The sequence below is a fragment of the Bradyrhizobium sp. WSM2793 genome (assembly GCF_000379585.1).
GTDB lineage: Bacteria > Pseudomonadota > Alphaproteobacteria > Rhizobiales > Xanthobacteraceae > Bradyrhizobium.
This window is the reverse complement of record NZ_KB902773.1, coordinates 1-56,512: the sequence shown is the minus strand read 5'-3', so window position 1 is coordinate 56,512 and position 56,512 is coordinate 1. Positions and strand designations below refer to the sequence as shown.

Annotated in this window: 51 protein-coding genes and 7 pseudogenes (1 of these 58 cut by a window edge); 34 read left to right on the top strand and 24 right to left on the bottom strand. The window is 60.4% G+C overall.

Annotation, left to right across the window (positions count from 1 at the left end; translation table 11 throughout):
- The 4 genes in view from A3AS_RS0108440 to A3AS_RS0108425 are tightly spaced (at most 38 nt apart) and all read right to left on the bottom strand, a layout consistent with a single transcriptional unit that may run on beyond the window.
- Window positions 1–301 carry the start of an ABC transporter ATP-binding protein gene (locus A3AS_RS0108440; RefSeq protein ID WP_018317160.1) on the bottom strand. 1,460 nt of this gene lie to the left of the window's left edge, so 301 of the gene's 1,761 nt are visible here — the first part of the coding sequence; it begins with the start codon at window positions 299–301; its stop codon lies beyond the left edge, outside the window.
- Entirely contained in the window at window positions 280–1,128 is an 849-nt protein-coding gene (locus tag A3AS_RS0108435) for an ABC transporter permease (RefSeq protein WP_018317159.1), read from the bottom strand. The genes A3AS_RS0108440 and A3AS_RS0108435 overlap by 22 nt, the downstream gene beginning before the upstream one ends.
- Window positions 1,125–2,135 carry an ABC transporter permease gene (locus A3AS_RS0108430; protein ID WP_018317158.1) on the bottom strand — a complete coding sequence of 337 codons (1,011 nt, stop codon included), beginning with the start codon at window positions 2,133–2,135 and terminating at the stop codon, window positions 1,125–1,127. Before A3AS_RS0108430 ends, A3AS_RS0108435 begins: the two co-directional genes overlap by 4 nt.
- 38 nt (window positions 2,136–2,173) lie before the next feature.
- Window positions 2,174–3,823, bottom strand: coding sequence for an ABC transporter substrate-binding protein (locus A3AS_RS0108425; RefSeq protein WP_018317157.1), 1,650 nt, complete (start codon window positions 3,821–3,823; stop codon window positions 2,174–2,176).
- A 1,627-nt stretch (window positions 3,824–5,450) separates the two neighbouring features.
- On the opposite strand from A3AS_RS0108425, the pseudogene A3AS_RS49970 reads away from it, so the two are divergent.
- Window positions 5,451–6,750: pseudogene (locus A3AS_RS49970) on the top strand (tyrosine-type recombinase/integrase).
- 848 nt (window positions 6,751–7,598) lie between these two features.
- On the opposite strand, the gene A3AS_RS0108405 reads toward A3AS_RS49970, so the two are convergent.
- The 3 genes and pseudogenes from A3AS_RS0108405 to A3AS_RS48915 form a co-directional block, all read right to left on the bottom strand.
- Complete coding sequence (locus A3AS_RS0108405; protein ID WP_018317153.1) at window positions 7,599–9,011, bottom strand: hypothetical protein; 1,413 nt, start codon at window positions 9,009–9,011, stop codon at window positions 7,599–7,601.
- A 225-nt stretch (window positions 9,012–9,236) separates the two neighbouring features.
- Window positions 9,237–9,559, bottom strand: a pseudogene (locus A3AS_RS44870) (putative PEP-binding protein); the annotation flags it as partial.
- Between the two features lie 111 nt (window positions 9,560–9,670).
- Window positions 9,671–10,087 carry a four-helix bundle copper-binding protein gene (locus A3AS_RS48915; RefSeq protein ID WP_018317150.1) on the bottom strand — a complete coding sequence of 139 codons (417 nt, stop codon included), beginning with the start codon at window positions 10,085–10,087 and terminating at the stop codon, window positions 9,671–9,673.
- A gap of 932 nt (window positions 10,088–11,019) precedes the next feature.
- On the opposite strand from A3AS_RS48915, the gene A3AS_RS0108380 reads away from it, so the two are divergent.
- The 14 genes and pseudogenes from A3AS_RS0108380 (at window position 11,020) to A3AS_RS0108315 (ending at window position 25,150) form a co-directional block, all read left to right on the top strand.
- Window positions 11,020–12,372: a TolC family protein gene (locus tag A3AS_RS0108380; protein ID WP_245283163.1), complete on the top strand. Its 1,353-nt coding sequence runs from the start codon at window positions 11,020–11,022 to the stop codon at window positions 12,370–12,372.
- Entirely contained in the window at window positions 12,363–13,598 is a 1,236-nt protein-coding gene (locus tag A3AS_RS0108375; protein WP_157644234.1) for an efflux RND transporter periplasmic adaptor subunit, read from the top strand. The genes A3AS_RS0108380 and A3AS_RS0108375 overlap by 10 nt, the downstream gene beginning before the upstream one ends.
- A 28-nt stretch (window positions 13,599–13,626) precedes the next feature.
- Window positions 13,627–16,806: an efflux RND transporter permease subunit gene (locus A3AS_RS0108370; protein WP_018317146.1), complete on the top strand. Its 3,180-nt coding sequence runs from the start codon at window positions 13,627–13,629 to the stop codon at window positions 16,804–16,806.
- A 120-nt stretch (window positions 16,807–16,926) separates the two neighbouring features.
- On the top strand, window positions 16,927–18,345 hold the full coding sequence (atpD, locus tag A3AS_RS0108365) for a F0F1 ATP synthase subunit beta (RefSeq protein ID WP_049814822.1): 1,419 nt from the start codon (window positions 16,927–16,929) through the stop codon (window positions 18,343–18,345).
- Window positions 18,342–18,764 carry a F0F1 ATP synthase subunit epsilon gene (locus A3AS_RS0108360; protein WP_026201794.1) on the top strand — a complete coding sequence of 141 codons (423 nt, stop codon included), beginning with the start codon at window positions 18,342–18,344 and terminating at the stop codon, window positions 18,762–18,764. Before atpD ends, A3AS_RS0108360 begins: the two co-directional genes overlap by 4 nt.
- Complete coding sequence (locus A3AS_RS0108355) at window positions 18,761–19,075, top strand: AtpZ/AtpI family protein (RefSeq protein ID WP_018317143.1); 315 nt, start codon at window positions 18,761–18,763, stop codon at window positions 19,073–19,075. Before A3AS_RS0108360 ends, A3AS_RS0108355 begins: the two co-directional genes overlap by 4 nt.
- Window positions 19,072–19,374, top strand: a complete 303-nt coding sequence (locus A3AS_RS0108350) for an ATP synthase subunit I (protein ID WP_018317142.1) — start codon at window positions 19,072–19,074, stop codon at window positions 19,372–19,374. Before A3AS_RS0108355 ends, A3AS_RS0108350 begins: the two co-directional genes overlap by 4 nt.
- On the top strand, window positions 19,371–20,069 hold the full coding sequence (locus A3AS_RS0108345) for a F0F1 ATP synthase subunit A (RefSeq protein ID WP_018317141.1): 699 nt from the start codon (window positions 19,371–19,373) through the stop codon (window positions 20,067–20,069). Before A3AS_RS0108350 ends, A3AS_RS0108345 begins: the two co-directional genes overlap by 4 nt.
- Complete coding sequence (locus A3AS_RS0108340; RefSeq protein ID WP_018317140.1) at window positions 20,066–20,311, top strand: F0F1 ATP synthase subunit C; 246 nt, start codon at window positions 20,066–20,068, stop codon at window positions 20,309–20,311. The genes A3AS_RS0108345 and A3AS_RS0108340 overlap by 4 nt, the downstream gene beginning before the upstream one ends.
- Window positions 20,312–20,315: 4 nt before the next feature.
- Entirely contained in the window at window positions 20,316–21,062 is a 747-nt protein-coding gene (locus A3AS_RS0108335; RefSeq protein ID WP_018317139.1) for an ATP synthase F0 subunit B, read from the top strand.
- Entirely contained in the window at window positions 21,043–22,599 is a 1,557-nt protein-coding gene (locus A3AS_RS0108330) for a F0F1 ATP synthase subunit alpha (protein ID WP_018317138.1), read from the top strand. The genes A3AS_RS0108335 and A3AS_RS0108330 overlap by 20 nt, the downstream gene beginning before the upstream one ends.
- A complete protein-coding gene (locus A3AS_RS0108325; RefSeq protein WP_018317137.1) occupies window positions 22,596–23,462 on the top strand; it encodes a F0F1 ATP synthase subunit gamma in 867 nt (288 codons plus the stop codon). The genes A3AS_RS0108330 and A3AS_RS0108325 overlap by 4 nt, the downstream gene beginning before the upstream one ends.
- 26 nt (window positions 23,463–23,488) lie before the next feature.
- Window positions 23,489–23,971 (top strand): DUF411 domain-containing protein, encoded by a 483-nt coding sequence (locus A3AS_RS0108320; RefSeq protein ID WP_157644233.1) that lies wholly within the window; start codon window positions 23,489–23,491, stop codon window positions 23,969–23,971.
- A gap of 42 nt (window positions 23,972–24,013) precedes the next feature.
- Window positions 24,014–25,150, top strand: a pseudogene (locus A3AS_RS0108315) (OpgC domain-containing protein).
- A gap of 140 nt (window positions 25,151–25,290) precedes the next feature.
- Here the strand turns inward: A3AS_RS0108315 and A3AS_RS0108310 are convergent.
- From A3AS_RS0108310 to A3AS_RS0108280, 7 genes are all read right to left on the bottom strand, one after another.
- Window positions 25,291–25,545 (bottom strand): hypothetical protein, encoded by a 255-nt coding sequence (locus A3AS_RS0108310; protein WP_018317135.1) that lies wholly within the window; start codon window positions 25,543–25,545, stop codon window positions 25,291–25,293.
- 205 nt (window positions 25,546–25,750) lie between these two features.
- Window positions 25,751–26,653: a copper homeostasis membrane protein CopD gene (gene copD, locus A3AS_RS0108305; RefSeq protein ID WP_018317134.1), complete on the bottom strand. Its 903-nt coding sequence runs from the start codon at window positions 26,651–26,653 to the stop codon at window positions 25,751–25,753.
- 2 nt (window positions 26,654–26,655) lie between these two features.
- Window positions 26,656–27,030, bottom strand: a complete 375-nt coding sequence (gene copC, locus A3AS_RS0108300; protein ID WP_018317133.1) for a copper homeostasis periplasmic binding protein CopC — start codon at window positions 27,028–27,030, stop codon at window positions 26,656–26,658.
- 39 nt (window positions 27,031–27,069) lie between these two features.
- Window positions 27,070–27,357: a hypothetical protein gene (locus A3AS_RS47085; protein ID WP_157644232.1), complete on the bottom strand. Its 288-nt coding sequence runs from the start codon at window positions 27,355–27,357 to the stop codon at window positions 27,070–27,072.
- A 185-nt stretch (window positions 27,358–27,542) separates the two neighbouring features.
- Window positions 27,543–28,451, bottom strand: coding sequence for a ribose-phosphate pyrophosphokinase (locus A3AS_RS0108290; RefSeq protein ID WP_018317131.1), 909 nt, complete (start codon window positions 28,449–28,451; stop codon window positions 27,543–27,545).
- The gene (locus A3AS_RS0108285) at window positions 28,448–29,983 is read right to left on the bottom strand and encodes a thymidine phosphorylase family protein (protein WP_018317130.1); all 1,536 of its coding nucleotides are present in this window, start codon (window positions 29,981–29,983) and stop codon (window positions 28,448–28,450) included. The genes A3AS_RS0108290 and A3AS_RS0108285 overlap by 4 nt, the downstream gene beginning before the upstream one ends.
- Window positions 29,980–31,344: an MBL fold metallo-hydrolase RNA specificity domain-containing protein gene (locus A3AS_RS0108280; protein WP_018317129.1), complete on the bottom strand. Its 1,365-nt coding sequence runs from the start codon at window positions 31,342–31,344 to the stop codon at window positions 29,980–29,982. The genes A3AS_RS0108285 and A3AS_RS0108280 overlap by 4 nt, the downstream gene beginning before the upstream one ends.
- A 382-nt stretch (window positions 31,345–31,726) precedes the next feature.
- Between A3AS_RS0108280 and A3AS_RS0108275 the strand changes: the two genes are divergently transcribed.
- From A3AS_RS0108275 to A3AS_RS0108230, 9 genes are all read left to right on the top strand, one after another.
- Window positions 31,727–33,436, top strand: coding sequence for a DUF3141 domain-containing protein (locus A3AS_RS0108275; protein WP_018317128.1), 1,710 nt, complete (start codon window positions 31,727–31,729; stop codon window positions 33,434–33,436).
- Entirely contained in the window at window positions 33,433–35,970 is a 2,538-nt protein-coding gene (locus A3AS_RS0108270; protein ID WP_018317127.1) for a heavy metal translocating P-type ATPase, read from the top strand. The genes A3AS_RS0108275 and A3AS_RS0108270 overlap by 4 nt, the downstream gene beginning before the upstream one ends.
- The gene (locus A3AS_RS0108265; protein ID WP_026201790.1) at window positions 35,967–36,344 is read left to right on the top strand and encodes a cupredoxin domain-containing protein; all 378 of its coding nucleotides are present in this window, start codon (window positions 35,967–35,969) and stop codon (window positions 36,342–36,344) included. Before A3AS_RS0108270 ends, A3AS_RS0108265 begins: the two co-directional genes overlap by 4 nt.
- A gap of 110 nt (window positions 36,345–36,454) precedes the next feature.
- A complete protein-coding gene (locus A3AS_RS0108260; RefSeq protein WP_018317125.1) occupies window positions 36,455–36,712 on the top strand; it encodes a DUF2933 domain-containing protein in 258 nt (85 codons plus the stop codon).
- The gene (locus A3AS_RS0108255) at window positions 36,709–37,383 is read left to right on the top strand and encodes an isoprenylcysteine carboxylmethyltransferase family protein (protein WP_018317124.1); all 675 of its coding nucleotides are present in this window, start codon (window positions 36,709–36,711) and stop codon (window positions 37,381–37,383) included. Before A3AS_RS0108260 ends, A3AS_RS0108255 begins: the two co-directional genes overlap by 4 nt.
- Window positions 37,376–37,852, top strand: coding sequence for a hypothetical protein (locus tag A3AS_RS0108250; RefSeq protein WP_018317123.1), 477 nt, complete (start codon window positions 37,376–37,378; stop codon window positions 37,850–37,852). Before A3AS_RS0108255 ends, A3AS_RS0108250 begins: the two co-directional genes overlap by 8 nt.
- Before the next feature lie 109 nt (window positions 37,853–37,961).
- Window positions 37,962–38,849, top strand: a complete 888-nt coding sequence (locus A3AS_RS0108245) for a formate/nitrite transporter family protein (protein ID WP_018317122.1) — start codon at window positions 37,962–37,964, stop codon at window positions 38,847–38,849.
- Window positions 38,846–40,036, top strand: a complete 1,191-nt coding sequence (locus tag A3AS_RS0108240; protein WP_018317121.1) for a methionine adenosyltransferase — start codon at window positions 38,846–38,848, stop codon at window positions 40,034–40,036. Before A3AS_RS0108245 ends, A3AS_RS0108240 begins: the two co-directional genes overlap by 4 nt.
- Before the next feature lie 1,053 nt (window positions 40,037–41,089).
- Complete coding sequence (locus A3AS_RS0108230) at window positions 41,090–42,421, top strand: integrase arm-type DNA-binding domain-containing protein (protein WP_018317119.1); 1,332 nt, start codon at window positions 41,090–41,092, stop codon at window positions 42,419–42,421.
- 847 nt (window positions 42,422–43,268) lie between these two features.
- Here A3AS_RS0108230 and A3AS_RS0108225 read toward each other — a convergent pair.
- Together A3AS_RS0108225 and A3AS_RS0108220 are read right to left on the bottom strand one after the other, a co-directional pair.
- Window positions 43,269–44,216 (bottom strand): ParB/RepB/Spo0J family partition protein, encoded by a 948-nt coding sequence (locus A3AS_RS0108225; protein ID WP_018317118.1) that lies wholly within the window; start codon window positions 44,214–44,216, stop codon window positions 43,269–43,271.
- A 4-nt stretch (window positions 44,217–44,220) separates the two neighbouring features.
- On the bottom strand, window positions 44,221–45,444 hold the full coding sequence (locus A3AS_RS0108220; RefSeq protein ID WP_018317117.1) for a DUF2130 domain-containing protein: 1,224 nt from the start codon (window positions 45,442–45,444) through the stop codon (window positions 44,221–44,223).
- Window positions 45,445–45,550: 106 nt separating this feature from the next.
- On the opposite strand from A3AS_RS0108220, the gene A3AS_RS0108215 reads away from it, so the two are divergent.
- Genes A3AS_RS0108215 through A3AS_RS44860 form a run of 5 tightly spaced genes read left to right on the top strand, consistent with a single transcriptional unit; the run spans window position 45,551 to window position 48,822 of the window.
- A complete protein-coding gene (locus A3AS_RS0108215; RefSeq protein ID WP_018317116.1) occupies window positions 45,551–46,081 on the top strand; it encodes a hypothetical protein in 531 nt (176 codons plus the stop codon).
- A gap of 4 nt (window positions 46,082–46,085) precedes the next feature.
- Complete coding sequence (locus A3AS_RS43310) at window positions 46,086–46,586, top strand: hypothetical protein (protein WP_018317115.1); 501 nt, start codon at window positions 46,086–46,088, stop codon at window positions 46,584–46,586.
- On the top strand, window positions 46,576–47,073 hold the full coding sequence (locus tag A3AS_RS0108205) for a hypothetical protein (RefSeq protein ID WP_018317114.1): 498 nt from the start codon (window positions 46,576–46,578) through the stop codon (window positions 47,071–47,073). Before A3AS_RS43310 ends, A3AS_RS0108205 begins: the two co-directional genes overlap by 11 nt.
- Window positions 47,016–48,476 carry a hypothetical protein gene (locus tag A3AS_RS0108200; RefSeq protein ID WP_157644230.1) on the top strand — a complete coding sequence of 487 codons (1,461 nt, stop codon included), beginning with the start codon at window positions 47,016–47,018 and terminating at the stop codon, window positions 48,474–48,476. Before A3AS_RS0108205 ends, A3AS_RS0108200 begins: the two co-directional genes overlap by 58 nt.
- 28 nt (window positions 48,477–48,504) lie before the next feature.
- On the top strand, window positions 48,505–48,822 hold the full coding sequence (locus tag A3AS_RS44860; RefSeq protein WP_084674804.1) for a hypothetical protein: 318 nt from the start codon (window positions 48,505–48,507) through the stop codon (window positions 48,820–48,822).
- A gap of 92 nt (window positions 48,823–48,914) precedes the next feature.
- On the opposite strand, the gene A3AS_RS49965 is transcribed toward A3AS_RS44860, so the two are convergent.
- Together A3AS_RS49965 and A3AS_RS49960 are read right to left on the bottom strand one after the other, a co-directional pair.
- On the bottom strand, window positions 48,915–49,235 hold the full coding sequence (locus A3AS_RS49965; protein ID WP_371260665.1) for a DNA methyltransferase: 321 nt from the start codon (window positions 49,233–49,235) through the stop codon (window positions 48,915–48,917).
- Window positions 49,236–49,410: 175 nt separating this feature from the next.
- Window positions 49,411–49,665 (bottom strand): annotated as a pseudogene (locus tag A3AS_RS49960) (hypothetical protein); the annotation flags it as partial.
- Here A3AS_RS49960 and A3AS_RS0108185 point away from each other — a divergent pair.
- Window positions 49,619–50,200, top strand: coding sequence for a PD-(D/E)XK nuclease family protein (locus A3AS_RS0108185; RefSeq protein ID WP_256375079.1), 582 nt, complete (start codon window positions 49,619–49,621; stop codon window positions 50,198–50,200). The pseudogene A3AS_RS49960 and the gene A3AS_RS0108185 overlap by 47 nt on opposite strands.
- Window positions 50,201–50,237: 37 nt before the next feature.
- Here the strand turns inward: A3AS_RS0108185 and A3AS_RS0108180 are convergent, their stop codons facing one another.
- From A3AS_RS0108180 to A3AS_RS0108170, 3 genes and pseudogenes are all read right to left on the bottom strand, one after another.
- Window positions 50,238–50,975, bottom strand: a complete 738-nt coding sequence (locus A3AS_RS0108180) for an SOS response-associated peptidase (protein WP_018317110.1) — start codon at window positions 50,973–50,975, stop codon at window positions 50,238–50,240.
- A gap of 3 nt (window positions 50,976–50,978) precedes the next feature.
- A pseudogene (locus A3AS_RS0108175) lies at window positions 50,979–51,427 on the bottom strand (hypothetical protein).
- A gap of 46 nt (window positions 51,428–51,473) precedes the next feature.
- Window positions 51,474–51,869 (bottom strand): hypothetical protein, encoded by a 396-nt coding sequence (locus tag A3AS_RS0108170; protein ID WP_018317109.1) that lies wholly within the window; start codon window positions 51,867–51,869, stop codon window positions 51,474–51,476.
- Window positions 51,870–52,009: 140 nt separating this feature from the next.
- On the opposite strand from A3AS_RS0108170, the pseudogene A3AS_RS0108165 reads away from it, so the two are divergent.
- The 3 genes and pseudogenes from A3AS_RS0108165 to A3AS_RS0108155 all read left to right on the top strand — a co-directional run bounded on the left by A3AS_RS0108165 (window position 52,010) and on the right by A3AS_RS0108155 (window position 54,114).
- Window positions 52,010–52,862 (top strand): annotated as a pseudogene (locus tag A3AS_RS0108165) (Ku protein).
- Window positions 52,863–53,150: 288 nt separating this feature from the next.
- Window positions 53,151–53,653: pseudogene (locus tag A3AS_RS0108160) on the top strand (NUDIX domain-containing protein).
- A complete protein-coding gene (locus A3AS_RS0108155; RefSeq protein ID WP_018317108.1) occupies window positions 53,650–54,114 on the top strand; it encodes a metallophosphoesterase family protein in 465 nt (154 codons plus the stop codon). Before A3AS_RS0108160 ends, A3AS_RS0108155 begins: the two are co-directional and overlap by 4 nt.
- Before the next feature lie 75 nt (window positions 54,115–54,189).
- Here the strand turns inward: A3AS_RS0108155 and ligD are convergent, their stop codons facing one another.
- The gene (ligD, locus tag A3AS_RS0108150) at window positions 54,190–55,137 is read right to left on the bottom strand and encodes a non-homologous end-joining DNA ligase (RefSeq protein WP_018317107.1); all 948 of its coding nucleotides are present in this window, start codon (window positions 55,135–55,137) and stop codon (window positions 54,190–54,192) included.
- 237 nt (window positions 55,138–55,374) lie between these two features.
- Between ligD and A3AS_RS0108145 the strand changes: the two genes are divergently transcribed.
- Window positions 55,375–55,563: a DUF3606 domain-containing protein gene (locus A3AS_RS0108145; protein WP_026201787.1), complete on the top strand. Its 189-nt coding sequence runs from the start codon at window positions 55,375–55,377 to the stop codon at window positions 55,561–55,563.
- Window positions 55,564–55,587: 24 nt separating this feature from the next.
- Here the strand turns inward: A3AS_RS0108145 and A3AS_RS44845 are convergent, their stop codons facing one another.
- Complete coding sequence (locus A3AS_RS44845; RefSeq protein WP_020508641.1) at window positions 55,588–55,866, bottom strand: hypothetical protein; 279 nt, start codon at window positions 55,864–55,866, stop codon at window positions 55,588–55,590.
- Window positions 55,867–56,284: 418 nt separating this feature from the next.
- Window positions 56,285–56,512, bottom strand: a 228-nt coding sequence (locus A3AS_RS48775; RefSeq protein ID WP_210163478.1) for a hypothetical protein, incomplete at its 5' end; no start/stop codon positions are given.

Genomic DNA, 56,512 nt, shown 5'->3' with positions numbered 1-56,512 from the left:
GCTCGGAAATCCCCAGCACCTCCTGGCCGTCGAACGCGACGCGGCCGGTGGCCCGTCCGCCGCTGGGAAGCAGCCGCAACACCGCGCGGGCGATCGTCGATTTGCCAGAGCCGGACTCCCCGATGAGAGCGAGGCTGTCGCCGCGACCGAGTTCAAACCCGACATCCGTCACGACCTCGTGCGGCCCGTAGGAGACCGAGAGGCCATCGACCCGGAGCAATGGCAGCGGGCGCAGCGGCACTGGCGCGGTGCGCTCGGCGCGCGTGAATGTGTCGGCGGTCAGTCTGTCTTGCGCAGCCATCGGCTGATCCTGTTCACGGAGAGGACGGTCGCGATCGTGACAAAGGCCGGCGCGTAGACCAGCCACGGCCATTTGAGGTAGTCCTTGCCGATCGAGATCAGCAGGCCCCAGTCGGAGGCAGGCGGAGGATCGCCGTAGCCGAGGAAGGCGAGGCTCGCGATCACCAGGATCGACAGGCCGAACTGCAGCACGGCGAGCGGCAGCACCGAGCGCGATGCGTTCGGCAGCACGTGCCGCAGCAGAATGTGCCAGCGCGAGCCGCCCATCAGGAACGCCGCCTCGACGAAAACCGCCTGCCGGGTCTTGATCACTTCCGAACGCATCACCCGCGCGAACACGGCCACCGCCGAGACGCCGGTGGCGATCGCGGCGTTGGTGGTATCAAAACCGATCGCGGTGACGACGATGACCGCCAGCAGGAAGTTCGGGATTGCCAGCAGCACGTCGACCAGGCGGGCGAGCACGATGTCCACCCAGCCGCCGAGAAAGCCCGCCAGGAGCCCTATGAGCCCGCCTGCTACGGCGGCAATGACGACGGCGATGAGCGCGCTCGTCACCGAGGACGCCGTGCCGTAGACGACGCGGGTATAGAGGTCGCGGCCGAGGTGGTCAGTGCCGAACCAGTGCGCGGCGTTCGGGCTGAGCAGCTTATCAGCGGGGACGCCGACGACAGGGCTATGATTCGTGAACAAGCCCGGCGCCAGCGACCATGCGATCACGAGCGCGATGACCACGAAAGAAAGGGCGACGGTCGGCGGCACCCGAAGCGCTGCCAGCCGGCCGATCGACGTGTCACGCGAAGCAGAGGAAAAGGAGGCGAGGGTCACGATGTCACCGCCGCGGATGTGGCAGTCGCGGCATCGTCGGCGGTGGTCGGGCGCACCCTGGGACCGCCGATCAGCTTCACGCGCGGGTCGAGCAGCGGATAGACCAGGTCGGCGATCAGGTTGACGAGCACGAACACGACTGCGGCGAGCGAGACGACCGCCTGCAGCACAGGCAGGTCCTGCGTGCTCACCGAACGCTGCACCAGGCTGCCGACGCCGGTGCGTCCGAACACCGTCTCGGTGATGAGCGAGCCGCCCAGCAGCTCGCCGATGGCGAGCGCGATGACGGTGACGACCGGCAGCGAAGAGGGCTTGAGCAAATGCCTGGCAAACAGGCGCGCTTGTCCCAGTCCACGGCTGCGCGCAACGGCGGCGTATTCCTGCTCGGATTCCTTGTCGAGGTTCGCGATCAGCACCTCGGTGATCCGCGCCGAGACGGGCACTCCGAGCGCGATCGCGGCGAAAAAGGTTGCCCAGAAGCTGTCAGGCGCAATCACGCGAAACAGTCCCAGCTGGAAACCGAAGATATGGATCAGCACCAGACCAATCACGAAATTTGGCACCGACAGGAACAATGACGGGAAACCGCGCAGCAAGCCCTGGCCGAAGCGCTTCGGAACGAACTGCGTGCCATAGGCAATCGTCAGCGCCAGCAGCAGCGCGATGGCGAACGCCGCGGATGCAAGGATCAACGTCGACGGGAGAACTTCAGCGATCAGGGTCGTCACCGGCCGGCTCGACCGCATCGACAAGCCGAGGTCGCCTGCCACGAAGTTGGACAAGGACGTCCAGAGCTGGACTGGAATCGGCTTGTCCAACCCCTGGGCGGCGATGATCTGCCTGATCTGGTCTTCACTGAACCCGTTCTGCGGGTCGCGTAGCACGTTGGTGACGGGATCGCCTGGCAAGATGCTGACGACGACGAAGGTTAAGACGTAGGCCAGCAGAATGACCACCGCGGCCTGAGCGAAACGCTTCGCGGCATAGGACAGATAGCCGCCGTTCATGCCGGTCTGCTCCTCATATTGCTCCGTTGCACGGCGCCTTACTCGCCGATCGTCGCCGTGTAATAACTGGCGTAGGCGATGCCGTTGTAGACCTCTCCCTTGAGCTTCGGAGACTGCACGTAGATCCGCTGCACGATCTGCGTGCGCGGGATGAAGTAGCCCTGCTCGAGAACGTAGGTCTGCAACTCGTCGAGCAGCGGATTGCGAATGGCGAGAGAAGCCGCACTGGCGATCTTGTCGCGCAGCTCGTTGAGCTTCTTGTCGCTATCCCCGAGATTGAACCAGTTCTCGCCGTTGTTCGCGTCGGTGAGAATACTGGCAACCGTGCCCGCGTCGATGAAGCTGCGCGTCACCTCGTAGGCTGGCACGGCCGCACCGCCGAACCGGACCTTCTCGCCGAATGTCACGACGTCGTAGGCCCGGATGGTGACCTTCCAACCCAGCTTTCCGAGTTGCTGGGCGATGAGCTCGTCGACCGACTTCGCCGTCGCGAGGTAGGGATTGGAGTGAAGCGTGAGGGACAGCTGTTTTCCGTCCTTGATGCGGATGCCATTGGTCCCTTTGGTCCAGCCCGCTTCGTCGAGAAGCTTCTCAGCCTTGGCGGGGTTGTAGGCCAGGAGGTCGCTGTGGTCGGTCGCGCCGGGCACGTTGCTCTGGATGAAAGACGTCGCCAGCTTCCAGTCGGGCGTATAGACGGTGTCGATGATCTCCTTCCGGTTGATGCCCGCCTGGAGCGCCTGGCGTACCTTTACGTCATTGTACGGCTCCAGCTTGGTGTTGATCGCGAGGCCGTTGACGAAGCCGAGATAGCGCGGCGTCGCGATCGTGAACCCGGCCTCCTTGAGAGACTTCAATTCCTGCGGGGAGGGGCTGTAGGCAACATCGGCCTGTCCCGACTGGACAGCTGCGACCCGCAGCGACGGCTCCGACACGAGCTTGTAGGTGATCGAATTGAGATAGCCTGGGCCGGTGTGGCCGACGGCGGCGGGACCCCAATTGTAGTCCTTGCGCTTGACCAGCTTGACGAAATCGCCCTCCTTCCAGGAGGCGACCACGTACGGTCCGCTGCCGGATGTCTTGGAGAGGTCGGCCTGCTGGGCTGCAGGCTGCGCGATCGTCTTTGGTGAGATGAGGATCGAACCGTGATAGCCGAGCGTCGGGATAAATCCGAGCGTCGGTGCCTTGAAAAAGACTTTCACTGTGGCCGCGTCGACCGCCTCGGCGCGGGCATAGGTCTTCGGAAACAGCCCGATCGGGTTGATGCCCTCGTTCTTGCGGCCGGCATACCAGATGTCGAGATTGGCGACGACGGCCGACGCATCGAGCGGCGTGCCATCGGAGAAGGTCACGCCCTTCTTGAGGTGGAGAGTGAACTGGGTGGCATCGTCATTCTGCTCCCAACGCTCGGCGATCCAGGGGCTGACCTTGCCGTCAGCATCGACATAGACGAGCTTGTCCGTCACATGGCCCCAGATGTGGCCCTGGAAGCTGGAGATCGCGCTGTTGTTCGGGATCCAGGTGCCGCCGAGCGAGTCGATGAGGAACGTGATGTTGCCGCCATCAGGTTGTTGAGCGCCGGCGCTTTGCGCCAACGAAACACCAGCCAGTGTCGTCAAGGCCACCGCGGCGGAGGTCGCGACCAGCAGGTGACGTCGGGAGAGCCGGAAGAAGGGGAAGCGAACAGTCATGGATTGCCCTTGATGATGATGTCGCGCATTTCGCAGCGATACTTCCTCACGATCAGCGTTTCGCCTAGCAGAAGCGAAACGAGCGGACCTGGCCATTCCAAAGTTTGCTTGGGACGAGCAACAAATGCCTCGGTGGAAGCGAGTGCGCGCGACAGCTATTTTGTCACCTCCGTCAGCGCGCGTTTGAACTCTACTTGGAGACGTTGCTCTGAACTTCGAGAAATCGCCTTACGCTTCACGGAATTGAAATGCCCTTCTGCAAACGCCTGGGAATGGAGAAACAGCTTCCATGCTGATAGACAATGTGTACACCGCCGGAAGTCACAAGGCGGTCCGCGCCATGTCATCGGGAAGGCTGGCAGGGCAAGGCCGCGACTAATTACGCAAAAAAAATGGTGCGGCCAACGGACGAAAGCTGTCGTCGGAGGGAACGGCGGCCTTCGCAACAACGTCTAGCCTTTTGCGGAGTTCACCTAGGCGGTCGTCGTCGCGCTTTGAAGGCGGACCGGATGGGCAATTATCGTCAGGCTGTCGGATGCTCGACCGGCACAAAAGGCTGCCGAAGCGCCGATCGCGGCTTCCTCCTTTCGCCTATTACCGGGTCACCGATGGGTAGGAGGAAACCTCGCCGTCATCCGCAAGATCTATCTCGCCAAGCATCGACAGTTTGGCCGCCAAGTCCGGTTGGATTTTTTGCTGTAGGCCATTGATCTGCAATGATCGGATTTTGACACGGTTCGAAGAATTCTCTCGAAAGATCAACGGCCGTAGCGTGTCTCTTAATCAGCGGGTCCCAGGTTCGAGCCCTGGTGCGCCCACCTTATTTGAGAGCTGGTCAAGAGCGGGATCGTCGCCTTCTCGATAACATTGTCGGAGGAGCACTGGTGGTGTCTCGCACAACCAGCCCCGTTGGTATGAGAGTCGACTTGAAAGGGGTATCCCTGTTGCTGATGTGCTGTAACAGCAATTGGACGGCCGCCTTGCCTACGCGGGCCCTGTAAGGCTAGGCGCCACAAAGTCGCTTCTGTTGTGCATATCGCTCAGCGCAACGTGGCGCTCTGCCTCTGCCAAGTGACGCCGGACGAGCCGCAGCTCCATGCGACCAATCTAATCTAGCTCCGGACGTACCGCTCGAACAGTTTGAACCCAAACGCCGGGCACGATCGTGAGCGCGCTAAAGTGGGCATCCGCGGCCGGCGACCACTCTGCGACTTGCATGTTCATCACGAGAAACAGCGCTGCATTGTGTCGGTGATTTTCCTCACTACGATTTTGCCCGCTGGTCTAACCGAGCGCTCTCCAAGCGGCCGTACATTGGCGGAATTTACGGGGTAAGTTATTGAAATGGTGGGCGCACAAGGGATCGAACCTTGGACCTCTCCCGTGTGAACCACAATCTGTAGACCGCGGCCAACCAAATTCCGCCATAGTAAAATTAGAAAAAGCGCTGCCGTATAAGGACAATTGGCCATATGCGACCATAGTTGGCCATGGTTGGGCATCCCATATCTTGTATGCCCCCGCTGTGCCCTTCGTGAACTTTCTCTGTGGGCACAACAGAGCCGGAACATGGAGCGAACGGGTTGTCGGCGGCGTGTAGCGGGGGCAAGGAGAGAGGGCAGGGACGATGGAAGCGAGCGACAAAGGCCTCAGCGCTGGAGTGACGACGAACTATTTGAGGCTCACTGACGCGGCGATCCGCGCGGCCGCGCTGCCATCGGGCAAGTCCCAGCACTATCTGCACGACACCGAGCAACCTGGGTTGGCGATCAGGATGCGCGCGACTGGCGGCCGGACTTGGGTCTACCTGTTCACCAAGCCTGGGGCGAGGGGCACGCAACGCAAGACGCTGGGTGCCTGGCCCAAGTTTAACGAGAAGGCCGCGCGCCAGGCCGCCACCATTGCCGCCGCCGAGGTGGTCAAGGGGGGCGATCCGAACGACGCCAAGCGCGAGGCCAAGCGGCAACAACTGGCCGAGAGAGAGCGTATCACGCTGGCGAACCTGATCATTGAGGACGGCCCCTACGAAACGTCATTGACTGGACGCCAAGTCGTCAACTGGAAGCCCGCGATGTCGGCGCTCAGGCGCGGTCTCAAGGTTCATGTCGATCTAGCCATCGGCGAACTGACGCGGCGGCAAATCATGGCGGCGGTGGATAAGATCGCCAAAGCCGGCAAGCGCGGCGCAGCCAATGACTTACGCAAGCACGCCCACACATTCCTCGAATGGTGTGTCGGCGAAGGTTACGTCGAGCACAACGTACTCGCCGGCTATCGCGCGCCCAAGGAAACCCGGGCGCAGCGGGTCGGGCGTCGCACAAAGGGGCGGGCGCTGACCGACGCGCATGTGCCTGCTCAGCGGCCCGCGCCGCAGCGAGCCAACCATAATCGAGTGGCAAAAGCACATCATGGATGACCGCGTCACCTTCGATGCGGCATGGACCAAGATGGGCCTGCATCACGATGTGCCGCGCACCCACCTCGTTGACGAGGTGCTCGCCGCCGCGAAATACTTCCAGCGGGCAACGTCCGACTATGTCTTCCCGTCACCGAAGACTGGCGGCCAGATGTCGGGTTTCACGAAGATGGTCAGCCGTCTGGTGAAGGAAGCAGGTGTCGCCAGATTCACCATGCATGATTTGAGGCGCAGCCTGCGCACCATCATGTCACGCTGCGGCTACGACAACGAAATCCAGCGGCTGTGTGTCGGCCAAAAGCCGCGTGGGATCGACCAAGTCTACAATCACGACGAACAGTGGATCATCCGGAAGATGGCGTTCGAGGCGGCTCACGACTACATCGCGCAGTTGGTCGGCGCGAAACGGGTCGGCAAGGTCGTGCGCCTGCAGCGGACCAATCCGCTCGACTCCATCAAGGCCGAGCTGCTCGGTCGTCTCCGCGAGCACTATGCGGTTGAGGGCGCTTAGTAGTCTTGTCGCACCCAGCCAGATAGTCGCGCACCGCATCGACACGATAGAGCGGGCGCCCATCGACGTAGCGCCATCTCAGCGGGTGATTCGGATGGCGCCGCCACTGCTCCAGCGCTCCGGGCGTGCGCCGGACGACCGCAGCCACCTCCAATGCCGTCAAATTCGAGCTGCCTGGCAGTGTTTCGATATCGAACGTCGCGGGCGGCGGCATGCCACGGTTCTTGCGACGACGCTTCACATCACGCGACATTTTCCTATTATCTGGCAACCTAAATACATCGATCCGAGTCATTTCGTCCTTGCCGCCCACGTCTTCGCCTGAACCATGATAGGTCCGAGGCAATAAGATAGTGGGCGTCCTTAGCAAGAAAGGAATCCAGAGCGCAGGTATGGCTGCTGGGTAGCCATAGCGTACAAATAGGACGAATGCCGCGGAAACAGGTCCGCCAAGTTCGTTACGTCCTCATCGCAAAATAAGGCTACTGCGGCGAGCAAAAAGCGCAACCGATCGAAACGATCCGGAGGAATAGCCATTGCTGATATGCAAACCATAGACTTGGTGAGCACGATAGAAGAGCGATCAGCCCCAATTCAGGAATTAACCGTCAGGGAAAGTGCCAGTTGTACGTACTGGACGGCGGCGCTACTTAATCCTCCGCCAGATTGCCTGGCTGGAGACCCGCTAAGGAGTAGGTCCCGCACGCGTTATCGGCGGGACCACTTCTTCAGAATTGTGGCAGACGTGGTCCAATTTGCGCGCCGCGTCCGAGCCAATACAGGCCAGCAGCTCGTTTTTTGGGTGGCCCGACGTTTTGCTCACAAATGCTATCCATGGTCCGCGCTGGTCAAAGTATGCGCGCGATCGCTTGAATGCCTTTCATTCCGGTCCCGAACCGCGCAATGGCTTCCTTGTTCTTCTCCAACTCGCCATAAGGCACGAAGCGCACTTGTAGATCCGCCACGCGACTGAATGCAGGTCGACGAAGTTGCGCCCGAACCTCCTCCTCGCGTGAATCGGGAGCTACCAAGAACAAGCCCCCAGTCGCATGAAGGTCGCTGCTCAGGGCGAGGTCGAGCATGCGAACGATCCCGGAATAGATCGATGTCGTGTGCTCAACTTCGAAAGCGGCGGTGACACGGGTGCCCTCCGGGTCGATCCAAAGGATATCGATGAGACGTATCGAATCCACCCCCGACAAGCCTTCGATCGACGGTGGAAGGCAATCCAAACATCCGGCGGACAGCGTGCTACCATTATAGGTGCGCCCTCGATCATTTGCCGCAACCCACACCTTGTAGCCGAGGGCCAGCCCCAAATCCCGCAGCCACGCCTGAATTTCGGTATGCGTTCGATCGCTGTCCTGTGCAGCGGCGCTCAGTCCCTCCAGCTTCTTGGCTGTTTCCCGCGCCTTCGACAGCTCTCCTAGCCAAGCGTCACGCGCGCCATCTCCCTCACTGGCTGGAGGCGCGGAGTAGCGTTCCATACCTACATCGAAGAGAAGACCCGCGATCGCGCCAAGATCATTCGACAACAGATCCCGGTACGTCAGATTTAGGCGCAGTATGCCCGCTCGCATCGCCAGATACTGATCCCAGCGGCCGAGCTTCACTTTCGATCCGGTCACCGCGTTAAAGCCATTGACGATAGCCGTGTTGAACGGCGGCATTAGCGTTGGATGCAGGAAGTAGAGCAGATTGGCGACCGCCGGTCCAAGCCCCTTTATTTTGAGCCTGTCGATCGTTTCGATCCCGTCGATCAGCTCCTGTTCGGTGCTGCAGCACGTGCAACGATGAAGGAGCCGACCGAATGCGCGCTGGTTCTCGGCATTTTCGTAGATGTCGGGAATACGCAGCTTTGGCTTCCAAAGGAAGGCGTGGTCGGCGCCCTTGAAGATCTGTCGCTGCTCGGCGATGGAGCCCACAATTGTCTCCAGGGATGAGCCCTTGTAGACGTTGCCGAACGTCCCTGCGTCGATCTCCTCGACGACCTGAGCGATACCACGGCGGATAGATCTAAAATTCTTGAGCCGCTCGTCCCACAGAAACCAGGTCCGATAGGTCGATCCTGGATCGTCACGCCATCGTTGGATCAGCACGCGCAGCAGGTCAGTCACCTCAGCCCCCCCGGTCCGTCTTGCATAGCCTCCTATCCGAATTCCCGCCCAAGTCAATCGAGCCTCTCTTGAGCCGGTCGACTGAATCGGCCGGCAATTGATCTCGCTCAATATACGTGGGTGTAAAATGACCATTTTCATCATGGTCGACCTTACACGCGAGGGCAGGAAATGACTTGCCGAGAAAATCCAATTGGCAGCAAGCCAGATACTACGACGCAGAACGCTTCGAACCTTAAGTTGGAGCAGGCCAATCGCGCCCATCGCCGTCTTAACGATATGCTGGAAGATGACGAGGTAGGGGAGGCTCTAAAGTCCCTCCACGAATTGGCGGATCTCCGCCCGAAAGCCGAATGATTTTCAGGCGCGTCATTTTGCGGCCGGCGCTGCGTATCTAGGATCGACGCTGCCGGTACTTCGCTCGGCCTCATACACGACGCCGATCGTCCGCAGGATGCTAGCCGAATTGACGCTCATCGAGTCGATCCAGAGACGGGTCAGAAACCGCGCGATCTCCGGATAGTTCGCAGGCACTTCTCCGCAAATCCCAATATGACGTCGATTCCGTTTCGCGCCGGCGACGGCGAGCTTCAGTATGTCCAGCATGCTGGGATCGCGCTCGTCGAAGTCGAACACGACGATATCGGAATCGCCGAGAGTGATCTGGTCAGGTCGTTCGAGCCGATCGAGTAGAGCGGCAGCTGTTGCGCTCACAAGCGGACCCGGAGCGTAGAACCAGGGCGGGTGCGAAGCACCCTTCCAGCACCGACACGCATTGCAATCGGAATACGAGTAGGGTTTGGCTAGTGTACCATACCCCGTCCGGCTTCCTCACAAGCATCCATGCACCGCCGGCATGCTTCGGCGCAAATCCGACAGTGTTCGTGCATCTTGGAGTGCTTCTCGCATTCGTCGGCGCACAGCCGGCAGGCCGCAGCGCAAGCATCCAGCATCCGGCGGATCATCTCCTCGTCCGAGCCAGTCCGGCGGGTGGATATCCTGCCGGTGATGTTGCAGATGTCGGCGCAGTCCAAGTTTAGTCGGATGCACTGGGTGAGCGATTTTACATTCTTCTCCGCAAGGCAAGCATCCGCACATGACGTGCAGGTCTGCGCGTAGGAGTAGCACTCCTCTATGCAACGGATGAGCGTATCATTGGTCTGTCCACGCACATGAGGATGCGTGCTGATCATTTCTTGCGCATGCATGGAAATCTCCATCGTTCCGAGCGCTCCCCGCTCCACTCTTCCAATCCACGGTTGAAGGAATGGTTTCTTCGATCGACGCAAGTGCCGGGCGGGCCGGAGGGATGGTTCCCAGCAACTATGCTTCGAGATCAGCGGTCTTCCAGCGATCGGCACAAGCAGGCCCCTGGTAGGATTGAAGTTCATTCAGATGACTTTGGGTCGGTTAGGTCCCGCGGGCATTTTGATCCCTGTCAACTCTGCGTCTCCCGCAAAGTGCAGTCTGCCTGCATGAGCTTCGATGACCGGGAGATGGTCATGTCAAAGTTGCGTCTAAACGCTCTTGTCGCCTCAGCATGGGTGGTGGTCTCTCCAGCGGCAGCGAAGAGCGATCGAGCGACGTTGTCATTCGCGACACCGGAGGCGCACATCATTGCCCTTCCGACTGCTGAACCAGACTCGACCTCAGGAAGCGCGGAATGGTCCAGGACCTGCACGTATCAGGGCGGCCCGAAATCTGGGAATTGGGCCTGCCGATAGCCGGCCGAGCCAGACGAGGCTTCCGGTACTAATCCGCCAACAGTCCGGCTTCCGGTTTTGCCGGAATCGGAGATGGGCCTGTCGAGGAGAGGATAGGAGCGAGGTCTCATCCCGCCGACAGATTCGCATGACGAATTCCAGAGCCGCTCGCATTCAAGACTTCTCGGCCCCGGATCCCAGGAAAGGGCTCGGCTGCTTGACGTGGATCAATCGGCCGTCCGTCCCCGGACAATAGATTTCAGGCTAGGTTAAGTGGGACGAAGCCTGTGTTGTGGACGGGGGCATCCGCTGTTGTGCGCGAGAATGTATTGTCGTCTAGTGAAGGTTCCCCTTATGCGAATTCATCGGGACCATATTCCATGCGTTGTGGAGCGCTCCGACCGACCTGCAACCGCACGCGGGCGCCAGCCCTGTCTCTGGGGCTGACCTTGGCGGGCCTACTTGCCCTTGGTGGCTGCACCCTAGCGCCGCCGGGGACGATCGAAGAGCAGGCCAAGGTTGAAAAGCTCTCGACCATGTTCGAGCCTCCGTTGGAGCCGGATCAGTTGCCGCGCTTGCCTGCACGAGCGGATTGGCGCTCCGTCTTGCACCGGGCCTTTCTTGCCAACGGAGAGCTTCGATCCGCGTACTTCGAGTGGAAGGCCGCACTGGCCCGCATCGATCAGGCCGCGACTTGGCCGAACAGCAACGTAGCCCTCAGCTTCAGCTACATGTTCTCGCCCGAGCAAATGAAGGCGTGGGATCGGACCACGATCGGTCTCGGGTTCGATCCGTCCATGAACCTGTCGCTGCCCATCAAGGTGCAGACGGCAGGGCTCGTGGCGCTGGATGCGGCTAGGCAGGCCGGCGAAAAGTTTCGCGCCGTCAAGTTCGATCTCCAGCGGAAAGCACTGTCCATGTATCTGGATCTGGCGCTGACCGAGGAGAAGATTCGCATCGATCGCCAGAACCTCGCTCTCCTCAAGCTCGTGAGCGAATCGGCGTCGAGCCGGGCACAGGCCGGTGGTCCGCTGCAGGATCTGCTGAAGGCCCAAATCGAAACCCAGATGGCCGAGAACGAGCTGGCCAGCATGGAGGCGGAGGCGAAGTCGATGCGCGGACAGCTCAACGGAATGCTGGCCCGCGATGCGAGAGCGCCGTTGGGCCTTCCACCGAGTTTGCTACCGCCGCGGCCCATTGGGGCTACTGACGCACAACTCATCGCGGCGGCAGTGGATCAGAATCCGGAACTGGCTGGCCTTGCCCGGCAAGTGGAGGGACGAAGGGACGCGCTCGAGCTGGCGAAACTGGCTTATTTCCCCGACATCATTCCCTCCGCGAGCGTGACAGGCACGCTTTCGCAGACGATCGGAGCGATGGTGATGCTCCCGACGCGGCTGCCTGCCATACGCGGCGCTATCGATGAGGCGGATGCAATGGCCAAGTCGACCGAGGCCATGCTGCAGCAGACCCGGAGCGATCGCGCGGCGAGCTTTGTGGCCAACCTGTACATCTTGCGCAATGCGGACCGGCAATCGGCGTTGTACCGCCAGCGCATTGTTCCGGCGGCCGAGCAACTCGTCAACAGCTCGCGAAGCGAATACGCGGCCGGGTCGATCGGATTCGCCGAGCTGATCGACAGTCTTCGGACATTGATCGCGACCCGCCGGGCGGTCGCCCAGATCAGGATTGAGCGGGAGAAACGGCTGGCCGAAATCGAAGCGCTTGCGGGTCGGGACATCGAGACGATCGGCCGGATGGCGAAGTCAGATTGCGATGGCGGGAGATCCTCATGTCCATGAAGCGGATCGGCACTCGGGTCGGGTCAGCGCTGGCCGCGCTGTTGGCCGTTGGCGTGATTCAGGGCGTTCATGCGGAGGACGCCATGCCCGGTATGAAGATGCCAAGCGCGCCGGCTGCCGTTGCGAAAGGCGACCTGCCTGGCTTTGCCGAAATCAGCGTCACCGGAGAGGTGCAACAACGGATCGGAGTGACCACCGGCAAGGCGGAAGAAACACCACTCGCCATGAACATTCGCGCCGTGGGGATCATTCGACCCGACGAGACCAAGGTGGCTCACATTCACCTCAAGACCGAAGGATGGGTCGAAAAGCTCTTCGTTGCCTTCACGGGGCAGAAGCTCAACGCCGGCGATCCGATGCTGTCGATCTACAGCCCGGCGTTTTATGCGGCGCAGCGCGAATTTCTCACGGCATTGCGGTCGGCACGGTCCAATCCTGACCAACAGATGGTCGCGGAGACGGCGCGCCAGCGTCTCGAGCTCTGGGACGTGCCGCAGGACGCGATCGAAGCGCTGGAGAAGACGGGCAAGCCTGCCCGGTCGCTGATCATGCGGACGCCGATTTCCGGGACCGTACTGGAGAAGAAGACGTTCGAGGGCCAGTACGCGATGCCGCAGGCCGAATTGTACGTGGTCGCCGATCTCTCGACGGTCTGGATGCAGGCCAAGATTTTTGAATATGAGCTGCCGCACGTCGTTGTGGGCATGCCCGTGACGGTCTCATTTCCGTCCCTGCCCATGCAGAAGTTTATCGGCAAGGTCGTATTCGTCGATCCCGTCGTCGATGAAATGTCGCGATCGGTCCAGGTGCGTGTCGAGTTGCCCAATCCCAAGGGCGAGTTCAGGCCCGGCATGTTTGGCCAGATCATGCTGACGCATGGGATGGGAAGCGGTTTGACTGTTCCGACGTCCGCCGTCATTCGGACCGGTGGGCGCGACATCGCTTTTCGCGTGACCTCTCCAGGTCGCTTCGTTCCCGTGCAGGTCAAGATCAGCCCGCTGCAATTCGAGGATCGATTCCAGGTTCTTGAAGGCCTGAAGGCTGGCGACGAAGTCGTCACCTCGGCCAATTTCCTCATCGACTCCGAAAGCCGTCTGGAAGCGGGCGGCGGGAGCATGGTGGGCATGCCCGGCATGGATGGCGGCGGGAGTGGGCCTGCTGCGAAGCCGGAGCCCGCAAAGAAAGGTGAGGAAGGAACTCACGAGCATTCCAAGACCAAGCATTGAGAGCTTCGCTGAAAGCCGAGAAGAGCCCATGATCGCCCGCGTCATCGAATTCAGCGCACGTAACCCGTTCCTCATGTTGCTGATGATTGTTGCAATCGTCGGCAGCGGGTTATGGGCTGTCTTCAAGACGCCGCTGGATGCGCTGCCTGATCTTTCCGACGTGCAGGTGATCGTCTCGACGGACTGGGAGGACCGCAGTCCCAACATCATAGAAGATCAAATCACCTACCCGATCGTGACCCAGCTCCTGTCCGCTTCGAAGGTGAAGGCGGTTCGAGCCAGCAGCTTCTACGGCTCGTCTCTGATCTACGTGATCTTCGAGGATGGTACGGATCTGTATTGGGCCCGCAGCCGCGTGCTCGAGTACCTGAGCGGAATGGCAGGCAAGCTGCCGCAAGGTGTCTCGCCGAAACTGGGACCCGATGCGACCGGCGTCGGATGGGCGCTTGAATATGCGTTGATCGACAAAACCGGCAAACACTCGCTGGCCGAACTTCGAAGCCTCCAGGACTGGCAGGTGCAATATCAGATCCGGGCCGTCCCGGGCGTTGCAGAAGTCGCCCCTGTCGGAGGCTTCGTCAAGCAGTACCAGGTCACGATCGATCCGGACAAGCTGCTGGCCTACAAGATCCCGATCAACAAGGTGGTCGAGCAAATTCGCCGCGGCAACCAGGAGGTCGGCGGACGGGTCCTCGAGTTCACCGGCACCGAATATATGGTGCGGGGCAGGGGCTATATCCTCGGACCGGCCGACATCGAGACCGTCGCCGTAGGCGCGCAGCCCGATGGCACGCCCATTCTGGTGCGGGATGTCGGAGCGGTCCAGATCGGTCCTGATATCCGTCGGGGGGTAGTGGACTTCAATGGGATGGGCGACGCGGCCGGGGGCATCGTGGTCGTCCGCTTCGGCGAGAGCGTCTATGACGTCCTGAACCGCGTCAAAGAGGTGATCAAGGAGCAGGTACAGCCTTTGCTCCCCGAGGGAGTGGAGCTGGTCATGGTCTATGATCGCTCCACGCTGATTGCGCACTCGGTGGAGACGCTTCGCGAGAAGCTCATCGAGGAAAGCATTATCGTTAGCCTGGTCTGCCTCCTGTTCCTGTTCCATGCCCGCAGCGCGCTCGTCGCCATCATCACGCTTCCGCTAGCGGTGCTGATGGCGATCGTTGCGATGCAGTGGATCGGGCTCACCAGCAACATCATGAGCCTGGGCGGCATCGCCATCGCCATCGGCGCGATGGTCGATGCGGCGATCGTCATGATCGAGAATGCGCACAAGCACATCGAGCATGAACAGTCGAAACCTCCCGACCAGCAGCGGCCCCGGCTAGAGGTCATGATCGAGGCAGGCAAGGAGGTCGGGCCTTCGCTGTTCTTCTCCCTCCTGATCATCACCGTCAGCTTTCTGCCCGTGTTTGCCCTTCAGGACCAGGAGGGCAGGCTATTCAAGCCGCTCGCCTACACCAAATCCTTCAGCATGTTCTTCGCGGCGATCCTGTCGATCACCGTCACGCCTTTCCTCATGATGCTGCTGATCCGAGGCAGGATTCCTGCCGAGGAGCGCAATCCGATCAACCGTTTTCTGATCTGGATTTACCAACCAGTTGCCAAGCTGGCGTTGAAGCTGCGCTATTTGATGGTCGTGATCGCCCTCCTGGCGATCGGCTCGATCGCGCCGATCTATCTCAGTCTTGGCAGCGAATTCATGCCGCCGCTCTGGGAGGAGACGATCCTCTTCATGCCCGCGACATTGCCGGGCTCCTCCATCCAGACGATGAAGGACACGATCCAGAAGCAGGACCAGATCCTGATGACGTTCCCGGAAGTCGCGAGTGTCTTCGCCAAGGCCGGGCGAGCCGAAAGCGCAACCGATCCCGCACCGCTGGAGATGGTCGAAACGCTGATCGACCTCAAGCCCGTGGACCAATGGCGCAAGGACATGACCCCCGATAAATTGATCGGGGAAATGAACCAGGCGCTGAACGCCAAGATGACCGGCTTCTCCAACAGCTGGACTATGCCAATCAAGGCGCGCATTGACATGCTGTCCACCGGCATCAGGACGCCTGTGGGCGTGAAGGTATTCGGGCCGGACCTCGTAGAAATCGGACGGATCCTCTCGGACGTGGAAGCGGCCGTCGGTCCCGTTCCGGGGACGCGAAGCGCCTTCGCCGAACGCGTGAACGAAGGCTATTATTTGGATTTCGAGATCAATCGCGAAGCGATTGCCCGTTACGGACTGTCAGTGATGGACGTGCAAGAGGTCATCATGACGGCAGTGGGTGGCGCGAATGTCACCCAGACGATCGAGGGGCGCGAACGCTATCCGGTGAACGTCCGCTATGGACGCGAACTGCGGGACGATCCCGGTAAATTGCAGCGCATTTTGGTCGCAACAATGGGCGGCGTTCAGGTGCCGCTCGGCGAATTGGCGGCGATACGTTTCGTCGATGGCCCTACCTTGATCAAGAGCGAAGCCGCTCGCCTGGTCGGCTACGTCTATGTTGACGTGGTGGGGCGGGATATCGGCAGCTACATGCAGGATGCCCGCAAGGCCGTTCAGGAGCAGGTGAAGTTGCCTACGGGCTACAGGCTGGAATGGAGCGGTTCGTACGAGGGAATGCAGCGGGCCGGAAAGCGCCTGACCTATGTCATCCCCATTACGCTCGCGCTCATCGCCGTCCTGCTCTATCTCAACGCACGGTCGATGACCAAGGTGGCGATCGTGCTGATGGCGGTGCCGTTCTCTCTGGTCGGCGCATTTCTTCTGCTTTGGTTGCTGGGCTATCACCTCAGCGTGGCCGTATGGGTAGGCATCATTGCGCTGGCGGGTGTCGACGCCGAAACCGGGATGGTCATGCTGCTATATCTGGATGTTGCGTATGATCGCTGGAAGCGCGAAGGGCGGATGAACACGATCAGGGAGCTCGAGGGCGCAATCATGGAAGGCGCCGTCCAGCGCGTGCGGCCCAAGATGATGACGGTGCTTGCGATCTTGATGGGCCTGTTGCCGATCATGTGGTCGAGCGGCGCCGGCTCCGACGTCATGAAGCGCATCGCGGCCCCGATGGTCGGCGGCATCGTCACCAGCTTCATCTTGGAACTACTGATCTATCCGGCCATTTACGTCCTCTGGAAATGGTGGAGCGAGGTTCGATACGCGGAAGCCGTCAAGAAAGCAGCGGAAGCCCGACCTATCAGCTCCTAGACCCTCTGCTTTTACGACCCGAAGCTTGATCAGGGTCAAGTGCCGCATCCGGCAGTTCGATAGTAGTTCCAAGGGTGTGACTTAAAGCGCGCCGCATGCGTTGCAGCGGCTGGAACGAATATGATTGCGTCGCGAGGGACAGTCGTATCGGTGCGAGGTGCAGTCGTCGATGTCGATTTCGGCGGCGAAGCACTGCCGCCCATCAACTCGGCCCTCGCGGTGGAGTGGGACAGGCCCGAGCCCCTGGTCCTCGAGGTGCATAGCCATCTCGACCCCATGACGGTCCGCAGCATCGCGCTTCAGGCCACCGCAGGTCTCGCGCGCAGTACGCCCGTACGCGTCACCGGCGCCCCTATTTCAGTGCCGGTCGGAGATGCGATTCTCGGGCGTCTTCTCGACGTGCTGGGAACGGCCCGAGATGGCGGTCCCGAACTGTTATCGGACATTCCACGCCGCAGCATTCACCACCCGCCGCCAGCGCTCGAGGATGGGACGTCGACTAGCGCTGTCTTCGAGACAGGCATCAAGGTGATTGACCTTCTCGCGCCTCTCGCCCAGGGCGGCAAAGCCGCCATGTTCGGCGGGGCCGGCGTCGGCAAGACCGTGCTGGTGATGGAGCTGATCCATGCCATGGTCGAAAACTACAACGGAATCTCGGTGTTCGCCGGCGTTGGAGAGCGCTCCCGCGAAGGCCATGAGCTGTTGACCGACATGCAGAAGTCGGGGGTTCTTGCCCGCACCGTGCTCGTTTACGGCCAGATGAACGAGCCGCCCGGCGCGCGCTGGCGCGTGCCGCTGACGGCGCTGACGATTGCGGAGCACTTTCGCGACCAGAAGCACCAGAACGTGCTGCTTCTGATGGACAACGTCTTCCGCTTCGTTCAGGCCGGAAGCGAATTGTCGAGCCTGCTTGGACGCCTTCCGTCGCGGGTTGGCTACCAGCCCACGTTGGCAACCGAGGTGGCATCCTTGCAGGAGCGGATCGCCTCGGTCGCAGGCGCATCCGTGACCGCCATCCAGGCAGTTTACGTACCTGCCGACGACTTTACGGATCCGGCGGTGACGGCCATATCCAGTCATACCGATAGCATCATCATGCTGTCGCGCACGCTGGCAGCGCAGGGATTTTATCCCGCGATCGATCCGCTTGCCTCGTCCTCGGTCTTGCTCGATCCCCTCGTGGTCGGCGAAGAGCATTATCGCGTCGCGGAGCGCGCACGTGAGACGCTGGCTCGCTTCAAGGACCTGCAAGATATCATTGCGCTGCTCGGGGTCGAGGAACTTGGCGCCAATGACAAGCTGATCGTCAAGCGAGCCCGCCGCCTGCAGAGGTTCCTGAGCCAGCCGTTCATGGTGACGGAAGCCTTCACCGGCACGCCCGGCCGCAGTGTCCGGCGAGCCGACACCCTGGCTGGCTGCCGCGCGATCCTGGATGGCGAGACGGACGAGTGGGCAGAGGGTTCGCTCTACATGGTCGGTACCCTGGATGAAGCTCGCGAGAAGGAAGCCACGTCCACCGGGAAAGGGCGTGCATCATGAAGCTGAGCATCGTCACGCCGCTGTCGATAGTCATAGACGAGGATGGAGTGCTTGCCGTCCGCGCAGAAGATGCGACCGGGAGCTTCGGGATATTGCCGCGACACGCGGATTTCGTCACTAGCCTCGCGATATCTGTCGTGAGCTGGCAAAGCCGCAACGGCACGCGCCACTACTGCGCGGTGCGTCGCGGCGTCCTCTCGGTCGGCGGCGGTGATGAGGTCGTCATCGCCACGCGCGAGGCTGTGCCGGGGGACGATCTCACCATCCTGGACAAGACGGTGCTCGCCCGTTTTCATGCCGATCTCGAGAGCGAGCGGACCGAAAACGTCGAGAGCACCCGGCTGCGTCTCAACGCGATCCGCCAGATGATGCATCATCTGCGGCCCGGGCACCGGGGCGGCGTGGGGATGTTCTCATGAGCGGGTCGGAGAAATCATCGACGCCGAAATTCGCCGGTTCAGACCAGGAAGATCCGCTGGTGAAGGGCGCCCGCATTCGCGGGGAGCGCCACCGGCGCAAGCTGCGGGAAGGAGATCCGTCAGTCGCACGAAGGCTTGCCCAGATCGGTGTGCTTGGCTGGATCATCGTCGTCCCCATGCTGATCGGAATCTACCTGGGACACTGGATGGATCACGCATTCTATACGGGGGTCTTCTGGACCGCGCCGTTGCTGCTGATCGGGCTGGCCGTCGGTTGCTGGTCCGCATGGAGATGGATGAATAGCGCATGAGCATCTCCCTCGTTGAAATCCTGCCGACCGGGATCCAGGTCTTGGCGATATCCGGCGATCTGGCCGCTGGGATCGTGCTGGGCCTCATGTATTTCGGCAGCCTGCGGTGGACCGTCAGCCAGTTCACCGGAGGCGGCGGGGCCGTGAGGACCATTGCGCTGATGGTCCTTCGTTTCGTCATTCTTGGTGCCGTGTTGACACTGGCGAGCCTGGCGGGGCCCTTGCATCTGCTGGCGGTGACGCTGGGGGTGTTTATCGGCCGTTCTCTCATCCATCGCAGCACACGGGAGGTGACATGACCTCGCCACTCAGCAGCAATGCGCTGTTTTATCTCGGGCCCGTGCCTGTCACCGCAGCCGTGGTGACGACCTGGGCGATCATGGCCGGATTAACGCTCGGCGGCATCCTCCTGACGCGCAGCCTGTCGCAAAAACCATCTGCGATACAAGCGGCCATCGAGCTGATTGTCGAGGCGGTCGATGGCCAGATCAGGGATACGATGGGCGTAGAGCCATCCCCCTACCGTGCTTTCATCGGTACGCTCTTCCTGTTCATCTTCGTCGCCAACTGGTCCTCGCTCGTGCCAGGAGTTGAGCCGCCTACGGCTCAGATTGAAACCGACGCAGCGCTTGCGCTTGTCGTCTTCATTGCCGTGATCTGGTACGGCATCCGTGCCGGGGGAGTGCGCGGCTATCTCGCCACGTTCGCATCTCCGAACCCGATCATGATCCCGCTCAATTTCCTCGAGAGCCTCACACGGACGTTCTCGCTCGTGGTCCGCCTGTTCGGAAATGTGATGAGCGGCGTGTTCGTGGTCGGCATCGTTCTTTCTGTGGCCGGCCTGCTCGTACCGATCCCCCTCATGGCGCTTGATCTGCTCACGGGAGCGGTCCAGGCGTACATTTTTGCGATCCTTGCGATGGTTTTCATCGCCGGAGCAGTGACCGAGGGGAACAAAGAAACGAAAACTTCCGGCGTAGGGGCGCAGTCATGAACTGGTTATCCATTGTGAGCATCGTATCGGCAGCCGTTGCCGTGTCATTTGGCGCCATCGGCCCGGCGCTGGCTGAAGGCCGCGCCGTCGCGGCCGCCATGGATGCGATCGCGCGGCAGCCGGAAGCCGCGAACACCATTTCGCGTACCCTGTTCGTCGGCCTCGCGATGATCGAGACCATGGCGATCTACTGCCTCGTGATCGCGCTGCTGCTGTTGTTCGCAAACCCGCTGCTGAAGTGATGCCATGACCATCGAATGGTGGACGGTCGGGCTTCAGGCCGTCAATGTCACGATCCTGGTGTGGTTGCTCGCCCGCTTCTTTTGGCGTCCGGTCGCGGGCATGATCGAAGAGCGTCGCGTCGCATCTGTTCAAGTGCTGGCAGAGGCCGAGGCCAAGCGGACCGAGGCGAACAGCGCGCTCGTGGACATCGAGCGCATCAGGTCCGGATTCGACAGGGAACGCGAAGCGATCATTGCTGCAGCTCACGAGGCGGCGGAGCAGGAGCGCAAGGCGCTTCTCGCCTCGGCTGCCAGGGAGGTGGCGACGCTGGAAGCATCCGCAAAGATGAGCATCGAAAAGGAGCAGCACGCGGCCGAGCAGGCCTGGGTGGAGCGAGCGAGCCTACTGGCCGTCGAAATCGCGAGGCGGCTTGTCGCTCGCCTGAATGGGCCGGCCGCCGGTGCGGCGTTCCTGGATGTGCTGCTCCGGGAAATACGGGCGTTGCCCGAGCCGGCTCGGAAGGCCATGGCAGCAGACGGGGTGGTGCTGGAGGCAGTCAGCGCGACGCCAGTCCAGCCGGAGGAGCAGCAACGCCAGCGGCAGCTGATCGCCGAGGCGTTCGAAGCCCGGCCCGAGATCACCTTCAAGGAGGATCCCGGACTGATCGCCGGTCTGGAGCTGCACGGTCCACACCTTGTCATCAAGAACAGTTGGCGCGCCGACCTCGCCAAGATCCTTGCGGACCTTTCGGATGACAGCAACCGACATTGACAGGCTCGCCGACGATTGGCTCAAGCGCGCCAGCATCAGAGTTGGTGCGACCGGACTTGGGCCCGAGACGGAGCAGATCGGGCGGGTGGAGGAGGTCGGCGATGGCATCGCGCTGGTCTCGGGACTGCCTGCGGTTCGCCAGGACGAATTGCTGCGGTTCGAAAAGGGACAGTTCGGTTTCGCGCAGGTCCTCGAACGAGACCGCATCGGGTGTGTGCTGTTTGATGCCGTGAATGCCGTCGAGGCGGGCGATCGCGTGCGCGGTACCGGTGACGTCGTCCGCGTGCCGGTAGGACCGGCGCTTCTCGGCCGCATCGTCGATCCGCTAGGTCGGCCACTGGATGGCAAGGGACCGGTGGTCACGGATAGGCTCGAGCCCATAGAGCGCCCGGCGCCCAGCATCATTGACCGGGATCTCGTAACGCAGCCCGTGCAGACCGGCATCATGGTGGTGGATACCCTGTTCGCGCTGGGCCGCGGACAACGCGAGCTCATCATCGGCGATCGATCGACGGGCAAGACGACGATCGCTGTCGATGCGATCATCAATCAGAAGGCCAGCGACCTGGTCTGCGTCTATGTCGCGGTCGGCCAGAAGAGCTCAAGCATCCGCCGGGCGATCGACGCGATAACGACCTTTGGCGCCATGGAGCGCTGCATTATCGTCGTTGCCGGGTCGGCAAGCTCACCGGGATTGCAGTGGATCGCGCCGTTCGCCGCGTTCACGATGGCGGAAGATTTTCGCGATCGCGGCCAGCATGCCCTGATTGTGGTCGATGATCTGACGAAGCACGCGGCCAGCCATCGCGAGATCGCTCTGCTCACTCGCCAGTCGCCAGGGCGCGAGGCATATCCAGGCGACATCTTCTATGTCCACGCGCGGCTACTCGAAAGGGCGGCCAAGCTGTCAAAGGAGAAGGGCGGAGGTTCCCTGACGGCCCTGCCGATCGCGGAAACCGACGCCGGTAACCTCAGCGCGTACATTCCGACCAATCTTATTTCGATCACGGATGGTCAGATCGTACTCGACGCCAGGCTCTTCCATGAAGGGCAGAAGCCGGCGGTCGAGGTAGGCACCAGCGTCAGCCGGGTCGGAGGCAAGACGCAGGCGCTGGCGCTTCGCGAGGCTGCCGAGATGGTGCGCCTCGACTATGCTCAGTTTCTCGAGCTGGAGATGTTCACCCGCTTTGGCGGCATGCCCGACCAGCGCGTCCGCAACCAGCTGACACGGGGTGCGCGGATCCGCGCGATGCTCGGCCAGCCCCAACATGCGCCGCTGCAGCTCGCCGAGGAGGTGGCGCTGCTGCGGGCGTTGCAGTCGGGGCTGATGGACCAGCTTCCGCTCGCCGGCGTTACGGCCTTCCGCGTGGGGCTCCTTGAGGCAATCGAACGCGGCGCGCCGGACGTCGTCCGGCTGATCGAGGAGACCGGCACGCTCACTGATGCGCGGAAGCAGGCGCTCGATAAGGTGCTTCAGCAATATGTCCGCACGCTTGTAGACGCGACGGCAGCGCCGAACGAGGGGAAGCTGCCATGACCGAGCGTCTGGCCGACATAAGCGCCCGTATCGGCGGCATCCGCCAGCTCGGGGCCGTGGTGAATGCGATGCGCGGCATTGCCGCGGCGCGGGCGCAGCAGGCCCGCGTTCAGCTTGCGGCCGTGGACAGCTATTCCGCCACCATCGCTCTGGCCATTGGACAGGTGCTTGATCTGGTCTCTTCCGCCCATCTCGGGACCGATCAGCCGGCGACGGGGAGAGCTCTGGTCTTGTTTTGTGCCGAGCAGGGCTTCGCCGGTGCCTTCAGCGAAAGGGTGCTTGACGCTGTTGGCGGGGAACTCGACGATGCCGAGCTGTTCGTGGTCGGAACGCGAGGGCGAGCCATCATGACGGAACGAGGGATGACCATCGACTGGAGCGCGCCAATGCCGGTGCATTCGCTCGGCATACCCAAGCTCGCGGATCGCATCACGGAAGCGCTTTTGCTGCGGGTCGCTTCAGGCGAGATCGGTCGGCTTGAGGCCGTCTTCAGTGAATGGCGACCGGGCCGGGGCATCCACATCGAACGCCGTCGCCTGTTTCCGCTTGATCTGCCGGGCTTGTCCGCCCCGACAAGTCGAAGGCAGCCTTTACTGAACATGGCGCCTGAGGCACTTCTGATCGAGCTGACTGCGGAGTACCTGCACGCGCAGCTTTGTCATACGACCTTGCATGCATTCGCAGCCGAGAACGAGGCCCGCATGGAAGCAATGGCTGCAGCAAGGACCCAGGTTGAGCATCAGCTCGCCACGTTGCAGGCGACGGAGCGAATTGTGCGTCAGGCGGAGATTACGGCAGAGATCATCGAGCTCGCGGCGGGCGAGACGGCGAGCCGAGCGGGGGAAACTCGCGGATTTCGATGATAATGTCGTTCGAAAGGAGCACTACGATGAAGATACGTTCAGAGTCGATGACGCGCCGGACGGTGTTGTGCCTGGTCGGTCCGGTTCTGTTGGAGACGCTGGCCATAGCGCGTGCGGACGAGCCCGTTGTCACGGTTCACAAGGACCCAAACTGTGGGTGCTGCACGAGTTGGGTCGGGCATTTGAAGGGGGCCGGCTTTACCGTAAGGGTCGAGGAGACGCCTGATCTCGATCTTGTGCGGACCCGTCTTGGCGTTCCGGTAGACCTGGTCGCCTGCCATACCGCGGAAGTGAGCGGCTACGTCATCGAGGGACACGTGCCGGCGCTGGCGATCCGTCGTCTGCTATCCGAGCGTCCCAAGGCGAGGGGACTTGCCGTTCCGGGGATGCCCGTCGGGTCGCCCGGAATGGAAGGCGGAAAGCCGCAGCCATACACGGTCGTCCTGTTCGGGCCGGAGGGATCGCGGTCCTTCATGCGCTTCAACGGCACCCGGCCGATCGAGGGATAGCGCGCGAAACATATTGAGACGGCAGCTGGCGAAGACGAGCAGATGAAGTGGAGCGTGGCGACACCGCCGCCGTTGGTCGAGCGCGATCTGCGGATCGATCTCTTTCGCGGGCTTTCATTGTGGTGGATCTTCATCGATCACATCCCGGAAAGCTATCTGAACCACTTCACACCGAAGAACTTCGGGTTCAGCGACGCCGCAGAGATACTTGTATTTTTGTCGGGGCTCGCATCCGGCATCGTATATGGTGATATCGCGCGACGATCCGGCTTGACCATTGCTTGCCTGCGCATCTTGCGGCGCTCACTCGAGATCTATGTCGCCTACATCGTGACGCTGGTATTCCTGCTGGGCGAAGTCTCCCACTTGGCGGCCTATCAGACCAGCATGCTGGACCACGCCAACCTCGCGATCCTGCTGGAGAGGCCGGCCGACACGTTGTTCCAGGCGACGCTGCTGCGATATTCGCCCGTGAACCTGGACCCCTTACTCTTGATGGTCATCCTTCATTTCGCCCTGCTCGCCATCTTGCCCGCGGTGATGCGCGCGTGGCCCTTGGCGTTGATCGGGTCGATCGCTCTGTACCTGCTTTCTCACAGGTTTGACTGGTACGTTGACGCCTACCCAACAGGACAGATCTACTTCAACCCCCTGAACTGGCAGTTGCTGTTCGTGATCGGCATTTGTTGGGGAGCCAAGCGCGGCTGTTGGCAGTTTGCCGTTCTCAGGTCCAAGACCTTAGCTACGTTGTCCGCAGCCTATCTCATATTTTCACTCGTGATCACGTTGGGCTGGCAGGTGCATTCGATCTAGGCGTATGTGCCGGAATGGCTTTCGCGCCTGATCTATCCGGTTGACAAGAACAATCTCGATATCTTGCGCTTGATGCACTTCGCGGCGCTCGCGCTGCTCTGCTGGCGTTTCCTGCCAAGCAATCTCGCGATCTTCAGGACGCGGGCGCTCCGCCCGCTTGTGCAATGCGGTGAATATGCGCTGGTGATCTACTGCGTCGGTGTGCTGCTGTCCTTTGCAGGCCACGGCGTTCTGAGCCTGGGCTGGAATGGCCTGGTGTCGCAGACGCTGGTGACCCTCGCGGGCTTGGTCATCATGAGCGCTGTCGCGGCACTGCTTACGGGAATGAATCGAGCCGCACCAGCGGTTCATCCGCGGCCGCTATAGCGACGGCAGCAAGGTAATTTGTAATTTGCGAACCACGTTCCTGGCGCTCCTTAGCGGAGCGTTGTGGCTCGCATGGTCGGGGCCATAGGCAGCGCGGCGGCCCTTTCGGACCGTCCGCCTCCGATACGGACGAAAAGCGGTTACTGCTTCTTCTCACCCATGTGATGAGGTTCGGCCCTGGGACCGCCGGTGTAGTGATGGCCGCCGGTCGAAGCGGCGCCCGTTGTCCCCGTCGATTCTTTCTTTCCCATGTGATGGGGGACTTCAGTCTTCGGCCCGCCAGAGTAGTGGTGGCCGTTTTTTTCCTTCGTCGAATCGGAGCTGGTCTGCGCCAGCGCCGGAGTGGCTGCAAACGCGACTGCAATTGCGGCGGCGAAAATCTTCTTGGTGATCATGTCCGTCTCTCCTGGTTGAGATATTATTCTTCTAGGGGAACAAGCGGCTTTCATATTGAGGCAAATCAACTTTTCGGATGAGCCGAGTTGTTCGAGGTGCACAAAATGTATGCGAAGTCTCGCGAGCAAAGGTTGCGAGCTCGGCTGAAAATCACGTCGGCAGTGCAGCGCCCTCGACATGCGCGGTGAGGTAGACGCGCCGCGGCTACGAAGCGCCCGCGGGTTCGGTCGTGCCCAGCAGGCTGACGATCAGGACGATCGCGCTGCCAAGGCTCAGTTCTGCGACCATGTTGATGAGGAGCCTGCGGAGGCCGCCTTTCGAGCCCGCTGAGGCTGAGCGCAACAGCGTGGGGACTACGAAGAATCGATTGAGCCCGGCAAAGCCCAGCATGGCCGCAAAGAGAACGAGCTTGAGCAGGAGCAGCCGGCCGTAAGCTGTCGCGACCAGATTGGTTAACGAGCCCACAAGGAACCAGGAATTGACCAGACCCGATACGACCAAGATCGCAACGGCCGTGTAGCCCATCGTTGAAAAGCGATATGCCGCTTCGCACGCTTGGCCGGTCGGCCCATTCCCGTAGAGAGACGCGAAGGTCAGGCGAAGCAAGCCGACGAGGCCGCCAAGCCAGGCGCCTGCGGCGAGAAGGTGAAGAGCGTCCGAGAAGGTGTGTGCCGCGCGGGCTTGGCCGTCCTCCACTTGCGTATGGCCGACGGCTGCCAGACTGCCCAACAGAATTGCGCAGACGGCGACGAGAACAAGATCGAGCTTCTTCGTATGGAGTTCAAAGCGCAGCGCTAGGATCGCCACAGCCGCCAGGCTCGCCCCGAGCCGCAGCAGAGAGACGGTGCCAAAGGAGGTTTCCGTGACGAAGAATCGAGCTGTATCCCAGCTCATTCCTTCGTCGGTCATGCTGGCCGCGACGCCGATGAACCATGCAATGCCGCTGACGAGGACGAGGAGCGAAACCGAGCGCGAAATGGCCGGCGCGCGGAGGCCCGCGCGACCGGCAACTGGCGGATAAGCGTAGAGGGGAAACAGCACCAGACCGAACAGGACAAGAGACGCCCCGTAGTGCACAAAGCGGACGAGGACGAGACCTGTATCCACCGCTAGTTGCCGATGGTGAAGGTGTATTCCCCCTTGACGCGATGGGTGTCCTCAGACACCGCGTGCCACATCACCCGGTACTTGCCCGCAGTCAGCGGCGCTTCAAGGGGGACCACGAGCTGCTTCTTGTCCTTGGCGTCGGTCGTCGCGGTTCCCGTTGCGATCGGCTTGCCACTCTCATCCTGCAACTCCAGGCCGGAGAACTTGGCAATGACGCCTTCCGAGAAGTTCAGGCGAATCTCTTTGGTTGCGGTCGCTGCGCGCTCCGTGCCATCGGCCGCCGGCACGGAGGACGTGAGTTTAGGATGGGCCATCGCTGCGGTTGCAGCAAGGACAAGCCCGAGGCTCGCGCCGATGGTCAGCAGTTTAGCGCGCATGACTTGCTCTCCTCGCGATTGAAGTTGCTGTTTGCCTGCTTACCATCCATAGCCCCGATAGCTTGGGTAGTAATAGCGCGGCCTGGAGTAGCTGTAGTCTCCGCGATCCTCATGATAGCCCTGGTGCATGTCTCGGAGAGCACGGTGGTAGGCGCGATGCTCGGCGCGGCTCTCAAAGCCGTACTCATGGGCGCGTTCATGAGCCTCACCGAGTTGGTCATGGAGTGCGCCATGCCCGTTGTCCCAATCGTCGTGGGCAAGCGCCGGGAGCGTGGGCAGCACGGTAAAGGCAAATGCGGCGGCTAGAATTGCACTCTTCAGCTTCATGACAAGTCTCCCGATCCTGAGAGGCTGACGCTTTCGACAAGCGGAGCCTGCACCGGGAAGAATAGGCAGCGCCCTTGAATGAGAGCTGAACCAATTCTGGCGGGAAAGGGACGGTAAAGGGTTCTTTTCCGCGGAGAACGGCCGCAATCTGCCAGACGCATCGGATGGAAAAAATTCTGGGGAATTTAACGTCCGCCCGAGCAATTGATATTGCCTGCAAGATCCTGAATCTCGTGGATCAGCAGCGGCGCAATATCGATCGCGTTCGTCTCGTGGTGGATGCTGTTGCAGGTGATCACACGAGCGCCGGCCTTCGCCAGCAGGGCGTCGGAGCTGTCTGCAAAGATGCCGTGAACGGCAATGCAGTGTGGAATACCGCTGGTACGGGCGGCAATCAACTTCGTCGCCTCGATCATCGTACGGCCGCTCGATATAATGTCATCGACGAGTACCGGCGTCCGCCCGCCGAGATCGTGAGGATTGCGGATTGTTATCTCGACGTCGCGATCGCCGCGCCTTAGCTTTTGAAGAACCGTATAGGGCGCGCCGGCGTCGCTGGCGACCGCTGAGACCCACTGCTCGCTCTCGCTGTCAGGTCCGATGATCAGCGGATCAGGTATGTTCAACCGGATCCATTCTGAAATCAAAGGGGCTGCGTGCACGACCTTGGTCGGAATGGAATAGATCTCGGAAAGGGAGCTGTAGCGGTGCAAGTGAGGATCAACCGTAACCAACCAATCGAAGGACTCCGACACCAGTTTTGCGAATTGACGTGACGTAACGGCCTCGCCCGGGTTGAAGCGGCGGTCCTGTCGCATATAGGCGAGATAGGGGGCAACCAAGCCGATCCTCTTGGCACCCAATTCGCGGGCGGTCGCCGCAAGAAACAGCAGCGGCAAGATCTTATTGTCGGGTCGATCCAGGGTACATACGACTACGACCTGCTTCCCGTTAACGTCACTATCGAGACGCAAATAGGTTTCTTCGTCGGGAAATTTGCGCTGCTCGACGCGCCCAATCTGCGCTCCGAGCGTCGCTGCGACCAATCTGGCTATCGCCTCGTTGCCGGGCTGAGGAAGAAGCAGGATGTTCATGAGGGGGGCGCCACCATGATGATGTCGCGGTTCGCCTGGGCATAGTCGAAAGCATAGGCTAGTTCGCCCGGCGCGTTTGCGTGCACCGTGCACAGCGCTTGCCCCCGCTCGACGAGATCGCCAATCCTAACGTGAAGATCGGCGCCGGCGGCCTTGTCGTCGGGAGCCCCCGCCAGTTTGGCCAGGCGCGCGATCCGTCTGCTGTCAATGGAGTGGACCCGTCCTGATCGTTCGGCCAGCAAGGGGCGCTGCAGGCGAGAGGTTGGTGGGGTCCGCATGCCGCCTTGGGCCTCGCAGATGCGCTGGAATTTTGCCCAGGCGCGGCCGCTGTCCAGGGTCTTGGCGGCTACAGCCTCGCCTTGGTTCTGGGGTGCCGCATTCCCTAGCTCGAGCAGGGCGCCTGCCAATGCGATCGCCTTCTGTCGGAGATCGGTCGGCGCATTCGCATCGCACTTGAGAACGGCGAGTACGTCGCGAGCTTCGAGAGCGGGACCAATGCCTCTTCCGATGGGCTGGGATCCGTCGGTCGTAAGAACCTTGGTCTTCAGGCCAAAGCTGTCGCCGACGCTGCTCAATCCGGCTGCCAACGCCTCGGCGGCTTCGGCACTGCGCACCTTTGCTGTGGGCCCGACTGGAAGATCAATGATGAGATGCGTTGATCCGGCAGCAATCTTCTTGGACAGGATCGAGGCAATCATCTGTCCTTCGCTGTCGAGGTCGATCGCCCGTTCCACCCGAATAAGAATGTCATCGGCCGGGCTGAGATTGACGGCGCCACCCCAGACGATGCAGCCCCCCTCACGCTCGACGACGCGCCTGATCTCCGCCGTCTCCAGCTGGACCGGCGCCATGGTCTCCATGGTGTCTGCCGTTCCCGCCGGCGATGTGATGGCGCGTGAGGACGTCTTGGGCATCACGACCCCACAGGCAGCAACGATGGCGACCACGATAGGCGTGGTGCGATTGCCAGGAAGTCCGCCGACACTGTGCTTGTCCGCAATGACGCCCGCGGGCCACGTCATACGGTCTCCGGCCTCGACCATGGCATGGGTGAGGGCGAGGACCTCGTTCTGGTCAAGCGGTCGGGCCGCGCAGGCCGTGAGGAACGAGGACAGGTGAATATCCGAATATTGGCCATCAACGATATCGCCGATGATGGCATGGAATGCGGATTCCCCGAGCGGGTTACCGTAGATCAGACTGCGGACGTGACTGAGCGAATCGAGCGGCTTCGGATGGCTCACCGTTACGCTTTCACCCTCCGTAAGTTCGAGGCGTTTCCATGCAGGTTCCGAAAGCACCGCCTCGTCATGTGCAATCAGGTCTCCACTGACCTGGTACAAGGTCGCGATAATTTGCGCGCTCCGGCTGCGTAGCAGTACGCGTGCTTGCGCGGTGAAGCCTTCGGAACGACAGACCTGACACTCCTTGTGCATGAAGACGACGGCCTCATACTGCGTGTCAATGCCGAGCCGCCGCGCGCGAATGTTGTGCGGAGCGGCGCCTTCTGATGCCGACTGGGTTGTGGTCATTCGAGCTCCACCTTCTGGCCGTGCTCCGGCACGACGCATCGCCAGCCGAGTTCTTCCGTGATCCGGACTCGCAGAGCGTCGGAGGCGGCTGGCTCGCCGTGCGTGATGAAGGTTGTCTTGGGAGGGGTCTTGAAGCCGCGCAGCCAGCGGAGAATTTCGCCGGCATCCGCGTGGCCGGAGAGCATGTCGAGATTTCTGACCTCGGCTCGCACCGGGATATAGTTGCCATGGATCTTGATGCTGTCAGCCCCGGCGACCATCGCCGCACCTCTCGTTCCCCCCGCCTGGAAGCCGGCAAAGAGAATGGTGTTCTTTGGATCTGGTGCGTAGCGCTTCAAGTGATGCAACACCCGGCCGCCGGTCGCCATGCCACTTGCCGAGATAATGACCTTCGGCATCGGGTTTTCCATCAGCGCCTTCGATTCATCGACGCTCCGAACATAATGCGCCACAGCGCAGGCTCGGCGACAAACGGCCGGCGGCAGCCTGTGATCTGCGACGTCCCGGCAAAATATTTCGCTGGCGTCTTGCGCCATAGGACTGTCGAGAAAGACCGGGACGTTAATGAGTCGTCCGCTCTCCTTCAGCCGCTCAAGATAGTAGAGCAGACTTTGAGTCCGACCGACGGCGAAGGCAGGGATGATAACGGTGCCGCCACGATGCGTGGTGTTGCCGATCGCGTCCAGAAGCGCCTGTTCCGGCTCGAGCTTCGGATGTCGGCGATTGCCGTAAGTTGACTCCACGACCAGGTAGTCGGCCCGGTCAATCTCGACTGGGTCTACCATAGTGGCATCGTCGTAACGGCCAAGATCGCCTGAGAACACGATTCTCCGGCCGGCCCATTCGACTTGAACCGATGCTGCTCCAAGGATGTGGCCGGCGCGGCGTAGATGGATCGTGGCGCCGCCGCTTAGGCTATTGTCTTGATCGAACGGTAGCGGCCGTAGAATTTTGAGGGCGTTGCGCGCATCCTGTTCGGTGTAGAGCGGAAGAGCTGGTTTGTGCTTGGAAAAGCCATGGCGGTTGGCGAACTCGGCATCCTTCTCCTGCAGATGCCCGGAATCCGGCAACAGTAGCCCGCACAAATCCGCAGTCGCGCGCGAACAGAACACGTGCCCGGGGAAATCGCGCTTCGTCAAAAGTGGCAGGGCGCCGGAATGGTCGAGATGCGCATGGGTCAGAACAACGGTTTCGATCCGGTGTGGGTTAAACGGGAGGGGAGCCCAGTTGCGCAGTCGAAGCTCTTTGAAACCTTGAAATAGCCCGCAGTCGACCAGGATTGTCGATCCTTCGTTCTCGACGAGATATTTCGAACCGGTAACCGTTCCTGCCGCGCCCAGGAAGGATAGATGAATGGCCATTGTCAGCGCCCCATCGGAGGGCCGACTGTGAAATGATGGCCCGTCGAACAAGTAGGCCCGCTTTCAGAGCAGAAATTGACCTGTATCAACCGCCAGACAGCGGAAATCGGCACTCTCAAGCCAGCCATTGACCAGTTGAGCAAGTGTCTGCTCCCGCAGAGGCGGGTTGATGGCGACCATTCGGGACGAAGGGAGCAGGTCGGCCGCGGCCTGGCAACCGGTGACCTTACTCGCCGAACGAGAACGATCGAGGTTCGCTGCAGAGCATGATATCCGGCCGGTGACAGCCGGCGAACCCTCTGCGATACGGGTGCATTCTAAGGCCCCCGAGTCAGTCGCGCCCAGTGTTGCTGTGCAGCAGATGGGACCGGACGGGTGGTCAATGCCAACCGACTACGTCGCCTATGCCCGCGACGTTTGGGAGCGGTCGATCCTGTTTTGGGATACGCTCCGCCAGCGCGCCGACAATATGATCGCGCATGAACGGGCTGGGAAGCCGCCCCTGCTCGATTTCGATTACGAGCTCATTCTCGACGCGCGCCGCTTCGAGCGACCGGTCAACTACGCACTGCTGCGCATCACCCGGTACGGCGACAAGTGCCTGGAGGATTGCCTCGATCCGGCCAAGCCGCCAGTGATCATCGTCGATCCGCGCGCGGGACACGGGCCCGGCATTGGCGGGTTCAAGCGCGAGTCCGAAGTCGGGATCGCAATGCACGAGGGCTATCCGGTCTATTTCGTCGTGTTCTTTCCCGAACCGGCGCCGGGCCAGACGATGGCTGATGTGCTCCACACACTCCGCCAGTTCGTGGAAGACGTTGCCAAACGCCACGAGGGCAAGCCGCCGGTTCTCTACGGCAATTGCCAAGCGGGTTGGGCGATCGCAATTCTCGCCGCTGATTGCCACGGCCTCGCCGGTCCGGCCGTTCTCAATGGGTCGCCCCTGTCATATTGGGCTGGAGAGTCCGGGGTGAATCCGGCACGAGTGTCCGGTGGTCTCTTGGGTGGAGCCTGGCTTACCCACCTGACATCGGACCTCGGCGACGGCCGGTTCGATGGCGCCTGGCTGGCGCAGAATTTCGAAAACCTCAAACCGGAGGGAGTCTGGGAGAAGTACGCCAATTTGTTCTCGCGCATGGACCGAGAGCGCGAGCGGTTTCTCGAATTTGAGCGCTGGTGGAACGGCTTTTACTTCCTCAGCCGCGAAGAGATGCTGGCGATCGTCGAAAACCTGTTCATTGGAAATCACCTCGAGCAGGGCAAAATGAGGATCTGCCCGCACTGCTTCGTCGATCTGCGTCGCGTTCATAACCCGCTCGTGATCTTCGCGTCTGATGGCGACAACATCACGCCGCCGCATCAGGCGCTCGGCTGGATCCCAACTGTCTACGCCGGCACCGACGATCTCAAGCAGGCCGGGCAGCGCATCGTCTATCTCATCAATCCCCATATCGGGCATCTCGGAATCTTTGTATCGGCCAGCGTCGCGCGTCTGGAGCACCGCGCGATCCTTGAGAGCTTGAAGAGGATTGAAGCTCTCGCGCCGGGCCTCTACGAAATGAAGATCGACAACCCGACCGGCGACCCGGATTGCGGGCATGACGCCTATTCGGTGCGCTTCGAGGAGCGCCGTGTCGAGGATCTCACGTTCCCAGAGAACCGTCGTGCGTTCCGCCGCGTCGCCGAAGTCTCGACCCGGCTCGATGCTCTGTACTCGGCAACACTCGGAAAATGGATCGAGGCCACCGCGACGCCGTTGTCCGCCCAGTGGCTGGAGTGGCTGCATCCGATGCGCGTCAGCCGCTATGCATTTGCGACCGACTTCAATCCCTGGCTGCGTTTATGGGCGCCAATCGCGGCCTCAATCGCGCGAGACCGTCATGGGGTGCCCGAGAGTAATTCGCTCAAAGCTCGCGAGATCGAAACACTCGACGCGGTGCGCGATCTCATTGCGCGGGGCCGCGAGCTCCGCGATCAGGGTTATGAATTCTGGTTCGAAGCCCTTTACGGACGAGCCGTTACCGGCGAGCCCGCACCGATCAGTCCGCCGTCTCCAACGATTTCTGAACCCGCACGTGGGAGGACAGCATGAGCGCAGTCGTTACGGACATTCGCGCGCGCCGCCCGGATGCCACGACACAGCAGCCAGTCCAGAGGGAGCACATCGAGCTCCGCATCGGCGGTATGACCTGTGCACATTGTCCGCCGGCAATCGAGAAAGCTGCTGCCGCGATTCCCGGTGTCATCTCGGCAAGTGTCAATCCGAGCACCAAGGTTGCAAGGATCGACTACGATTCGGCACGAACGAAGATTACAGACATTCTGCAAGCCATTCGATCCGTCGGCCATACGGTTGGAACCGCCACCATGCGCGTGCCGATCAAGAACATGCATTGCGGGTCGTGCCTGATGCGGATCGAGCTTGGGCTGCAGATGGTGCCGGGTGTTGTCTCCGCCCGTGCAAGTCTCGAAACCAACGCCGCGGATATCGAGTATCAGCCGGAAAAGATTGACTTCCCGGCCGTCCGGAAAGCGATTGAATCAGCCGGCTATCACGTCGCCGAGCCAAAGGTCGAACCCAACGCGGAGGTGCTTGACCCTGCCGAGGCCGCCAACGAGCAGGAATATCGCACATTGATGCGGAAATTCTGGTTCGCAGCCGCAATCTCGATTCCTGTCATGGCGCTGAGCTACCCGGACCTGGTGCCGGGCTTGCGCGACTGGATGCCGATGGGAAGCGACACGCGCCGCATCGTCTGGAGCCTTTTAGGCGTTTTGAGCCTTCCGGTCATGGTGTGGGCTGGCTCGCAGTTCTTCACCGGCATGTGGGATGCTCTGAAGCACCGGGCTGCCAACATGCACACGCTGATTGCGATCGGCATCAGTGCCGCGTTTGCCTACTCGGTGGTCACCGTCGCGTGGCCGCAGATTTTTCCAAAGATGGCTCTCGCCGAAGTATTTTGGGACGTGACCGATGTCGTAATTGCACTTGTGGTGCTTGGTTTGGCGCTTGAGATCAAGGCAAAGGGCCGGACTTCACAGGCCATCAAGAAGCTAATCGGGCTGCAGGCCAAGACGGCGCGAGTTGTCCGTGAAGGTTCGGAACACGACATTCCAGTGGAGGAGGTCGTTGTCGATGATCTCGTCGTTGTCCGGCCCGGTGAAAAGATCGCGGTCGACGGCAAAGTCATGGCAGGGTCGAGCGCGGTTGACGAGTCCATGATTACCGGCGAATCGATACCCGTCGAGAAGCAGGTCGACGACGAGGTCATCGGCGGCACGCTGAACAAGACCGGAAGCTTCAAATTCAAGGCGACCAAGGTCGGCAAAGACACGGCGCTCGCGACCATCATCCGCATGGTTAAGGATGCGCAGGGTTCGAAGGCTCCGATCCAGCGCGTGGTGGATACGGTCTCGGCCTATTTCGTCCCGTCCGTGATGATCTTGGCAATCGTTGCTTTTGTAGCCTGGTACAATTTTGGGCCGGAGCCGCGAGCCGTCTATGCGACGATCGTGTTCGTAACAACCCTCATCATAGCTTGCCCATGCGCGCTCGGGCTCGCCACCCCGACCTCGCTCACGGTTGGCATTGGCAAAGGTGCTGAGAATGGCATTCTGATCCGCTCTGGCGATGCCTTGCAGGCTTCTGAGAAGCTCGACGCTATTATTCTCGATAAGACAGGCACGATTACCAGGGGCGAGCCGGCGCTGACCGACGTTGTCGTGACTGCGGGCAACAGCGAGATAGACGTTTTGCGCCTTACGGCTTCGCTAGAACGAGGCTCCGAGCACCCACTCGGCGAGGCAATCGTCAAGGGCGCGGAGGCGCGCAGCCTGAAACTATCGGAGACCGAAGGATTTGCTGCCATTGCCGGCCATGGAGTGAGCGGCCGCATCGACGGGCGGGAAGTGCTGTTCGGCAACGCCAAGCTGATGCGCGACCGTGGGATTGCGATCAACATGCTGCAACAGGACTGGGAACGCCTCGCCGAAGAGGGCAAGACACCCATGTACGTAGGTGTCGACAGCAAAGCGGCCGGTCTGGTCGCCGTCGCGGACACGGTCAAGCCCGACTCGAAAGCCGCCATCGACACGTTGAAGGCGCTTGGTATCGAAGTGGTCATGCTCACCGGTGACAACGAGCGCACCGGCCGAGCGATCGCACGTCAGGTTGGCATCGAACGGGTGCTCGCCGAGGTGCTGCCCAATGACAAGGCGCACGAGGTCCAGAAACTGCAGCTCGAAGGCAAGTCTGTCGGAATGGTGGGCGATGGTGTCAACGATGCCCCAGCGCTGGCTCAGGCTGACGTTGGGTTCGCGATCGGCACCGGCACGGATGTTGCCATTGAGGCGAGCGACGTCACGCTGATCAAAGGCAGTCTCGTGGGAGTGGTGACAGCGATCGAGATCAGTCGGGCCACCATGCGCAACGTGCGCCAAAATCTCGTTGGCGCGTTCGGCTACAATTCGCTCGGCATTCCCGTGGCGATGGGCGTGCTCTACCCATTCATCGGCCTCTTGCTGTCGCCATTGATCGCCGCTGCGGCCATGGCGTTCAGCTCGGTAACCGTGGTCACCAATGCCAACCGACTTCGCCTGTTTGAACCTCGGAGGACGGCGTCATGACCCCTGATCGTTGGATGGTGACGGCCACGGGGCTCGCGCTGATCTGTTTCATTGTTTGGTTCTTCTGGCTCAAGCGTTCAACCGGCTTCCGCGCAAGCGAGACGAGTGGCGGTTACCAGGAAGCGATGATCTTGGTAAAGGGTGGGTACACTCCTGACACCATCATCGTTCAGAGCGGCCGGCCCGTCCGGTTGAATTTCCGGCGGGAAGAGACGGCGTCCTGTTCGGATAAGGTCGTCTTCGCCGATTTCCAGAAGAGCGCGGAGCTGCCGACAGGACAGACTGTAGCGGTCGAATTGATGCCGAAATCCCCTGGCGAGTTTGGCTTCGGGTGCCCAATGGGAATGTTCCGGGGCAAGCTCATCGTAGAATAGCTCAGTCTTCAATCGAACGCTCCCGGAGGCGGTACCTCGTTCTTGATCTGGGTCAACACCACCATTGGTGCTCGATCTATTCTGGGCTTTAATCACCTAGGGAGTGGCCAATGTCGGCGCAGGACCATTTTGGTCATCACGACCGTGCCGGGCAGGGCATGTCCACGAAATCCAAGGCCGGCCTTGTGCTGGTAGGATTTCTGATCATTGCCGGCGCACTGCTGTTTACCGAGCACAGGGCCCACGTGCTCGGGCTTCTCGTTTGGCTCCCGCTGCTCGCGTGTCCACTGATGCACATGTTCATGCACGGAGGCCACGGGCATCACGGAAGTCGCGATCAATCTGACATGCAGAGGGGGCCATCATGAACGACGCTGCGCCCGCTTACGGCTTGTGGAGCCTCGTCATCGTCAACTCCGCGGTTTTTATCTTTTTTGCCTACACCTTCTTCAAGCCACAGACCCTCAGGGATTGGCGATCGTTTTCGGCCTTCAGCGCGTTTCTGGTGGCGCTCTTTGCGGAGATGTACGGATTTCCGCTGACCATCTACTTCCTGTCGGGCTGGCTGCAGTCGCGCTTCCCCGATGTCGACTGGTTCTCGCACGACGCCGGCCATCTCCTGGAAATGATGTTCGGTTGGAAGGCCAATCCGCATGCGGGTCCCTTCCACATCCTGAGCTTCGTCTTCATAGGCGGCGGCTTCATCCTGATTTCTTCCGGATGGAAAGTCCTCTATGACGCGCAGCAGAGGCGGAGCCTGGCAACCACGGGAGCCTATGGCTACGTGCGCCACCCGCAATACGTCGGGTTTATCCTCGTGATGTTCGGTTTCCTGCTGCAGTGGCCAACGATCCTGACGCTCGCGATGTTTCCGGTGCTGACAGTCATGTATGTGCGGCTGGCCCGAAGTGAGGAGAGGGATGCCCGAGCCGAGTTTGGGACAGCCTACGACAAATATGCCGCAGATGTGCCTGGCTTCATCCCGAAGCTAAGTCGACTTCTTGGCGGGGAACCCACCGGAGGGTACCGCCATGGCTAGTTGGCGGGCCGTTATCGCTCTCCTCCTCGGTGCACTCTGTTTGATCCCCGCGACGAGCAGCCTCGCCGCTGCTGCTGAAAATGACCTGTGGAAGACTACCGGAGGCGTGAGTGTTTATTTGGGTGTGGTACCTGCCGAAATCGTCAAAGGTCTTCATCCGACCAGCGCCACTGAACGGCCGATGCACGGCCGAATTCCCAAGGGAGCACATGAGTATCACCTCGTGGCTGCCGTGTTCGATGCGGCGAGTGGCGCACGGGTCTCTGATGCCGTCGTGACTGCGGAGGTGTTCGGCCTCGGATTGTCGGCTAGCAGGAAGAAACTCGAGCCGATGCAGATCGCGGGTACGACGACCTATGGCGGTTTCGTCGACCTACCCGGATATGATCTCTACACAGTGAAATTGACGGTCGAACGCGGCGGAGCCAGTCCGTCCGTTCTGCAATTCAGATACGATCACCGGCGTTAGCCGAACGAGCCCGATTGCAGGGCGGAAGCGCTCCCACGAGCACGACAGGGGCCGTCAGCTTCACGATCGAAAGTCGGAGTGGAAAACGGGCTCTGGATCGGGGTGCAGTATGCTCGAAGTGCCAAATCACAACTCCATCGATGCGCTATTGCCGCGCGAGATGGCGGAGCGCGCGGAGCAGATCGGTGTCGACAAGACGCACCTCGAAATTGGGAGTTTGATGGCCCTCGCCGTGCTGGCGGGTGCATTCGTCGGATTCGGCTCGATGTTCTCCATTGTGGTGACGGCGGGTGCTGACGGTGTGTTGCCATACGGCGTGATACGCCTCTTGGGCGGTACGGTCTTTTCGCTGGGCCTCATCCTAGTGATCGTCGGCGGCGCAGAGCTCTTTACCGGCAACAATCTCATGATCATGGCTTGTGCGAGTGGCCGTGTCGGAGCAGGTGCTCTCCTGCGGGCATGGACCCTCGTCTATATCGGAAACTTTGTCGGCGCTGCCGGCCTCGCGCTGCTGGTCTTTCTAGCCGCCGGTTACGAGCATGGGAATGGCGCGGTCGGTATGACCGCGCTGGCGGGCGCCAACGCCAAGGTCTCCTTGTCAGCAACGCAGGCTGTCATTCACGGTGTTCTTGCCAACGTGCTCGTCTGCCTCGCGACCTGGCTTTGCTACGGCGCACGCTCGACGACGGATAAGATCCTCGCCATAGTCTTCCCGATTGCTGCGTTCTCGGCAGCCGGTTTCGAGCACTCGATCGCGAACATGTATCTGCTGACGTTCGCGCTCCTGACCAAGTCAGGCGCAGAAAGCATGTTCTGGGATCTGATTGCGAAGACGCCATCGTCCTTCTCACATTTGACCGTGTTTGGCGCGCTCTTGAACCTCGCGTGGGTGACGGTCGGCAATATGATCGGAGGTGTATTGGTTGGTATCATCTACTGGTTCATCTATTTGCGAAGGTCCGGAAGGAAGGTCGCTAGTGAAGGACCGGCTTCATGATTCCTATCAAGATCTCGCATCTTGAGACAAGCAATGAGATCGAGGTGGTCGAGCGCAAGGGCATCGGCCACCCCGACACAATCTGTGACGCGCTGGCTGAAGCGCTGTCTCGGAATCTCTGCCGCGAGTATCAGAGCCGGTTTGGCCAAATACTCCATCATAACGTCGACAAGGCTTTGTTGTGCGGGGGGCAAGCAGCCCCTGCCTTCGGAGGGGGTCTCGTTACCGAGCCAATCAGGATCTTTCTGGCCGGCCGGGCCATTACCCGCGTTGGCAATGACCAGCTTCCCATCGCCGAAATCGCGGTGGAGGGCTCAAAAGCCTGGCTCAAACAAAATCTTCATGCTCTCGATGCTGACTGTCACGTCAAGATCGAGGCGCTGGTGCAGCAAGGATCCCAAGACCTTCAGTCACTGTTCGCTCGCGGGCGTGATGGCATTCCGCTGGCCAATGACACATCGTTTGGCGTCGGCCATGCGCCCTTAAGCGCGGTTGAACATCTCGTGCTTGCTGTCGAGCAACGTTTACATGGCCGCGGTCGGGCGTGTGAACACCCGGCATGGGGTGAAGACATCAAGATCATGGCAGTGCGCAACGGAGCCCAACTTAAACTTACGATTGCTTGCGCGATGATCGACCGGTACATCTCGGGTATCGAGAACTACCTCGAACAAAAAACGGTGCTTGCCAGATGGATCCGCGAGTGCGCCAGCGAGCATGGATTCGCCGACAGCGAGATCGTCATCAATGCCGCCGATGACATCGCATCGGGCAATGTCTATCTCACGGTAACCGGTACGTCAGCGGAGGCTGGTGACGATGGACAAGTCGGCCGCGGCAATCGCGTCAACGGTTTGATCACTCCATGTCGACCGATGAGCTTGGAAGCGGCAGCCGGTAAGAACCCGGTCAGCCATGTCGGGAAGATCTACAACGTCCTAGCAACCCGGATTGCGGAAGCTCTGGTCACGGCGCTCCCCGAGGTGTCGGAAGCGCATTGCTTGGTCGTCAGCAACATTGGAGCGCCGATTACTGAGCCGGTTCTTGTCCATGCAAAGCTCGCAACAAGCTACGGCGTGCCAGCCGATCGGCTAAGGAGCCAGACCGAGGAACTCGTTTCTGGTCATTTGGCGCAGCTTCCCGAGTTGCTCAGCGAACTTTCGAACGGCAAGGTGCAGCTCTTCTGAGCATTAGAGGCGAGTGGCTGATTGTCAACCTGGCGGGCATCCAGCGATCCTCGTACGATAAATGCCTCGTCTAGCGACTTCCAGTTCGGGGCTCTGCCGCAAAGCGGCCGCTCTGGCGCACAATGTTTCGATCCGAAGCGAAGCTGGAACCTGTCGCGACAGATAGGCTGCATCCAGGCCGTAACCAATTGGTTTACTGCTCCAGCTCCCGCCGGATTAGATTGCGATGGGCCTTATGGGTGGTCCGCAAGACGCGGTAGGTATGAAGTAGATCAAGAGCCAACGATGTTGGATGGCCGCCGCGTTCCAACTCGTCAATGATCTCAAGCTGGCGTGTGATGTGCATATCGCTCAGCGCAACGTGGCGCTCTGCCTCTGCCAAGTGACGTCGGACGAGCCGCAGCTCCATGCGGGCAATCTAGCTCCGGACGGACCAGGCCGACAGTGAAAAGGGGGCCCGGTCGGATTCCGCTCGTTTGAACCCAAACGTCGCGCACGATCATGAGCGAGCTAGAGTCGGCATCCGCGGCGTGCGACCACTCCGCGAGTTGCATGCCCTCGCGAGAAACAGCGCTCCGTGTAGGTGATTTCCCTCACTACGATTTTGCCCGCTGGTCTAACCAAGCGCTCCCCAAGAGGCCGACTTTCTAGGGCACATTGGGGGAATTTACGGGGTAAGTCATTGAAATGGTGGGCGCACAAGGGATCGAACCTTGGACCTCTCCCGTGTGAACCACAATCCGTAGAGCCGAGCCAACCAAATCCGGCCATAGTTGAGATGTAAAAACTCCTTTAATTGATGGTGGTTATGGCCTTTTGCAGCCATAGGAGCCCATACCTGACCTTGCTACATTTTGTATGCCCCGTTGTGCCCGCCGTGGATTTTCCCTTGGGGCACAAAACGGGGGGAGGTCTCAGACCCGGTTCTGTTTGGGTCTGTGGATCCTCCCTGCGCGGGCACACGGCAAGGGGAAGGTCTGAGGCCCGGTTCTGTTCGAGGGCTGACCGCCCTTCTTGCGGGGCACACCCGGGCACAGAGAGAGGGAAGGAATCATGACGGAGCCGGCCAACCAGCTGACACTCACCGATGCGGTGATCCGCAACGCAACGCTGCCGACGGGTAAGGCGCAGCATTATCTCCACGACGACAAGCTGCCCGGCCTCGCCTTGCGCATGCGCGCCACCGGCGGCCGGACCTGGGTCTACCTCTTCACCAAGCCGGGGGTGAGGGGGACCCAGCGCAAGACCCTCGGCGCGTGGCCCAAATATAATGAGAAGGCCGCGCGCAAGGCCGCCACCATCGCCGCAGGCGAGGTCGTCAAGGGCTTGGACCCGAACGACGCGAAGCGCGAGGCGAGGCGGCAACAGGCGGCCGAGAAGCAGCGCACCACGCTCGCGACCCTCATTGTTGAAGATGGTCCCTACCAGACGTCCTTGACCGAACGTCAAGTCGTCAACTGGAAGCCAGCTATGTCGGCGCTGCGGCGAGGGCTCAAGGATCACGCCGAGAGCGGCGTGGGGGACCTGACGCGACGGCAGATCATGGCTGCGGTCGACAAGATTGCCAAGACCGGCAAGCGCGGTGCAGCCAAGGACTTGCGCAAGCACGTGCACACCTTCCTCGAATGGTGCGTCGGCGAAGGTTATGTCGAGCACAACGTGCTCGCCGGCTATCGCGCGCCCAAGGAAACCCGTGCGCAGAGGGTCGGGCGCCGAACGAAGGGCCGCGCGCTGATCGATGAGGAGATCATCAAGGTCTGGCACGCATCCGGCAAGCTCGGGGCTTTTGGGCAATTAGCACGCATGTGCCTACTCGGGGGGCCGCGCCGCAGCGAGCCAACCATAATCGAGTGGCGAAAACACATTATGGATGACCGCATCACCTTCGATGCGGCATGGACCAAGATGGGCCTGCACCACGACGTACCGCGCACCCACCTCGTTGATGAGGTGCTCGCGGCTGCGAAACATTTCCAGCGCGCGACATCCGACTATGTCTTCCCGTCGCCGAAGACCGGCGGCCGGATGTCGGGCTTCACCAAGATGGTCAACCGCCTGGTCAAGGAGGCCGGTGTCGCCAGGTTCACCATGCATGACTTGAGGCGCAGCTTGCGCACCATCATGTCGCGCTGCGGCTACGACAACGAAATCCAGCGGCTGTGTGTCGGGCAAAAGCCGAGGGGAATCGATCAAGTCTACAATCACGACGAACAGTGGATCATCCGCAAGATGGCGTTCGAAGCGGCTCACGACTACATCGCGGAATTGGTCGGCGCGATACGGGTCGGCAAGGTCGTGCGGCTGCAGCGGACGAATCCGCTCGATCCCATCAAGGCTGAGCTGCTCGGCCGTCTCCGCGAGCATTATGCGGCCGGGACGGCTTAGTAGTCTTATCGCATCTGGCCAGATAGTCCCGCACCGCATCTACACGGTAGAGCGGGCGGCCGTCGACGTAGCGCCATTTCAGCGGGTGGCTCGGATCGCGCCGCCACTGCTCCAGTGCACCGGGCGTGCGCCGGATAACGGCGGCCGCCTCTAGTGCCGTTAAATTAGAGCTGGCCGGCAGGGCATCGATATCGAACGTCGCGGGCGGCGGCACGCCACGGTTCTTGCGAGGCCGCTTCGTGGCGCGCGGTATTTTCCGACTACTTGGCGACCCTAACGCCTCGATCGGGGTCTTTTCGTCCTTGCCGCTCATGCCTCGGTTCCGAATCGTGATCGGTCTGAGGCGATAAGATCGTGGGCTGCTCTAGCAAGAAAGAAATCAAGTGCGCAGGTATGGCTGCTGCGTGGTGTGGCGTACAAAAAGGAGGAACCGCTTCGATTGATCTCTTTTCGCTTCATTCCGACCTTCGGCCTCATAACCTTGAGGTCGCTGGTTCAAACCCGGCTCCCGCAACCAACAATTCGCAATGGCATTCGAAAGCTGTGTCAAGGCAGCGGACATTGATTCCACCAAGCGTAGGTTCGAATCCTGCCACCCCAACCAACAGAACGTCCGAAAAATTCCGTATCTGTTGCACTTAGTACGATCCGCTTCATCAGATTTCGCGCGTTGCGGCTTCCCAAAAAATTTCGTCTGTTTTCAATCGTTACCAAACCGTGCCGGCGACTCCGCGCGACATGGACGCGACATGCCGAGGCAGCTCGACCATGAGGTCACAGCCGCCAGTCGTCTTATCGCCTAATCAACAGTAAGAGTGATCCATCTAACGTCTGGCCGAATGCTTGATCAGGACGAAAGCGTTGCCCTCAATGAATTGAGAAGGTTGGTCGCCTCGTCGATCTTCTTTATAAATTCCGGGTCTTTTCTTAATTCACTAAGAGTAGCCCAAGGCACATTCTTTACGGATTCAACGACCGTATCGAGATCGCCCACTAGCCCAACTTTCTCTTTCTTCTGCGGTACCGCACGAAGGCGCAACATCGCTGAATCTAAATCACCATCACGAGTCATGAAGTGAGCGTTCGCTACGGGATCAGGTAGAATGGACCGTAGCTTTCTCAAATCTTTCGAATTGGTGATCCGTTTTCTAGCTACTTTATCGACGACAGCATCAATCACGCTTGGAGTAAGGAGCTTCTTACTAACTCCCAGGAGTTCTCGTGCCCAGGTCAAGCTAGCTGCGTCGTCCTTAAGACCTCTAAAACGCTCCGATAGTTCGAAAACCTCAGTGAGCTTGTCCAGTTCTTTGAAGGATATGCCCAGCATATTGGCAGCGGACGCTCGTCCCACGAGTTGGATCAGGCGATAGGCCACCATTTCTTTCTCTTTGGCATCCCACTCTTTGCGCTGCCGATGAATGTAAATCCAAACACGCAGGCGATCTTCTTCGCTTAAAGTACGGTCGGTGACCTCGATCGGAATTTGTCGATACTGAGATTTTCCTTGTTCAACGAGTACACGCGAATTCGTCCAACGACGTTCCCCGTCGATGATACGAAACTTTCCGGATTGTTCTGGATGGGGCTCGACAAGCAACGGCTCAAATAGACCTTCGTTGTCGTCGATTTGTCGTTGCAGTTCTTCGTCTTCTTTTGGCCCCAGGCGCGGTTGACGGTCGTTGGGAATAATGTCGTCTATATCGGCCTTCGTTCGGTATGTCCGAAGAGTAGTGCGTCCGAGCGGCCGTTCTTGCAGGCCTATCACGCGGCCCTTATTGGGTTCGGGCTTGCTCATTGATTCAATCCGTATCCGAAGTTCCGATAATGCAGTCTATCTCTTCCCGTAGCTTTGCGTGAAGTTTCTGCGATGATTTGAGTAAGCTGCCACGCCTTTCCCAGATCTTGTCGTGCGCCTTCTTCTCATCTACGTCCAGTTGCAGCAGCTTCTCGTCATTTCCTTCTACGGAACCTAGGAGCTTCGCAAACCCCTCCGATACAATGTAGTCGTATAGTTTCGCAGTTTTCTGGCTCCGATCCTCCTCGCTTAGACGCGTCGCGTGATTGCGGACAATTTCGCCACGGACAATTTCGACTAAGGCCATAACGCGCGCCGGATTGGCAGCTATGACGCCGTCAACGCCGTGTACCTGGCGCGCGCCGGCAGGAAACTTGCTGGTCGTCAGGAACGCGTGGTCGGCTTTCTCGCTCACCATATCTTCCCGCAACTTGGTGGCAAACGACGCTTGCCAGCCATTTCGATTGCGCGAATCGTAGACGATCTTTCCGCAGACTTTATTCTTGTATTTCACAACGTGAATAATGTCGGCACCAGAGGTTTTGTTGAGCGCGATAATTTCGTCGTTTGGATATTTCCTTTTCAGTTCCTCCAACAATTTTATATCTACGCCCTCGGTCTCCTCGGCATCCAGCCGGCGCTGCATAGCGCTCATCTGCTCGGAGATCTTGGCCATGTCGGTCGCATGCTTGGCAGTGAGGGTGGCGATGTTTTCGTTGTTTTTCTGTTCCATCGCAGTTCGAACTTCCTCGGTCCTGGCGGCAACTACAGCCTCTTGATCGGTCTTCATCTTCGTTAGTGCCGCTATCGCTTCGGCCTTTTCGCGTTCCGATTCGATCGCGCGTTGTGTCGCCGCGGCTTGCTGTGCCGTCACCTCTTCCATTTTTTGCTTCAATTCGGCTTCGGTTGCCTGTCGTGCGGCCGCACGAGCCGCGGCCTCTCGTGCAATACCCTCGGCCTGAAGTTGCGCGACGGCCAGAGCGTGGTTCTGCTGCATCTTCTCAATCGCGACTTTGTTATCGGCCTCTATTTGAGCGCGCGCCTCGGTTAGTTGCTCCTCCATGCGTGCCTCTAGCACCGCCCTTTCCCTAAGCGCATCAGCCTGAAACCTCGCGCGAATTTCTTCGGCGCGCTCATTGGGGATCGGTTGTTCGCAGTAAGGGCACACCTCATCGCCGACATGGAGGTGGGCATCGCGGTCCGAATGCAAAGCAGGCTGCAAGATCATCGACTTCTCCCGTATTGACAAGGAATCGAATACGTCCTATTTTGTCCCAATTAGTCCTAGACGTCAATGGCGGTCCGTCACGAGCGTCCCGCATGTGGAGAAAGCTATGGAAAATCAGGAGTTTGAACTCTTTATCCACGCGTCGGGCCGCAAGCCCCAAGCGGTCCTGGCCGCCGCAGAAGACAAGCTGAGTGACGTTCTCGGCCGTCTCGGTTTGGTATCTGCCGGCACCGGCGGTCATCACATCTTCGTCGGTGAAGCTGTTCTTGAGACAATCGAAATCATCGAAGGTGCCGACGAGCATGCCATCGTCGACATCGACCTGAAGCTCGAGGCTCTCGATCTCCGCAAGCAGCGCCACATTCATGTTCACAAGTGTCAGCGAATCGTCGTCACGGTGAATTTCAGCGCCGATACAGCGGAGCACAAATTCAAGCCGAACACTACGATCGGCACGGTCACCGACTGGGCTCGGAAGAAGTTTCCCTTGGATGCCGCCGTCGCGGGCGAATACGTGTTGCAAATCTGCGGTACCACATCGCAGCCGCGCTCGACTGAGCATCTCGGCGATGTCGTTCATGGCGACACCTGCGCGATCTGCTTTGATCTCGTCAAGGAAGTGACGCCGAAGGGGTGACCGCATGCTGCCGCCAGATCAGCGCCTGTTCGAGTCCCACCTGCTCCTGCCCGAGTACCGCGACGGGGTCGCTAAGGAACTTTGGGGGCACGTCGTCGGTGACGACCTGCCACCAGGTACAGCGTGGCCCAACGTCGTGTTCTGGATGGCATCCGCACGCCGCGAAGGCGCTCCCGATCGGTACCATGTCGCGCTGAACCTAAGCGGCTACAGCACCCAACCCCCAACCGGCCCTCTATGGGATCCGGCAACGAAGCAAACTCTCGCTTTCTCGAAATGGCCCAAGGGCAAACCCGGAAGCCGCTTCGCCATTGTGTTCAGGACGGACGGATTCTCGTTCGCCGGCAAAGCCCTTTACCATCCCTACGATCGTTCGCCACTGTCGGATCATCCCGAATGGAAGACAGAACCGCTTCGTCCGGTCTGGACGAGCTCACATACGATCGTCGACTACCTCGAAGAATTTCAGTCGCTGCTGATGAGTGGGGATTACCTTGGTATCTGACGCTGACATCAAGATCATCAAGCTGCCGGTCTGGCTGTGGGCTAGCGCGGTCCGCGACCTGCGCAAGCGCGGTGCTGGGGTGCGCGAAAGCGGCGTATTTCTGCTCGGGCGGCTCGACAGCCCATACCCCCGCATCACCTCTTATCTCTGCTACGACGATGTCGATCCCGCCGCCTATCAGCTCGGCGCCATCGCCTTTCACGCGTCCGGATGTGCGGCCTTGTGGAAACACTGCCGTGAGCACAAGGTGCGATTGCTCATTGATGTCCATACGCATCCGACACACGATGTACGGCAGAGCCATATCGATGTTCGTCACCCGACGCTGCCCGTCATCGGACACACTGCAATGATCGTTCCGAACTACGCCGACGCGCCGTGGTGGTCGCTCAAGACCGCGGGCGTCTATGAATATTGCGGCGGCTTCAGATGGCGCACGCATTCGCCATCGGCGGCCGACCGGCGCGTCAAACTTTCTTTGTGGTGACGGTTATGAATGCCTTTGCCAGCGAAATATCCCGCATCTCGAAACTCGCTATTGATCGCGACGGAGCTGATCCCGCTGAGGTGCTTGCGCGGCGGCGATCGTATGCTTTGACGCTGTGTTGCGGCGATGATGTTGCCTTTTCATATACCCTTCAGCTCGCGGTACTGACCGCGGCCGCGACTGCTAGCCGTTGCTTTCCGGAAGCGGTGCGCGTCGCCATTTCACCGGATCTCGCCGCGGCGCCCCTTCTCATTTGGCCATGGCTCCGCCTTTCGTTCGGCCAGGCGCTCATCGATATTCTGGGCCCGCAGAGCGTGAACGCCAGCCCCGCACCAACTCCCCGGGCGCTCATTTTCGGCAACGCCATTGCTGGACGTGGGGCTCTGCGCGTGACGTTCGATGGATGGATTGGCCTCGTGGGGCCTGTGCAAAGCGTCGGCCGCTTGCCGGAGCGTCAGTTTTTTCCAACCGCCGGCGTTTTGGCCGCGTCGCTTGCGGTCTCTGAGCTGTTCCTCTCGTTTGCGGACATTAACTTGGAAGCGACCCGACGGGCAGTCGGTTTGTCGCTGTGGCGTCCCGATCTCGGCGTCACCGATCCTGACGCCCTAGGCATCCCTGTACAGTACCTGCCCCAAAGCCTCTGGGCTTTGGGCTTGGGACATCTTGGCAATGCCTATCTGTGGTCTCTGGCAACCTTGCCCTATGTTGATCCAAAGGTGCTAGAGTTTGCATTGTTCGATTTCGACAAGGTCGTGAAAGACAATGTCGAGACCGGTGTGCTATTCGCCTCCGACTTCATCAATCACTTCAAGGCTCATGCGTGCGGCCATTGGTTGGGCGAGCATGGCTTTGAACAACCTCGTCTTGTCGAGCGCCGGTTCGACACCACCTTCAAGCTCCAGGACGGTGAGCCGAAGCTGGCGCTGTGCGGCTTCGATACCAACCCCTCCCGCCGCGATATGAGGGACGCGGGTTTTCTGCGCGTCATCGAGAGCGGGCTCGGCGGGACGGTGAACAATTTTGATACCATCAGCTTCCATACCCTACCAAATCCGCGCTCCGTCGATGAGCTTTGGCCGGATCTTGGAAAGGAAGACGAGGCGACGATGGAGGCGGAGCAAGAACGGATCGCAAGTAACAATGCCGGTTACCAAAAGCTTGCCGGCGACGTCTGCGGCCGCCGTGACCTCGCCGGCAAGTCGGTCGCCGTTCCCTTCGTCGGGACCACTGCCGCCAGCCTCGTTATCGCCGAGGCGGTGAAGCTGTTTCATGATGGACCCGCTTATCACGACATGCGGCTCAGTCTCGGCAACCTGAGTAGACATCATACGCTTCGTAGTGGCTTCTATCGTCCGCAAGAGGCCGCGGGCTTAAGTTATGTCGACTGTGGGAAGTTCGCTTAACCGTCGCATCGTTCTTGGGAGGTCCACCATGCAGTATCTCTTCAATAGTCGAGGGCAACACATAGCCAATTTTGTGAACGGCCAGTTGCATGCGCCAACTGGCCAGAACATCGGCCATTATCTGGAGAGCCAGGGGATCTTCATCGACATGCGAGGCCGTTATCTCGGTGAGATCGTGTTCGAAAAGCGGTTATTATCCCGGCGGAATTCACCACACCATTCGGTCAGTTACGGCAACTACGGAAACTATGGAAATGTCGGGAATTACGGGAATCCCGGCAATTACGGATCAATTGGTACTCCCGGCGGATTTGAAGATATTCCCAGAGAACGACTGACGATCTAAAGGGCGACTTCGTTTCTCCCGTTGCTCTCCTGTTTCTGGCACTGTTGAGGACGCTGCTCCTTCCAATTGGCCTTGAGCGCGCGTTAAGCCCCTCACAACTTCGCCCAGGCGGCTATCTGATTGTCGTCCTTAAAGAGTCGCTTGGCTCCTTGGCCGCCGGCCCTGCGCGCGCCCACAATGGAACATATGACGTTCGCATTCTTCGCAGCGCTGTTCGACCATTTGAAATCACGAAAAGCGAATGAAATTTCAACCTTCCGATCGAATATCTCTCGCCAAAGCTTTGAAGCGTGTATGCCCTGGTTCAGGGAGTTCGTGCAGACGAAAGCAAATTCTGCCCTCGGCAACACCGTGATGTAGTTCGTCGCTTTCGCGAACCAGCCCGAAACGCAATCGAGATTCTTCGGGCTTATGGACCATTCGCGAAAACGATTTGCGCAAATCTTCTTTTTGTCCGGCGTTCTGAATTTTGCCTCCCAGGTAGGGAGGGTTGCCTATGACGTACGTCTCGACTTCATCATCGACAATGTCCTCTTTCGCATGGACCTTTACAACAGTGGCGAGGTCAAACACCTTCTCCTTCTGGACAGACTTCACCGGTACGGGGCAAACGTTTAGCCAATCGAGCTGTAGGGCGTTGCCAGAGAAAATGTGGCCGCCGTCTGTTAATGGAAAATTTGGTTGTGCTTCTCGGGGAATGGCTTGTGCGCAGTGGTCTCGCGCTAGATTGGCCCCAATATTCGAAGGGCAGATATCGCGAAGCTCAGAGCGAGGCTGGCAGGCGCAACGTCTTACGATGTTGGCAAAAGCATCTCTGCCAACATTGCGGACGCGAACAACCACTTCGTTGGCTCAAGACGGGGAAGCACAACAGCCGCACGCTGAGCCCGTCGAGGTGCACGTGGTGGCACGGGATGGAACTGATCGTCCTGGGGGGCGACGCTTTGGAACACTTGTTCACGCTGTGCTGGCGTTGATCGACCTACAGTCGTCCAGTGTTGACCTAGCGGCGATCGCCGCTGTTCAGGGCAAGATAGTCGGCGCGACGAAGGAAGAGATCGACGCAGCGGTTGCGGCCATCTCTCGTGCCAAGACGCATCCCCTATTGCAACGAGCTGCGAACGCGGCGAAAGTCGGCCGATTGCGCCGAGAAATCCCGATAATGCTAATGCAAGACGAAGTCCTCATCGAAGGGGTCGTTGACCTCGCTTTTCGAGAGGATCTGCTCGATTTCGCCGGATGGACCGTGGTGGACTTCAAGACGGATCGGGAGCTTGCTGAGGCCCGTGATCGATACGTTCGGCAGGTGCAACTTTATTCGAGGGCCGTGAGTGCGTCGACCGGGTTGCCGGCTCGCGGCGTGTTGCTGGCGATCTGATCAGCGTGTTGCGCCCGAGGGAGTGACGCCTCAACTTTCAAGACCGTAGCTTATCCGCCGACGCGGGAGGATCTTCCTTCACGCCGCGGGCGACGATCCGGAGCGATCTATCCGGCAGCGGCCGCTGCAGTTTCAGCGCCGCCTCTGGTGGCGCCGTCATCCAGGCATCGACTTCTTCCGGCGTCATCAGGATCACCGGCATCGCCTTGGGGTGGATGGCGCCAACCTCCGCGTTAGGCTCCGTCGTGAGGAACGCGTAGAGGTCGTTGGTGGTCTCACCCTCCTTGACCTTCCGGACGGATGTCCAGTTGGTCCATATGCCGGCGAAGCAGGCGAGGGGACGGGTCTCGTCGAGCGCGAACCAGATATCGCCGCCCTCAGCCTTGTTGAATTCACTGAACGAGTTGAACGGCACCACGCAGCGGTTTTCGACGCCGAGCCAGCGAGTCCAGTGCTTGCTCGTTACGTTGCGGATGTTTGTCGTGCCGCCGTCCGGCTCCATTCTGAGCAATTCCTTGAAATCCACTGCCTTGCCTTTGGCCTGCAGCTTTTCGGCTCGTTTCTTGGTGGCGTCCATCAGCGCCTTTGATGACGACGGCATCCCCCATCGCGCAGTAGTGAGTTCGCGACCCTCGGCTCCGTTGCGTACGATCGGTGCTTTGTAATCGGGAAAAACCCCGGGCATCGGCGCCAGATTTCCAACGTATCGGTTGACGATGCGGAACAGTGCGTTGATCGCGGCTTGGTTGGTCGTGATCGAATAAAGATTGCACATCGGTCAGGATTCAGTTCGAGGGTGGCGCGGCTGCCACGTTAACTGTAGCAGAGTCGCGGATGGGCGCCGGCCCGCCTTGGCGCATTTGCGGCAGCGCAGCCGCCTGCTAGATCGTGCACGAAGGTGGTGGGCGGGTGCTTCATCGCCGCGAGGTCCACGTCGCTCGGCGTCTTGCAGCGCGCGCACCTGATCTCGAGCCAAGGGAAGCCTCCATTCACAGCCTGGTCGATGGTGGGCGACGGATCGATCGGTTCGCCGTCACTCCACATCCGCTCGTTCCAGCTTTCGCAAAGCAGCCTGTCGGCTTGCTGGATCATCGCCTCGCCTTTGGCCCGCATCTCCGCCGATTGGGTCGCCAGGATGTTCGCCATCGCGCGTGCCTTGCCGAGCTCTTTCGCCAGAGCCTTGCGATCGCCACCCGACAGGGGCGTAGGGTGATACTTCGGGGCCATCCGGACATCCAGGCGCAAAGAGATCGGATCGGCAAATCCAGAGCGACTACGGCGTCTCGAACGCTGGCCAGCACCCGTCTTCTTCATGCCTGCCGGTGCGCTGCTGGCAGGTGTTGTCGAGCAATCGCTGCGCCACGTCCTTCCAAACTGCGTTGGCGCCATACAAGCGGACGGCATCGGCGGTCTGGATTTCCACGGTCCGCTCGCAGCGGCGGCAGGAGACGCGCAGCACGGGGCCCTTAATTTCCGAAAGACGTTGCTGTCGGGCCTGGGCCACGGTCGCGCCGGCGCGAGGGTCTTTGAGGACCGATTCCCAATATTCGGCCGGGAGGGAATCATCCGGACCCGCAGCGGACGGCGCTCGTCTACGGTCGGCTTCGGCGGCCAATTTTTCCATCTGCTTCGGGGTCGGCATGCGCCAGCTCGCGGGTCGGTCGGTCATGCCCCAATTAGAACATAACAAGAACAAATGTCGAGTCCGACCAGGCAGCCGCTGAGAAAAATCCTCCTGCGGGACGGGTCGCGATGTCGGAACCAAGCCGGGTCGTTCGTCTTGAATCCGGTATCAGTATCGGAGTTCCCATGGCCCCCCGCGCTAACTGGAAAGGCTTCCTGCGCCTTTCCCTCGTCACCTGTCCGGTCGCGCTTTATCCGGCCACGTCGGAATCCGAAAAGGTCTCATTCAACCAGCTCAAGGGCTACAAGGTTGATACCGATACCTTCATCGAGGTGACCAAGGAGGAGCTTGAGAACGTCGCACTGGAATCGGACGCGAACCATCGAGATCGATGAGTTCGTCGACCGCAGCGAAATCGATCCGCGATATCTCATTCGCCCCTACTACCTGCGTCCTGACGGTAAAGTCGGGCACGATGCCTTCGCCGTCATTCGAGAAACCATCCGCGAGATGAATAAAGTCGCAATTGGTCGAGTGGTGCTGACTAATCGCGAGCACATCATTGCGTTGGAGCCGCTGGACAAGGGCCTGATGGGCACGCTGTTGCGCTACCCCTACGAAGTCCGTTCCGCGGATAAGTATTTCGACGATATCCAGGATGTCAAAGTCACCAAGGACATGCTTGATCTCGCCAAGCACATCGTCAATCAGAAGGCGGGCCATTTCGAGCCGGACAAGTTCGAAGACCAGTACGAGACTGCCCTCATTGATCTGATCAACCAGAAGCGCGCCGGCAAACCCATCACCGCGAAAGCGCGCCCCCGCGGCGAGAACGTCGTCGACCTGATGGACGCGCTGCGAAAGAGCATCGGAAGAGAGGGCGCAGCAGCGACAGAGGCACCCAAGAAATCAGTCAAAAAGCCGCGCAAGGCGGCGGCCGGGCAGAAGGAAATGCTGATGCCGATCGCAGGCAAGAAGCCAGCAAAGGAGACCGCGGCGAAGAAACCGGCGGCCAAGCCGCAGCGGAAGTCGGCTTAGGTGTCGTCAAGCATCCGGTGACGCCGGACGGCCACTACTTCGTCCTCCGCGCAGGCTCTGGCGGATGGCAAATCCCAATCTCGACGAGGTCACGCGAAACCATCTCGCCGGCCGTCTAATGGCGGCCCGGCAGGTCGGCGCGCGACGCCAGGAAGGCGGCCGACCGCGAGGCCGAAGTAAGGGCGCATAGGACCGTGGACGAGGCTAAGCAGGCGCTCGGCGAGCGCGGTCCGGTATGGTGGGGCGACGGCTCGCCGGATCTCGATTGCTCTGCAAAATAGGAGCGATATGGCTGCGGTGAAAAAGACTTCCAGGAGATCGACCTTGAGCGCGGGCATTCTCGCATACCGCAAGGGCGCTCGGGGGCTCGAGGTACTGCTCGTTCATCCCGGCGGTCCGTTCTGGCGTAAGAAGGATGATGGCGCCTGGTCCATTCCTAAGGGCGAAATCGATGCCGCGGATGCTCCGGAGCAGGTCGCGCGGCGCGAGTTTGCCGAAGAACTCGGCCCGAGCGCTTCGATTGGTCCACTCCAGGCGCTGGGGGAAGTCCGACAGCGAGGAGGCAAGCGCGTCATCGCATTCGCCGGGGAGGGCCACTTTGACCCGGCAGCGCTGACCAGCAATACCTACGATATCGAATGGCCCCCCGAAGCGGTCGACAGCAGAGTTTCCCCGAAGTCGACCGCGCGGAATGGTTTGATATCGAACTCGCGCGGACCAAGCTGCTGTCCGCTCAGGTAGAGTTCCTCGATCGTCTTTTGGCAATCGCGGTGGAGAGTGCCGGGAAATGAGCTTCCGGATTGGAATCATTTCGGACACACACGGCCTGTTGAGACCCCAAGCGGAACGAGGCCTGACGGGCGTCGATCACATCATCCATGCCGGCGACATCGGGCGCCCCGAGATCGTCGACGCGCTTCGCCGGATCGCGCCCGTCACGGCCATTCGTGGAAACGTGGATGGTGGCGAGTGGGCTCGCGACTACCCCGACACGAACCTTGTGCGCCTGGCCGGAAAGTCGATCTACATTCTGCACGACTTGAAAGCGCTGAAGGCCGACCGCGGCGCCGGCATCGACGTCATCGTCTCCGGGCATTCCCACGTGCCGAAGATCGACACGGTCGGTCGCGTTCTCTATCTGAATCCCGGCAGCGCGGGACCCCGGCGTTTCAAGCTGCCGATCACGCTTGCAACGCTCGAACTCACGCCTGACGGCATGCGACCGGAAATCCACGACCTTGGAGGCGACTGAGTGCCCGCCGCGGAGGGCCGGAGGAGGCGAGTGCGTCAATCCTTCCGTTTGCCGGGGTTACGCCGGAGGGAAGAGCTATTTGCGCGGACGTTCTCGCTCACGCACGACCTCCTTCGCCCGCTTGTCGGACCTGAGCCCGAGGTAGACGGGCTGGCGCAGTTCGCCCTTACTCGTCCACTCCGCAAATTTGACCTCCGCAACCAATGAGGGCCTGACCCAGGTCGTGCCGGCCTCGTCCTTCACTTTGGCAGGGAAGGGTGATTTCGGGGTCGTCAGCTTCACGAGCTTGGCGTGAAGTTCTTCCAGGACCTTGTGGCTGAAGCCAGTACCGACATGTCCGATGTAGCGCCATGCGTCGTCTTCGCGCACGGCGAGGACCAGGGCGCCGAAGTATGGCCTAGTGCGCCTCGGCGCCGTGAAGCCCGCGATCACCACTTCCTGCCGCTTCGCTGTCTTGATCTTCAGCCAATCCGCCGTCCGGCTTCCGGACGCATAGGCGCTGTTGGCGCGCTTCGCCATGACGCCTTCCAGACCCTTCCGCTCGGCCTCGGCGAAAAATTTCGTGCCGTTCGCTTTGCGGTGACGGCTGAAGGCGATCAGCCGGTGATGTGGCAGGATCGCTTTCAGCCGCTCCTTGCGCTCGAGAAGAGGCTGCTTGCGCAAATCAACTGCGTTCTGAAACATGAGATCGAAGGCGCAATACAGTAGCTTCGCTTCATGGCGCAGCGCGTTCTGAAGCAGCTGGAAATGCGAGACGCCGTCCTTTCCGATCGCGACGAGCTCGCCGTCGATCACGGCGTCGCCCTTCACGCCCTCCAGCGCTTTGGCGACCTCGATATAGCTGCGGCTGATGATCTTGCCGTTGCGGCTGTAGAGCGAAACCTTGCCCCGCCGGATTCCCGCGATCATCCGGAAGCCATCGTACTTATCCTCGAAAACCCAGCCGGGGTCGTCGAACGGCGCGTCGGTGAGCGTAGCGAGCATCGGCTGTAAGCGCTTAAGCAGGGTCGAGGTCCGGCTCATTCAAGGGCCAATCCTTCAGAGCGTGTTGTGGAATGCACGGACGGCACCTTGTCGCTCGAGGTGGCCAGGGCGGATTCGGGGAAAAGCGCCTTGACGCCGATAGCCGTCGGCCTTTTACGCGCGAAACGCCACTGGAGAACTCCACGCTACAGCCGACTCAAATTGGCACAGTTCGAATCGTTCCGGAACCTGCGAATCCCTGTCGCGTTTGCTTCGATGTCACAACAGGAGGCACCGATGGCGGTAGCGAAGAAGAGCAAGGCGGCGCGCGGACGAAAACAGGACCGGGCGCGGGTGGCCGGTGGACAAGACTACGAAGTGCGGTACGAGGCGAAGAAGACAGGAAAGTCGGCGCCCGCGGTGAAAAAGGCCGTCAAGAAGGTCGGCAACGCGCGCAAGCGCGTGGAGAAACGGTTAGGCCGCTGACTCGGAGACGGGTCGGCGTCGGGCCTAGCGCCGGTCGTCCTCGTCAGGGGGACATTCTGGGCAGGCATCACCAATCGAGTCCAACACGTCGCAAACCGCGGCCTCCGCTGTTTGACGGGATACGCCTTCCGGCAGGTCTCGACGGGCGATATCGAAGGCCCGCTCTCGGGCATGCGGATCGGCGCGGTCTTGCATCCAACCGTGCTCCTCGCATTCGCGGATGGCGCCGGCTTCGTTCAGCACGTTGATCGCCCAACCGCGCAGGGTGCGGATCACTGGCCGTCTCTGCTTGGTCATCAGCATTGAAAGGTTCTCCCACGCTGAGACGAATCGTTTAGTCCCGCAGACGTTCCCCATCGCTAACACACGACTGGGATTCGGGTCGTGGGATCTCGTGGTTTTTCGAAGGCCGAATTTTCCGCCCGGCCAGGTGCTGGGGTGGGCAAGAACGAACTGAAGAAACCGTTTTCCGATGCTTCAGACGTCCGAGCTCAGGTGGTTGCTCCTTGCTCCGTTTTGCGCGTGCGGCTGTCGCCGCACCGGGCTCTCGTGAACCGAGCCGCGCAGCGTCTCGGCCTTGCGGCTTCGATCCCTCGCGCTCGAGCAGATCACGCCCTCGCGGGGCAGAAACGAAAAACCGGACCTTTATGCAGCAGCCACCTGCACAAAGGTCCGGCCTTATCTCAGCGTGCCGCGATACCAAACGGCTGCAAAGGACGCTTCATATCCTTTGGGAGGTCTCGCTTTTATCCGGGGTGCGACCCGAATGCGGCAATATATCAGTAGCCGATACGACTACTTCTTCTTTGAAGTCTTCTTTGCCACCTTCTTGGTAGCTGCCTTCGCGGTCTTCTTTGCCTTCTTCGCTTTCTTGGCCATGTCGTCCTCTGTAAGAATTGGCTCTCAGTGAACATGCCCACGCCGTGCATAGACATGCGCACGAGTGAGA

Bases quoted from the DNA above. Each gene is read 5' to 3' on its own strand.
- A3AS_RS0108430 (WP_018317158.1), bottom strand. From the start codon at position 2,135: ATGAACGGCGGCTATCTGTCCTATGCCGCGAAGCGTTTCGCTCAGGCC.
- A3AS_RS0108425 (WP_018317157.1), bottom strand. From the start codon at position 3,823: ATGACTGTTCGCTTCCCCTTCTTCCGGCTCTCCCGACGTCACCTGCTG.
- A3AS_RS0108405 (WP_018317153.1), bottom strand. From the start codon at position 9,011: ATGATGAAAATGGTCATTTTACACCCACGTATATTGAGCGAGATCAAT.
- A3AS_RS48915 (WP_018317150.1), bottom strand. From the start codon at position 10,087: ATGGAGATTTCCATGCATGCGCAAGAAATGATCAGCACGCATCCTCAT.
- A3AS_RS0108375 (WP_157644234.1), top strand. From the start codon at position 12,363: ATGTCCATGAAGCGGATCGGCACTCGGGTCGGGTCAGCGCTGGCCGCG.
- A3AS_RS0108370 (WP_018317146.1), top strand. From the start codon at position 13,627: ATGATCGCCCGCGTCATCGAATTCAGCGCACGTAACCCGTTCCTCATG.
- atpD (WP_049814822.1), top strand. From the start codon at position 16,927: ATGATTGCGTCGCGAGGGACAGTCGTATCGGTGCGAGGTGCAGTCGTC.
- A3AS_RS0108360 (WP_026201794.1), top strand. From the start codon at position 18,342: ATGAAGCTGAGCATCGTCACGCCGCTGTCGATAGTCATAGACGAGGAT.
- A3AS_RS0108355 (WP_018317143.1), top strand. From the start codon at position 18,761: ATGAGCGGGTCGGAGAAATCATCGACGCCGAAATTCGCCGGTTCAGAC.
- A3AS_RS0108350 (WP_018317142.1), top strand. From the start codon at position 19,072: ATGAGCATCTCCCTCGTTGAAATCCTGCCGACCGGGATCCAGGTCTTG.
- A3AS_RS0108345 (WP_018317141.1), top strand. From the start codon at position 19,371: ATGACCTCGCCACTCAGCAGCAATGCGCTGTTTTATCTCGGGCCCGTG.
- A3AS_RS0108340 (WP_018317140.1), top strand. From the start codon at position 20,066: ATGAACTGGTTATCCATTGTGAGCATCGTATCGGCAGCCGTTGCCGTG.
- A3AS_RS0108335 (WP_018317139.1), top strand. From the start codon at position 20,316: ATGACCATCGAATGGTGGACGGTCGGGCTTCAGGCCGTCAATGTCACG.
- A3AS_RS0108330 (WP_018317138.1), top strand. From the start codon at position 21,043: ATGACAGCAACCGACATTGACAGGCTCGCCGACGATTGGCTCAAGCGC.
- A3AS_RS0108325 (WP_018317137.1), top strand. From the start codon at position 22,596: ATGACCGAGCGTCTGGCCGACATAAGCGCCCGTATCGGCGGCATCCGC.
- A3AS_RS0108320 (WP_157644233.1), top strand. From the start codon at position 23,489: ATGAAGATACGTTCAGAGTCGATGACGCGCCGGACGGTGTTGTGCCTG.
- A3AS_RS0108310 (WP_018317135.1), bottom strand. From the start codon at position 25,545: ATGATCACCAAGAAGATTTTCGCCGCCGCAATTGCAGTCGCGTTTGCA.
- copC (WP_018317133.1), bottom strand. From the start codon at position 27,030: ATGCGCGCTAAACTGCTGACCATCGGCGCGAGCCTCGGGCTTGTCCTT.
- A3AS_RS47085 (WP_157644232.1), bottom strand. From the start codon at position 27,357: ATGAAGCTGAAGAGTGCAATTCTAGCCGCCGCATTTGCCTTTACCGTG.
- A3AS_RS0108290 (WP_018317131.1), bottom strand. From the start codon at position 28,451: ATGAACATCCTGCTTCTTCCTCAGCCCGGCAACGAGGCGATAGCCAGA.
- A3AS_RS0108285 (WP_018317130.1), bottom strand. From the start codon at position 29,983: ATGACCACAACCCAGTCGGCATCAGAAGGCGCCGCTCCGCACAACATT.
- A3AS_RS0108280 (WP_018317129.1), bottom strand. From the start codon at position 31,344: ATGGCCATTCATCTATCCTTCCTGGGCGCGGCAGGAACGGTTACCGGT.
- A3AS_RS0108275 (WP_018317128.1), top strand. From the start codon at position 31,727: ATGCCAACCGACTACGTCGCCTATGCCCGCGACGTTTGGGAGCGGTCG.
- A3AS_RS0108270 (WP_018317127.1), top strand. From the start codon at position 33,433: ATGAGCGCAGTCGTTACGGACATTCGCGCGCGCCGCCCGGATGCCACG.
- A3AS_RS0108265 (WP_026201790.1), top strand. From the start codon at position 35,967: ATGACCCCTGATCGTTGGATGGTGACGGCCACGGGGCTCGCGCTGATC.
- A3AS_RS0108260 (WP_018317125.1), top strand. From the start codon at position 36,455: ATGTCGGCGCAGGACCATTTTGGTCATCACGACCGTGCCGGGCAGGGC.
- A3AS_RS0108255 (WP_018317124.1), top strand. From the start codon at position 36,709: ATGAACGACGCTGCGCCCGCTTACGGCTTGTGGAGCCTCGTCATCGTC.
- A3AS_RS0108250 (WP_018317123.1), top strand. From the start codon at position 37,376: ATGGCTAGTTGGCGGGCCGTTATCGCTCTCCTCCTCGGTGCACTCTGT.
- A3AS_RS0108245 (WP_018317122.1), top strand. From the start codon at position 37,962: ATGCTCGAAGTGCCAAATCACAACTCCATCGATGCGCTATTGCCGCGC.
- A3AS_RS0108240 (WP_018317121.1), top strand. From the start codon at position 38,846: ATGATTCCTATCAAGATCTCGCATCTTGAGACAAGCAATGAGATCGAG.
- A3AS_RS0108230 (WP_018317119.1), top strand. From the start codon at position 41,090: ATGACGGAGCCGGCCAACCAGCTGACACTCACCGATGCGGTGATCCGC.
- A3AS_RS0108225 (WP_018317118.1), bottom strand. From the start codon at position 44,216: ATGAGCAAGCCCGAACCCAATAAGGGCCGCGTGATAGGCCTGCAAGAA.
- A3AS_RS0108220 (WP_018317117.1), bottom strand. From the start codon at position 45,444: ATGATCTTGCAGCCTGCTTTGCATTCGGACCGCGATGCCCACCTCCAT.
- A3AS_RS0108215 (WP_018317116.1), top strand. From the start codon at position 45,551: ATGGAAAATCAGGAGTTTGAACTCTTTATCCACGCGTCGGGCCGCAAG.
- A3AS_RS43310 (WP_018317115.1), top strand. From the start codon at position 46,086: ATGCTGCCGCCAGATCAGCGCCTGTTCGAGTCCCACCTGCTCCTGCCC.
- A3AS_RS0108200 (WP_157644230.1), top strand. From the start codon at position 47,016: ATGGCGCACGCATTCGCCATCGGCGGCCGACCGGCGCGTCAAACTTTC.
- A3AS_RS44860 (WP_084674804.1), top strand. From the start codon at position 48,505: ATGCAGTATCTCTTCAATAGTCGAGGGCAACACATAGCCAATTTTGTG.
- A3AS_RS0108185 (WP_256375079.1), top strand. From the start codon at position 49,619: ATGTTGGCAAAAGCATCTCTGCCAACATTGCGGACGCGAACAACCACT.
- A3AS_RS0108180 (WP_018317110.1), bottom strand. From the start codon at position 50,975: ATGTGCAATCTTTATTCGATCACGACCAACCAAGCCGCGATCAACGCA.
- A3AS_RS0108170 (WP_018317109.1), bottom strand. From the start codon at position 51,869: ATGACCGACCGACCCGCGAGCTGGCGCATGCCGACCCCGAAGCAGATG.
- A3AS_RS0108155 (WP_018317108.1), top strand. From the start codon at position 53,650: ATGAGCTTCCGGATTGGAATCATTTCGGACACACACGGCCTGTTGAGA.
- ligD (WP_018317107.1), bottom strand. From the start codon at position 55,137: ATGAGCCGGACCTCGACCCTGCTTAAGCGCTTACAGCCGATGCTCGCT.
- A3AS_RS0108145 (WP_026201787.1), top strand. From the start codon at position 55,375: ATGGCGGTAGCGAAGAAGAGCAAGGCGGCGCGCGGACGAAAACAGGAC.
- A3AS_RS44845 (WP_020508641.1), bottom strand. From the start codon at position 55,866: ATGCTGATGACCAAGCAGAGACGGCCAGTGATCCGCACCCTGCGCGGT.